Below are 56,081 nucleotides of genomic sequence, written 5' to 3' on the forward strand. Positions count from 1 at the left end.
CATGCGGCGACCGTGTGTCGACCGCGCAGACAACCCTGCTCCCGGCGCTGGACAGCTTTGAAGACAACATCGCCCAAACATTCGAATCCCCCTCGCTACGCCGTCCCCAAAAGCGGCGTCGATGCCTGATGACAAAACAGCCTTGACTAAGGCAATGCGATTAGACAACCGCCGCACACTTTTGCGCGACATGCTTCAGCCGCACACGATTCGAAAAGGGACGGCGCTGCCGCCATCCCCGATCAGGTTCATTCGTCGCAGGAGGGATCGCCGGGGCGGCAGTCTTCGAACGACCGATCTCCGCGATCCCGGTCTCTCCAATCGCCCCTCCGGGCGTCGTCGCCCCAGTTCCGATTGCGATCCTGGTCGCGCCAGTCCCGATCTCTGTCCCGGTTGTCTCGGTCACGATCACGATCCCGATTGTCGCGGTCGCGATAATAATAATCCGGACCGCGGCTCCACCGGTCACGCTCGCGATAGAAATCGCGGTTGCGATAGTAACGGTTCCAGTAGTTGTCGACACTGAAGCGGATGACGGGGATGCCGAGCGGACGGTAATATTGCGGACCGACATAGATCCGGCGCTGCTGATAGAGGGCCTGCACATATTGGCCGGAGACCCAGCCACGGCCGCCATAGAATTCGACGTCGCACCAGTTGACTTCAGAAAGGCACCCGCGGATTTCGACCGAGGAGCCGGCGGGTATGACTGCGACGGCAGGATATCGGGTACTCGGACCCGCCCGCATGTTGACGTTCGCCGTCGAATAGCCCTCGGCCGCCTGCGCGATGACGGGAGCCAGCACGAACAGGCCGGCCACGGCGATTTTAGCAAACAGATTTTTCACGCTTTTCTCACTCCTCGCAGAAAGGGCCACCGCCCGCACACGCTCGCGGCGTCTTCATTCACCTTTTCTTTCAATGGCTTATACCTGGGGCATGATGAACGCAGCTTGAACGGCGGGCAATGCGGCGGGCGATCCCCGCGTCTGAGGGGGCGTTAACGGTTTGTTAACCTTTCGGGGGCAGTCTGGCTGCAAATACCCGCTTACTCCTTGACCACGGATGAACTGGCACTGAGACGGGCGGATGACGAAAGGCCGGGTCGAACCGGCCTTTTTGTTGTCTGCGATTTAGCTGGCCTCACTTAGGCGGCAAGCGCCTCAAGGATCCGCACCCAGGAGCGGATGCCCTTGTGGTAGGAGACGAGCTCGTATTTTTCGTTCGGCGAGTGGATGCGGTCATCGCTGAGGCCGAAACCGACGAGCAGCGATTCCATGCCGAGCAGCTTCTGGAAATCCCCGACGATCGGGATCGAGCCACCCATGCCGATGACGATGGCGGGCTTCGGCCACTCGTCGGAGAGCGCGCTCTTCGCCTTGGTCAGGACAGGCGAATCATAGGAAAGATGGATCGCCGGCGAGCCGCCGTGCGGATGGAATTCGACCGAGCAGTCGGCGGGGATCTTCGAGCTGATATAGGCGCGGAAGGCCTCGCGGATGGCGGCTGGGTCCTGCGTGCCGACGAGGCGGAACGAAACCTTCGCCGAAGCCTTGGCGGCGATCACCGTCTTGAAGCCTTCGCCGGTATAGCCGCCCCAGATGCCGTTGACCTCCGCGGTCGGCCGCGCCCAGGTGAGTTCCAATACCGAGCGGCCCTTTTCACCGGATGGAATGGAAAGGCCGACTTCGCCGAGAAAGCTCTCCGCCGTCTTGCCGAGCGTCTCCCACGACGCCTTGATGTTGTCGGGCGTTTCTTCGACGCCGTCGTAGAAGCCGTCGAGCGTGATGCGGCCCGTCTCGTCATGCAGGCCGGCGAGGGCCTCGACGAGAATATGGATCGGATTTGCCGCAGCACCGCCGAAGAGGCCGGAATGCAGGTCGCGGTCGGCAGCCGTCACGACCACTTCCTCGCCGACGAGGCCGCGCAGCGCGGCGGCGATCGCCGGCGTGTCGCGGTCCCACATGCCGGTATCGCAGACCAGCGCATAATCGGCCTTGAGTTCGGCGGCATTGGCTTCGAGGAAAGGCTTCAGCGACGGCGAGCCGGATTCTTCCTCGCCCTCGAAGAGAATGGTGATGCGGCAGGGAAGCGCGCCGTTGATCTCCTTGTAGGCGCGGCAGGCCTCGACGAAGGTCATCAGCTGGCCCTTGTCGTCCGATGTGCCGCGGCCGGTCAGGATCTTGCGGCCCTCGCCGACATCCTTGATCGACGGCTCGAAGGGATCGTTTTCCCAGAGTTCGATCGGATCGACCGGCTGAACGTCGTAATGGCCGTAGAAGAGGACGTGCGGCGCATCGGCGGAAGCGCCGGCATGGTGGGCGACGACCATCGGATGGCCGGGCGTGTCACGCACCGAAGCATCGAAGCCGAGCTCCTTGAGATAGGCGACCAGCCATTCGGCGGCTTTGCGGCATTCGGCCTTGAAGGCGGGATCGGTGGAAATCGACTGGATGCGCAGAAGCTCGAACAGCTTTTCAAGGCTCGATGGAAGATTCTGGTCGGCGCGTGCAAGCACCTGTTGTACATCGGTCATTTTCGACTCCTTTTTGAAATTCCGCGGGACGATAGACCAAACCGGGAAGGCAGGCGAGGCGGAAAAAGCAAAAATGAGCGGTGCGAAAGGCGCCCGGATCTGGATCGGCGTCAAGAAGATTTGCCGGATAATATAGAAGAGACTTCTAATTCAATTTACAGTTATTTAGAACAACCTAAATAACATGACCGAATTCAGCTGTTCGAGGGGAGGGGGACGGATGTTTTCGGTCATTACCTGTATTCGGGACAATCACGACTGGCGGCTGGTGCTTGCGGCCGCTGCGGTCTGCCTGGTCGGCGCGCTGGCGGCGATGCTGCCGCTTTCCCGCGCTCAAGAATGCGATGCCGGGCGGCGCAAGCTCTGGATCGGCGCCTCGGCTTTCGCCTTCGGCACCGGCGTATGGGCAACACACTTCATCGCGATGCTGGCCTATGACGGCGGCATGCCGATCACCTACCAAGTGGGCCTGACGGCGCTTTCCTTTCTCCTGTCGGTCGCCGGTTCATGGGCGGCGATCCTCGTCGCTTCGCAAAGCCGCGGCAGGTTTTCGCACCTCAGCGGCGGCGTCGTGATGGCGCTCGGCATCGCCACAATGCACCTGACGGGCATGCAGGCGATCGAGACACAGGCGGTCATCCGTTACGATCCCACTATGACGCTGAGTGCGGTTCTCGCGGGAGCATTGCTGTCGAGCGCCGCCTTCCACGCCTTCTTCCAGTTGAAGGGACTGAGGAGGCTCCTCGCCTCGTCCGTCACCTTCGTGCTTGCGATCTGCGCCCTCCACTTCATTTCGATGGCCAGTATCACGCTGGTGCCGGATCCGGGCAAAGAGGTTCCGGCAACGGTGCTCGATACCAGCCTGCTCGCCGCGATCGTCGTGGTGGCGGCGATGGCTCTCATTCTGATCGCGCTCGCGGTGGTCTTTATCGAAAGCCGCCTGACGGATCTGAGAGGACTCGCAAACGCCTCGCAGGAAGGATTGCTGATCCTGCGGGAAGGCAGGATCATCGATGCCAACGAACGCTTCCAGGGACTTTCCGGCTGGAAGCTTGCCGATCTCTCGGGCAAGGCGCCCTCGGCTGTTTTGACCGCCGTCCAAGGGCAGAACAGATCCGGCGAGACGCTGCTCAACACCAGGAACGGCAAGGAGATCGCCGTCGAAGTGAATACGAGCAGGATCGTCTATCGCGGCCACAATTGCGACGTGCTGGCGGTGCGTGATCTCACAGAGCGCAGACAGGCCGAGGAGATGATCGAACACCTCGCCCACCACGACGTTCTCACCGATCTTCCCAACCGGTCGCTGTTCGACACCCGCATCCGCCAGGCGCTGCAGATGGCCGAACGAACGAACGGCGAGGTTGCTCTCTTCTATATCGATCTCGATCGCTTCAAGACCGTCAACGATATTTTCGGCCACGCCGAGGGCGACCGAATTCTCTGCAAGGTCGCCTCGATCCTGCGTCGCGTGGCGGATGAAAGCGATACGATCGCCCGCCTCGGCGGCGATGAATTTGCCATCATCCAGCCCGCCGGGCAGCAACCGGCGGCGGCGCAGAAGCTCGCCGCCGCGATCCTCGACGAATTCGCCGCCGAGATGGATACGGCACGCGATCCCACAGCCGTCGGCGTCAGTCTCGGCATTGCCCTCTATCCTGCCGATGGAAGCGATGCGGAAGAGATCTGCAACAATGCCGATGTCGCGCTCTATCGCGTCAAACACGGTGGTCGCGGCAAGGCCTGTTTCTTCGATGCGGAAATGGACGAGGCCACGCGAGCCCGGCGCCAGATCGAAAGCGAACTGCGCTACGCCATCACCCGCAATCAGATCCACGTCAGCTATCAGCCGATTCTGAATGCCCATAGCGGCGAGATCAGCGGTTACGAGGCCCTGATGCGCTGGAACCGGCCGGGCCATGGCATGAGCGAGCCGGATATCTTCATTCCGATCGCCGAGGAAAGCGGATCGATCGTCCAACTCGGCGAATGGGTGCTGCGCGAGGCCTGCATGGAGGCCGCACGCTGGCCTCATCCGCTGACGATCGCCGTCAACGTTTCGCCCGTGCAATTCATGCTGCCGAACCTTTGCGACCGGATCGAGACAATCCTCAGGGAAACGGGGCTGGCGCCCGACAGGCTGGAAATCGAGATCACCGAGGCCACCCTCATCCGCGACCGTGATCAGGTGATGGCCACGCTGCAGCGTCTTCGCAGTCTGGGTGTCCATATCGTCATGGATGACTTCGGAACCGGTTTTTCCTCGCTTTCCAACCTGCGAACCTTCCCTTTCGACAAGATCAAGGTCGACCGCAGTTTCACCGGCATGCTGGAGCACGACGCGGCCGCGCGTTCGATCGTACGCGCGATCATCGGCCTCGGTCACAGTCTCGGCATGCCTGTCGTGACGGAGGGCGTCGAAACCGAGACGCAGCGCCAGATCGTCGTCGAAGAAGGCTGCGCGCAGGTACAGGGCTTTTTGCTCGGCAAGCCGGATATCGAGCCGAGCATGAAGCTCGCCGCCAGCGAAAGTTACCTGTCCTCGACTGATGAAGCTGACGCGCTGCCGATACAGCGACGGCGACCTAAACGTCTTGCCGGTGAATGAGATCGCTCAGAGCGCCTTGGCGTTTTCCAGAAGCCGGCGGATATATTCGAGCGTCAGCTCGCGCTCGAAAGCCCTGAAACCTTTGAACAGGGCAAGATCGGCCTCGCGCGCCGTCTCGATCGCCTCGGCCTCCATGGCGCGGGCTTTCGGCGTCAGGAAGATCAGTTGCGCCCGCTTGTCGGAGGGATGCGGCCGGCGTTCGATCAGCCCGTCGCGGACCATGCGCGAAAGCGTATTGGCCATGGTCGCCTGCTCGATGTCGACCCGTTCGAGGAGCTGTTTCTGGGTCAGGCCGTCTTCGGCCCAGAGTTCCAGCAGAATGGGAAACTGGCCTGGTGAAAAACCGAGCCCGACCGCGCGCTGGTGCAGCGAGCGGGCGAAACCTTTCGCCAACTGGCTGGCAAGGTAGGCTCCCGAATCCATGCGGTTAAATCCCATGATTGCAAGTTGGCTCAAAAGCATGCCGGAGACAATCGGCATAACGAGATGCATGAAAACAAAGAGCTGAAGCGCGTTGCATGAATGAGGTTTGACGCGACGCTCTTTGAGGATGATCCAAAACATATGGGCCGGGATCATAATTTCGAGTGCCTGCAAATAAAGATAAAGCCGCCATGGCCTGGAGGTTGGCCATGGCGGCTTGATAGTGAGGACAAAGGCCCGGAGAGGGGGATAAGGCCTTTGTCCAAGCCTGATGCGGCGGGGGACAAGCCGGTAATCAGACCCGCGGCGCAATCAAGCACCGGTGATAAGAATTTGTGGCTACGAATGTGGTTTTTCAAGGGACACGGAACGTTACAAATCGGTAACAGTTTGGTGAGCCGGAATCTCCGGTGTTCAGAGCGCCATAATCTCCTGGCATTCCGAACTTTATATGGACCTCGTCCTGTGCCCGCGCTATCCATGCACCCATGAAAAAAGGCGATCACCTCTTCCTAGTTGACGGTTCCGGATTCATCTTTCGGGCGTTCCATGCATTGCCGCCGCTGACGCGCAAGACTGACGGCCTGCCGGTCGGCGCCGTTTCCGGTTTCTGCAACATGCTGTGGAAGCTCTTGAGGGACGCGCGCAATACCGATGTCGGCGTGACGCCGACCCATCTTGCCGTCATCTTCGACTATTCCGCCAAGACCTTTCGCAAGGATCTCTACGACGCCTACAAGGCGAACCGCTCGGCGCCCCCGGAAGAGCTCGTTCCGCAATTCGGCCTCATAAGAGAGGCGACCCGCGCCTTCAACCTGCCCTGCATCGAGACCGAAGGCTTCGAGGCCGACGACATCATCGCGACCTACGCGCGCCTCGCGGAAGCAGCCGGCGCCGATGTCACCATCGTCTCCTCCGACAAGGACCTGATGCAGCTCGTCACGCCTAATGTCCATATGTATGACAGCATGAAGGACAAGCAGATCGGCATTCCCGATGTCATCGAGAAATGGGGCGTGCCGCCGGAAAAGATGATCGACCTGCAGGCGATGACCGGCGATTCCGTCGACAACGTTCCCGGCATTCCCGGCATCGGTCCGAAAACCGCTGCCCAGCTCCTTGAGGAATATGGCGATCTCGACACGCTGCTCGAACGCGCCACCGAGATCAAGCAGGTCAAGCGCCGCGAGACGATCCTCGCCAATATCGACATGGCCAGGCTCTCGCGCGAACTCGTGCGCCTGCGGCTCGATGTGCCGCTCGACCTCGATCTCGACGCGCTGGTGCTGGAGCCGCAGGATGGCCCGAAACTGATCGGCTTCCTCAAGGCGATGGAATTCACGACGCTGACGCGCCGCGTCGCCGAAGTCTGCGATTGTGATGCCAGCGCCATCGAGCCGGCGGTCATCCGCATCGAATGGGGTGAGGCGGCCCATGGCCCCGATCTCGATGCGGCGGAGCCCGAGCCCGTCGCCGGCGGCATCCCCGATGTCTCCGGTGAAGCCGTGCCGGTGCCGGCGCGTGCCAAGGCGAAGGCGGCCGTCGAAGGCGCCTTTTCACCTGCCGATCTCGCCAAGGCGCGCGCCGAGGCTTTCGCAACGCTGCCCTTCGATCATTCGGCCTATGTCACGATCCGCGACCTCGCGACCCTCGATAGGTGGATTGCCGACGCGCGCGATACCGGCCTCGTCGCCTTCGATACCGAGACGACGTCGCTGGATGCGATGCAGGCCGAGCTTGTCGGCTTCTCGATGGCGATCGCCGATAATGTGGCCGATCCCACGGGTACGAAGATCCGTGCCGCCTATGTGCCGCTGACGCATAAGAACGGCGTCGGCGATCTGCTCGGCGGCGGCCTTGCCGAAAACCAGATCCCGATGCGCGATGCTCTTCCGCGGCTGAAGGCGCTTCTGGAGGACGAATCGGTTCTCAAGGTCGCCCAGAACCTGAAATACGATTACCTCCTGATGAAGCGTTACGGCATCGAGACGAAGAGTTTCGACGACACGATGCTGATTTCCTACGTGCTCGACGCCGGCACCGGCGCCCATGGCATGGACCCGCTCTCGGAAAAATTCCTTGGCCATACGCCGATCCCCTACAAGGAGGTGGCGGGCAGCGGCAAGGCGAACGTCACCTTCGATCTGGTCGCTATCGACCGCGCCACCCACTATGCCGCCGAGGATGCCGACGTGACGCTGCGCCTCTGGCTGGTGCTGAAGCCGCGGCTCGCCGCGGCTGGGCTGACCGGCGTCTACGAACGGCTGGAGCGGCCGCTGCTGCCGGTGCTGGCGCGCATGGAAGCGCGCGGCATCACCGTCGACCGGCAGATCCTGTCGCGCCTTTCCGGCGAGCTCGCCCAGGGGGCGGCGGCTCTGGAAGACGAGATCTACGTGCTCGCCGGCGAGCGTTTCAACATCGGTTCGCCGAAGCAGCTGGGCGACATCCTGTTCGGCAAGATGGGCCTTGCCGGCGGCAGCAAGACGAAAACCGGGCAATGGTCGACCTCCGCCCAGGTGCTGGAGGATCTGGCGGCTGCCGGTTTCGAGCTGCCGCGCAAGATCGTCGACTGGCGCCAGCTCACCAAGCTGAAATCCACCTATACCGACGCTCTTCCCGGCTATGTCCACCCGGAGACCCGGCGCGTCCACACGTCCTATTCGCTGGCATCGACGACGACGGGGCGCCTGTCCTCTTCCGAGCCGAACCTGCAGAACATTCCGGTGCGCACCGCCGAAGGCCGCAAGATCCGCACCGCCTTCATCTCGACGCAGGGCCACAAGCTGATCTCGGCCGATTACAGCCAGATCGAACTGCGCGTGCTTGCCCATGTCGCCGAGATCCCGCAGCTGACCCGGGCCTTCGAGGACGGCGTCGACATTCATGCCATGACGGCGTCGGAAATGTTCGGCGTGCCGGTCGAAGGCATGCCGAGCGATGTGCGCCGCCGCGCCAAGGCTATCAATTTCGGCATCATCTACGGCATCTCCGCCTTCGGCCTTGCCAATCAGCTGTCGATCGAGCGTTCGGAAGCCGGCGACTACATCAAGAAATATTTCGAGCGTTTCCCCGGCATCCGCGACTATATGGAAAGCCGCAAGGCGATGGCGCGTGACAAGGGTTATGTCGAGACGATCTTCGGCCGGCGAATCAACTATCCGGAAATCCGCTCCTCCAATCCGTCCGTGCGCGCCTTCAACGAGCGTGCGGCGATCAATGCCCCGATCCAGGGCTCGGCTGCCGACGTTATCCGCCGGGCGATGATCAAGATGGAGCCGGCCTTGGCCGAATCAGGCCTTGCCGAGCGCGTTCGCATGCTGCTGCAGGTGCATGACGAACTCATCTTCGAAGTCGAGGACGAGGACGTCGAAAAGGCGATGCCGATCATCGTTTCGGTCATGGAAAACGCCACCATGCCGGCGCTCGAAATGCGCGTTCCTCTAAAGGTGGATGCGCGCGCCGCCACCAATTGGGACGAGGCGCATTAAGCGCCTCGTCAAAAAAAGCGAAGATTTTTCCGCTTTACACAAGTCATTGAAATGCCAGTGAATTGTCCCTGGAGGGCGTATCGGAACGATACGGCTGGAAGGAACTTATTAACCTTCCTTTTCTATCCCGGTAGGGTCGTAATTTGCCAAGCATGAGTGAGTAGCGGACGCATGCGTTTTCCCAGAACCAATTTGACGGATGCCGCGGATTTTTCCAGCGGGCTTGAAACGGAAATTCAGGAGGAAATTGTAGGCGAAAAGCCGGCTGCGCCGATCTGGCAGAGCAACTTTTCCCTCGCGCCGAACGTTCGCTTCACCCGCACGCCGGAAACGCTGATCAGCAAGCGCCGCGCCCCGAACGAGCCTGCGCGCGACGATTCGCAGATTGCGCAGCAGGCGATACGGATAGAGCCGGTCGCCGTCGACGTGCCCTTCGATATCTACCTGCCTGAGGCCGACGAGATTCCCGCTGCCCCTGTCCAGATGGTCGAGCCGCAGCAGTCGCCGCTTACCGACCGGATCGTTGCGCCGAGCCTGCGCGCCGCGTCCGAGCTGTCTTCAATTTCGGATTTCGCCTTCTGGGAGGTCATGGCCTTCGAAGAAGCCGAGCCGGTCCGCGCGCCTGCGATCGTCCTGCCGAAGATCGAGACCACGCCCGAATCGATCACTTCGCTGTTCCGCGTCATGGAATGGCGTCCTGGCGCGCCGAGGCATGCCCCTGCCGCATCACGTCCGGTCCAGCCGCCCATCGCAGTGCCCGCCCGGCCTGCCGTTCGTCCGCCGGCCGCGATATCCAGGACAAGGCCCGAGGCTGTTCCGGAGGCGCCCGTCGCCCCAGCACCTCAGGCCGTAGTCATGCCCCAGGCCGCAGTCGTGCCGCAGGCGGCCATCGAGCCTCCGCCCCCACCTGCGCCGAGGCCGACACCGCCCGTCGCCGCCGTGCTGCCGTCGCCGCGCTTGGCGAGGCCCGAAAAGGTCGATCCATCTGGCTATGAATTCCCGCCGCGTGCTCTGTTGCAGGAGCCGCCGGAACGCCTCGGCGAGATCATGTCGCAGGAGACGCTGGAGCAGAATGCCGGTCTTCTCGAAAGCGTGCTCGAGGATTTCGGCGTCAAGGGTGAGATCATCCATGTCCGCCCCGGTCCCGTCGTCACCCTCTATGAATTCGAGCCGGCGCCCGGCGTGAAGTCGTCGCGCGTCATCGGCCTTGCCGACGATATCGCCCGCTCGATGTCGGCGCTTTCGGCCCGTGTCGCCGTCGTTCCCGGCCGCAATGTCATCGGCATCGAATTGCCGAACGTGACGCGCGAAACCGTCTATTTCCGCGAGATGATCGAAAGCGACGATTTCGAAAAGAGCGGCTACAAGCTGGCGCTCGGCCTCGGCAAGACGATCGGCGGCGAGCCCGTCATCGCCGAGCTTGCCAAGATGCCGCATCTGCTCGTCGCCGGCACCACCGGCTCGGGCAAATCGGTCGCCATCAACACGATGATCCTGTCGCTGCTTTACCGCATGACGCCGGAACAGTGCCGCCTGATCATGGTCGATCCGAAGATGCTCGAACTCTCCGTCTATGACGGCATTCCGCACCTGCTCACTCCCGTCGTCACCGATCCCAAGAAAGCCGTCATGGCGCTGAAATGGGCGGTGCGTGAAATGGAGGAGCGCTATCGCAAGATGTCGCGCCTCGGCGTGCGCAATATTGACGGTTACAACGGTCGCGTCTCCCAGGCCCGTGAAAAGGGCGAGACCATCCATATCATGGTCCAGGTCGGCTTCGACCGGCAGACCGGCGCGCCGGTCGAGGAGAGCCAGGAGCTGGATCTCGCGCCGATGCCCTATATCGTCGTCATCGTCGATGAGATGGCCGACCTGATGATGGTCGCCGGCAAGGATATCGAAGGCGCGATCCAGCGCCTCGCCCAGATGGCGCGTGCCGCCGGTATCCATCTGATCATGGCGACGCAGCGTCCCTCCGTCGACGTCATCACCGGCACGATCAAGGCGAACTTCCCCACCCGCATCTCCTTCCAGGTGACTTCGAAGATCGACAGCCGCACCATCCTCGGCGAACAGGGCGCCGAACAGCTGCTCGGCCAGGGCGACATGCTGCACATGCAGGGCGGCGGGCGTATTGCCCGCGTCCACGGCCCCTTCGTCTCGGATCTCGAAGTCGAGAAGGTCGTCGCCCATCTGAAGACGCAGGGCCGTCCGGAATATCTCGACACCGTCACCGCCGATGAGGAAGAAGAGACCGACGAGGAAGAGGGCGGCGCCGTTTTCGACAAGAGCGCGATGGGCGCGGAGGATGGCGACGAACTCTATCAGCAGGCGGTGAAGGTCGTCATGCGCGACAAGAAATGCTCCACCTCCTATATCCAGCGCCGCCTCGGCATCGGCTATAACAGAGCCGCCTCCCTGGTGGAGCGCATGGAGAAGGAAGGTCTCGTCGGCCCGGCGAACCATGTCGGCAAGCGCGAGATCGTATCGGGACGAAGCGAGGGCGAATAGCCGCCGAGCCCATGGAGAAGGCGATGCATCGCCTACTCCGATTGTCGAACTGAAAGATAGGCAATCTTTTGAGACGACTCATTCACGGCGCGGACGCGCCGTGGCTGGATCTCTGTGACAAGCACAGAGATGAGGGTGGGGTAAGCGCCTCCGCCAGGATTTTCTGCTGGCATGTGATGTGGTGTCAGAACACCGGTTACGGAACGCCAGAGGCAATCGCCATGCGACGCTGTGTATGCAGCGCGAAGCGAAAACCGTTTCTGTCCCTGCGACAGTGGATGAAGAAGCTCTGTCTCTCCTCCCTCATCTCTGTGCTTGTCACAGAGATCCAGCGCGCCCAAGTCGTTGGGCGCAGAAGACCGTTCTTCGCGATACATCAAGTCGCTTGCCGGACGTACAATTCATGCCTTGGCCTGATCTGTTACCTATCTATCCGGTTTGGACGGCGGAGGCCTGCGGCATCGCAAATTTCTGCTGTCGTTCGTCTACTGAACGTCCGCCAGCAGTCCGTCGAGGATCTCGACCATCTTCTGTTCGGCCTCCTTGAGCGAGCCGCTATTGTCGAGCTCCGTCACGTCGTAATCGCCGCGCACCGTCAGCGGTCCGCGGGCGAGCCGCGCCATGATGTCCTCATGCGTCTCGCGTCCGCGCGCTTCCAGCCGGCCGGCCAGCACCTCTGGGCGGGCGGTGACGTTGATGACCTTCAGCCGCGGGAAGGCGGCCTGGAAGCGGTGAAGTGCGGAGCGCGAGCCGTTGGCGACGACGACATGGCCGCGTGACAGCGCCACCGAGACTTCGGCCGGAATGCCGTATTTCAGGCCGTGCGCTTCCCACCAGACGGCGAAGGAACCTGATTGCTCCATGGCGGCAAAGCCTTCGAGGGAGACGGAAAGATGGTCTTCGCCGCCGGCGTCACGGTGACGGGTGATCACGCGGCGGGTGAAATGGACGTTGGCGCGGCCGGAAAAATGCCGGGCGGCAAGGTTCATCAGCGTGTCCTTGCCGGCGCCGCTCGGCCCGACGACGACGACCATGATGCCGCGTTCGGCTCCGGCTCCGGGATGGGGTTCGTGCGGCGTCATGCGACACGGCGTCCCTGACGCCAGACGGAGCGTGTCACCGGCACGCCATGCGAGCGGTGGACGCGGACGAGATCGGCGCGCAGCCCGGTTGCGATCCGGCCGCGATCGTCGAGGCTGACGGTGCGGGCGGGCGTCGACGTCACCATCGCGATCGCTTTCGGCAGCGTGATGCTTTCCACCTCGTCGGCGAGGATGAAGGGCGCATGTAGCAGGCTGAGCGGCACGTAATCGGAGGAGAGCACGTCGAGCACGCCCATCTCGGCGAGATCGCGGGCGGCGATGTTGCCGGAGTGGGATTTGCCGCGCACGATGTTCGGTGCCCCCATCAGCACGCTCATGCCATGCTCGTGCGAGGCGCGGGCTGCGTCGAAGCTGGTCGGGAATTCGGCAAGGCGCACGCCGTTGTCGATCGCCTCGTCGACATGGGAAAGCGTCGCGTCGTCATGGCTTGCGACCGTGATGCCGCGCTCGGCGCAGACCTTGGCGATGGCGTTGCGGTGCGGCGTCGAATTGCGCGCCGATTCCGCCTGGCGCTTGGCGACGAAACGGGCGAAGACCTCGTCGCTCAGGCCCCGCTTCTTTTGGTAGTAGAAGATATATTGATCCATCGTCTGGAATTGCCGCTGGCCGGGCGCATGATCCATCAGCGAGACGAGCCGCACATGCGGGTCTTTTTCGAAATCGGCGAAATGTTCGAGCACGTTGTCCGCCGAGACTTCGCAGCGCAGGTGGATGAGGTGCTCGGCACGCAGCCTTCCCTCCTTCTCCGCCGCCTGGATGGCGTCGGCCATCTCACGCATCTCGCCATGTTCGAAGCCGCCGTCCTCGTCTGCGCCCATGCGCAGGCAGTCGAAGACCGTGGTGATGCCCGATGTGACGATCTGGGCGTCATGCGCCTGGACCGCGGCCGTCTTGTTCCAGCGAATGCCGGGGCGCGGCTGGTAGTGGCCTTCGAGATGGTCGGTATGCAGTTCCACGAGGCCGGGAATGATGTAGTCGCCTTCAAAATCTTCGCCGGCTACCGAGTTGCCCTCGGAAATATCGGCGATCTTCCCGTCGCGAATGAGGATCGATCCCTTGAGAATATTGTCTTCGAGAACGATGCGGGCGTTGGAAAACACGGTCTCTTTGCTCATGGCGTCAGGTCTTTCAGCTTTTGGCGCCGGCCAGCGGCAGCCAGGAATGAACTTTGAACGGGGCGCCGCGCGTCTCCTCGGTGAAGACGGCGAGGCCGGAAATCAAGAGCGGCCGGCCGGTGAAACCGGCAAAACGCTCGGTCAGGATCGCTCTCATCACGTCGGCGCGCGTCTCCGGCACCTGGCCGCTCAGCGTCATGTGAAAGCCGAAGTCCTCCATGACGTAAGGATAACCCCAGCGCTGCAGGTTGGCGCGCTGGCTCTCGCTGAGCTTTTCCGGGTTGCGCCTGATGATATCGGCCTCGGAGAGCGCCGCGCGAAACGGCTCGAAGGACTTTACCACCTTCGCGGCGAAATCCTGAAGAGGTTGATGAAGAGAGCCGGGAACAAGGGCGAAAAAGCGGCCGAGCTGGCCAAGCACGAGTTCGGGAATCTCGAAGGCCGGCGTGCGCGCGGCAAATTCCTCGGCAACGGTCATGAGATCTTTTTCGGTGACGGAGGCGGCGAGCGAAAACGGCGCCTTGATCGTGGCGTGAAAGCCGTAGCGTCGCGGGTCGGCTGTCAACTCGAATTGCTCAGCCGCGCCGAGCGTCTCATGGTCCGGTGCAGGATAGGTCTCGCCCGTAAAGGCGTCGCGGCCAAGCCAGAGCGAGGCCGCGCCGGTCAGGGGATGATCCTTCGGCGGCGAGAAATAGAGTGCGTAGCGCAAGGCTTTTATCCTGGGGATCGTCGAAACGGGGGAGCGCAATGTGCAGTGATTTGGCGGCGAACCGCAAGCAGGTTCCCGGCTAAAAGATTTCCGTGACAGAATGATGATGACGGCAGTGCCGCCATCGCCTTTCGACCGATGGGTCAGTGCGCTTTCGTGCCCATCAGCCGGTGGCGCAGCGCGTTCGAAGCCGTGTCGAACAGGAAGACGACGATCAGGATCAGAATGACCATATAGGCGACGTTTTCCCAGTTGGCGTTGGTGCGCATCGCCTCCCAGAGTTTCAGCCCGATGCCGCCCGCGCCGACGGCGCCGATGATGGTCGCGCCGCGCACGTTGGATTCCCACTGGTAGAGCGTCTGACTGACGATGACGGGAACGATCTGCGGCATAATGCCGTAACGATGGACGAGCACGGTCCGGGCGCCGGTCGATTGGATGCCTTCCCGTGGCTTGTTGTCGATATTCTCCAGCCCCTCGGAATAGAGCTTGCCGAGCGTGCCGGTCTCGGTGAGGAAGATCGCGCCGGAGCCGGCAAGCGGGCCGGGGCCGAAGGCCCGCGTCAGGAACAGCGCCCAGATCAGCATGTCGACCGAGCGCAGGAAATCGAAGAAGCGCTTGAGAATCTGGTTCAGGAAGCGGTTCGGCGTGATGTTGCGCGCCGCCATGAAGGCGAGCGGGAAGGCGGCGAGCGAGCCGAGCAGCGTTCCGAGGAAGGCCATGACGATCGTCTGGAAAAGCTTGGTCCAGACGTCGCCATGCTGCCATTCGGCGTTGTTCCAGATGTCGTCGAAGGCGAGCGACAGGTTGGACTGGTCGGGTTTGATGCGCGGGCCGGAGACGATGAGGCTGACGACCTCGCCGGCCGGCCTGTCGAAGAAGGACGATTGCGGGTCGAAGAGGAAATTCGCCCAGCCGATGAAACGCTTGCGGATCTTCACGCGGTCGGCGGAAATGCTGACGTCGCCGGCAAAGCCGAGATTTGCGAGCACGTTGTCGTCATAAACGGTCATCCAGCTCGGCGCCGGTCCGACGACCTTAGGCGCGCCGCTCGAAACGTCGACGGGAACGCTGATCCCGTGGGCGGTCACGATCGTCTGGCTTTTCGAAACGGTGATGCTCCGGCTCGTGCCGCTGATGGAAACGGTGATGCTGCCGTCCGGGTTGTTGACCAGCCAATCGGGATGCGGATTGTCGCCGAGCGGCGAGAAACGGGGATAACGCACCTCGATCGAGCCGTCGTCCTGGATACGGAATTCCGGCTGGACGTCATAGCTTATCCATTGGCTGAGATAGATGCCGACGCGCTCCCAATGGGCCTCGGCGAAGAGCTTGGGCAGGTCGAAGAACCAGACGGCGTAGAGGCCGTAGAGCAGCGTCGCTATCAGGATCGTCAGCCCGCCGAAACGCTGGCGGAACGAGCGTTGGAAGTATTCCGGATAGCGCGCTTCTATCTCGTTCATGCGGTTGGCGTCGATCACCGTCATGGCGGCCTCAATGTTGCAGGAGGAAGGCGTGATCGCCGACGAGCCGGCGGCGCAGCCACGCGGAGAACTGGTCGACGGCGACGATCGTCACGAAGAGCAGGAGAACGAGCGCCATCGTCTTGGCGCCGAAGCCGCGCGAGATCGAAAGCTTCAGCTCCTCGCCGATGCCGCCGCCGCCGACGGCGCCGATGATGGTCGAGGCGCGCACGTTGATCTCAAGGCGCAGCAGCGCATAGGAGGTGAAATTCGGCAGCACCTGCGGCAGGGCGGCGAAGCGCACGCGCTCCCACCAGTTGGCGCCGACGGCTTTCATGCCCTCATGCGGCTTCATGTCGATATTCTCCGCCACCTCGTAGAAGAGTTTGCCGAGCGCGCCGATCGTGTGCAGGGTGATGGCGATGATGGCCGCGACCGGCCCGATCGACAGGATCGCCGAAAACAGCCCGGCGATGACGATCTCGGGGAAGGCGCGCAGGAATTCCATCAGGCGCTTGGTGAAGACGCGCAGCGGCAATGAAGCCGTCAGGTTGCGCGCGGCAAAGAAGCTCAAGGGGACGGCAAAGACGAAGGCGATGATGGTCGAGATCAGCGCCACGTTGATCGTGACGATCATCAGCTCGAAATATTCGGGAATGTAGAAAGCGCCCCAGACGTAGACGCGGCCCTTGTCGAAATTGAATTCCTCGCCGCCCTTGTCGTTGACGCTCGCTATGTCGAACAGCGCGCGCCAGACATCGTTCCAATCCTTGGGGATGAGCCAGCTCAGGAAGTCGAAGAGATGCGGCAGGCGGTCGAAGAAATGGCCGGCATTGCTCTCGTCGGCAAAACGGACGGAGCTTACGAAAGCCGCAATGAGGATGACGAGGCCGAGTACGGTGTAGAAGCGGCGCCTGGCGACCATCCGGCCCCAGGCGGTGCCGATCTCCTGCGTGCTCTGCATGTGCGGCTGTGTATCGGCAATAGTCATGGACGCCCCGACCGGTAATAAAGATAAAGGGCGGCCGTTGCCGGCCGCCCCGTATTCGAAAGGCGATCAGCCGCCGATGGCAGCTTTGCGGACGTCGACGACGGCATTGTAGAAGTCGTGCTTGACCGGGGCGTAGCCCTGGTAGTCGCCGCCTTCGACAGCCGTGAAGCACTTGTGATCCTTTGCCGGCAGGGCCGTGAAGAAGGCCGCGAGCTTCGTCTGCCATTCTTCGCCGAGGGCGTTGCGAACGACGAGCGGGCCGTTCGGGATCAGCGGCGAACGCCAGACTTCGACGAGCTTGTTCGGATCGACGGCGCCCTTGTCGACTTCCTTGCGGAAGGTGCCGGAGGTGTAGCCGTCCTTGAAATCGCCGAGGCCAGACGAATCGTCGACGGCGATGTCGACCTTGCCGTCATAAGCGGCGAGCAGGTTGTTCTCGTGGCCGCCGTTGAACTGCGTCGAAGCGAAGAACTTGTCGTTCGGCATGCCCGTGTCCTTCGGGATCTGCGTCAGCGGAACGAGGTAGCCCGAGGTGGAGTCCGGATCGGCGTAGCCGAGCTTTTTGCCCTTGGCGTCCTTGATGGACTTGATGCCGGAGGACTTCAGAGCGAGACCGATCGAGTAGTAGCCGGTCGAACCGTCCTTCTGCTGCGTCGTCAGGATCGGCGTAACGGCCTTCGGGTCCTTGATGTAGACGGCCGCATAGCCGGAAGCGCCGAGTTCGGCGAAGTCGAGCGTGCCGCCGAGCAGGCCCTGGATGACGCCGTCATAATCGGCGGCCGGGAAGAGTGAAACCTTCTCGAAGCCGAATTCCTGCTTCAGGTGGTCGGCGAGGCAGGCATAGTTGCGCAGGCGGTCGGTTTCGTTTTCGCCGCCGAGGATGCCGATGCGGAATTCCTTGAGGTCCGCAGCGTTGGCGCCGCCGGCGAGCGCAAAGAGCGCCGTTGCCGCAAAGAGTGCTTTCTTCAACATGAGTTCTCTCCTATTGACCGGTATCTCCGGCCTTCCCGTTACGAAGAAGTGTGCCCTTGACGCGGGCGCTCGATCGCGGCCGCCTCGCTCAGAGGCCGGCCAGCGCCAGCGGCTGGACGCCGGCGGATGGATTGTCTGCCCGCTCGGGAGCGATATTGATCGACGTTGACGTCATCGTTTCGTCGATGCCGGCGCCGTCCTTGTCCGTCCCGTAGATTTCCTTCACCGCTTCGCCCGTCAGATCCGAGGGCCTGCCGTCGAAGACCACGCGGCCGTGGGCCATGCCGACGATGCGCTCACAATAGCTGCGGGCGGTATCGAGCGTGTGGAGGTTGGTGATGACGGTGATGCCCTCGCGCTCGTTGATATCGCGCAGCGCATCCATGACGATCTTGGCGTTCAGCGGATCGAGCGAGGCGATCGGCTCGTCGGCGAGCACCATCTTCGGGTTCTGCATCAGGGCGCGAGCGATCGCCACACGCTGCTGCTGGCCGCCGGAAAGCGTGCCGGCCGGCTGCAGGGCGGTCTGTTCGATGCCGAGGCGTTCGAGCGCTGCGATCGCATGCACGCGCTCTTCGCGGGTGAAGATGTTGAGCAGGCTGAGAAGCGTCGAGCGGTGATTGAGGCGGCCGAGCATGACATTTGTGAGAACGTCGAGACGCGGCACCAGATTGAACTGCTGGAAGATCATCGCGCAGTCGCGCTGCCAGTTCCGCAACGCTCCGCCGCGAAGCCTGGAGACCTCGATGCCGGCGAAATGAATGGAGCCGGAACTCGGTTCCTGCAGGCGGTTGATCATGCGCAGGAGCGTCGACTTGCCGGCGCCGGAGCGGCCGATGATGCCGACCATTTGGCCCTGGGGAATGGTGAGGGTCACGGAGTCGACAGCGAGCTTGTTTCCGAAACGACGTGTGACATCTTTCAGCTCGAACATCATGCTGGTCCCTTGCATTCCAAGCCTTGGTCCGCATCGCATTAGTCCCGCTTCATGAACCTCCAATGTCATATTTGTGTAAGTCGCGTCACAAATCCCGGCGCCGTGACGGGAGCATCTAGCCCTCGTAGCGCGCCAGAAAATCTTCCGCGCTCAGGTTGCGGAAATCCTGCAAAGCCAGGCGCAGACGATCATGCTCCCAGTCCCACCAGGCAAGCCTGTCCATGCGTTCACCGATCTCTTTCGGGAAGCGCTCTCGGATCAGCTTCGCCGGCACACCGCCGACGATCGTGTAGGGTGCGACGTCTTTCGACACCACGGCGCCGGCACCGATGACGGCGCCGTTGCCGACGCTGACGCCCGGCAGGATGGTCGCCCCGTGCCCGATCCAGACGTCGTGGCCGATCGTCACGCGGTTTGCGCGCCGCCAGGCGAAGAAGTCCGTCTCCATGTCGCCGTCCGGCCAGTAGTCGGCGGCGCGATAGGTGAAATGATGCAGTGTCGCGCGCCATGTCGGATGGTTGGTGGCGTTGATGCGCACGGCGGCGGCGATATTGACGAACTTGCCGATCGTCGCGCACCAGACGGCGCCATCCTGCATGATGTAGGAGTAGTCGCCGAACTCGGCCTCGCTGATGCGGCAGCGCTCGGAGACCTCCGTATAGCGCCCGAAGGTGGAGTGGCTGACATCAGCCGTTTCGTGGAAATAGGGCTCGGTGCCCAGCTTGCGGCTCATGCGGCGATCTTCCTTGGTGAGAACTGCTGGACGTCGAGGATGCGGTCGGCGACCGCCTCGCGAACTTCCTCGTCGTGGAAGATGCCGAGAAGGGCGACACCCGCGCTCTTCTTCTCCGCGATCATGTCGACGACGACGGCGCGGTTTTTCGCGTCGAGTGAGGCTGTGGGTTCGTCGAGAAGCAAGATCCTATGCTCGGTGATGAAGCCGCGCGCAATGTTGACGCGCTGCTGCTCGCCGCCGGAGAAGGTGGCGGGCGGAAGCTGCCAGAGCGCTTCCGGCAGGTTGAGCCTGGCGAGCAGGGCGCCTGCCTTTTCCCGAGCGGCGGCCATTTCTTCGCCGCGCGCCACGAGCGGCTCGGCCACCACGTCGATCGCCGCCACGCGCGGCACGGTGCGCAGGAACTGGCTGACATAGCCGAGCGTATTGCGGCGGACATTGAGCACGGTGCGCGGATCGGCGGAAGCGAGGTCGACGATGCGCCCGTCGTGGCGAATGAGGATCTGGCCGGTGTCGACGGCATAATTGCCGTAGATCATCTTGAGCAGCGAACTCTTGCCGATGCCCGAGGGGCCGCCGAGCACGACGCATTCGCCAGCCGCGACCGAGAAGGCGACATCGGAGACGACGGGCAGCCTGATGCCGTCGCGCAGATGCATGGTGAAGCTCTTCGAGACTTCGGAAACGACGAGGGGTGTGGGCATGACTTCTTCTTTCCTGGCTTTTTAACGAGGCTCAGACCTGCAGGATCGAGGAGACGAGCAGCTGCGTGTAGGGTTCGTGCGGATCGTCGAGCACGCGGTCGGTGAGACCCTGTTCGATGACGTAGCCGTCCTTCATCACCATCATCCGGTGGGAGAGCAGGCGGGCGACGGCAAGATCATGGGTGACGATGATCGCCGAGAGGCCGAGATCGTTGACGAGGCCGCGCACGAGATCGAGCAGGCGCGCCTGCACCGAGACGTCGAGGCCGCCCGTGGGTTCGTCCATGAAAACGAGGCGCGGGCCGGTGACGAGATTGCGGGCGATCTGCAGCCGCTGGCGCATGCCGCCGGAAAAGGCGCGCGGCTGGTCGTCGATGCGGTCGGCGTCGATCTCGACGCGTTCGAGCCAGTCGATGGCGGTCGAGCGGATCTTGCCGTAGTGCCGATCGCCGATCGCCATCAGCCGTTCACCGACATTGGCGCCCGCAGAGACGGTCATGCGCAGCCCGTCGGCCGGGTTCTGGTGCACGAAACCCCAGTCGGTGCGCATCAGGAAGCGGCGCTCTGCCTCGTTCATGTGGTAGAGGTCGCGGTAGCTGCCGTCGCGCATGTGATATTCGACGCTGCCGGTCGATGGCATCAGCCGGGTGGAGATGCAGTTGAGCAGCGTCGTCTTGCCCGAACCGGATTCGCCGACGATGGCGAGCACTTCGCCCGGCCAGAGCTCGAAAGAGACGTTCCGGCAGCCGATGCGATTGCCGTAGAATTTCGAGAGGTCGTTGACTTTGAGAAGCGGTGTGTCGGTCATTCTGCAGCCTCCCGGGCCAGCATTTCGCCGGCATGTCCCTGTGCGCGGCGATCTTCGCAGTGGTCGGTATCGGAGCAGACGAACATGCGCCCGCCCTTGTCGTCGAGGATGACCTCATCGAGGTAGACCTCCTCCGCGCCGCAAAGCGCGCAAGGCTTGCCGAAACGCTGGATCTCGAAGGGATGGTCTTCGAAGTCCAGGCTGACGACATCGGTATAGGGCGGCACGGCATAGATACGCTTTTCGCGGCCGGCGCCGAAAAGCTGCAGCGCTTCCGACCTGTGCATCTTCGGATTATCGAATTTCGGCGTCGGCGAGGGGTCCATGACGTAGCGGCCATGCACCTTGACCGGATAGGCGTAGGTCGTGGCGATGCGGCCGTTGCGGGCGATATCCTCGTAGAGCTTCACATGCATGAGGCCATATTCCTCAAGCGCATGCATCTTGCGCGTCTCGGTCTCGCGCGGTTCGAGGAAGCGCAGCGGTTCCGGAATCGGCACCTGGTAGACGAGCACCTGGCCTTCACCGAGTTTTTCCTCCGGGATGCGGTGGCGCGTCTGGATGATCGTCGCCTCGCTGGTGCGCGTCGTCACCGCGACATTGGCGACCTTCTGGAAGAAGGCGCGGATCGAAACGGCGTTGGTCGTGTCGTCGGCGCCCTGGTCTATCACCTTCAGCACGTCGTCAGGCCCGATGATCGAGGCCGTCACCTGCACGCCGCCGGTGCCCCAGCCATAGGGCATCGGCATTTCTCTGCTGGCGAAGGGCACCTGATAGCCCGGAATGGCGATCGCCTTCAGGATGGCGCGGCGGATCATCCGCTTGGTCTGTTCGTCGAGATAAGCGAAGTTGTAGCTGGCGAGATCACTCATTCGGCGGCTTCCTTCATGTCTTCGCCGCTGCTGCGGGCGGCTTCGAATTCGCGGCGCATGCGGCGGACGAGATCGAGTTCGGCCTGGAAGTCCACATAATGCGGAAGTTTCAGGTGCTCGACGAAGCCCGTCGCCTGGACGTTGTCGGAATGGGAGATGACGAATTCCTCGTCCTGTGCCGGCGCGGTAATGTCCTCGCCGAGCTCTTCGGCGCGAAGCGCGCGATCGACCAGCGACATCGCCATCGCCTTGCGCTCGCTCTGGCCGAAGACCAGGCCGTAGCCGCGGGTAAACTGCGGCGGCGCCTTAGCGGAGCCTTTGAACTGGTTGACCATCTGGCATTCGGTGATCTGGATCGTGCCGAGCGAGACGGCGAAACCGAGCTCCGGCACGTCGAATTCCACTTCGACCTCGCCGATGCGGATTTCGCCGGTGAAGGGATGGTTGCGGCCGTAGCCGCGCTGGGTGGAATAACCGAGCGCCAGCAGGAAGCCCTCGTCGCCGCGGGACAGCGCCTGCAGGCGCAGGTCGCGGGTCATCGGGAATTCCATCGGCTCGCGTGTGAGATCGCCGATCTCGTGATCTTCGGGCATGTCGCCGTCGGCCTCGATCAGGCCCTCTTCGCCGAGGATTTCGGAGACGCGCATGATACGGCCGGTATCGGCCGGACGCTGGGCCGGCGCCTCGACCGCTTCGTCCTCAAGCAGCGAGGGATCGAGCAGCCGGTGGGTATAATCGAAGGTGGGGCCAAGCAGCTGGCCGCCCGGCAGGTCCTTGTAGGTTGCCGAGATGCGGCGCTCGATCGTCATATCAGCCGTGTCGAGCGGCTTGGAATAGCCGAAGCGCGGCAGCGTCGTGCGGTAAGCGCGCAGCAGGAAGATCGCCTCGATCATGTCGCCGCGCGATTGACGGACGGCGAGTGCGGCGAGCGTGCGGTCGAAAAGCGAGGCCTCGGCCATGACGCGGTCGACGGCGAGGGCGAGCTGTTCGACGATCTGCTCGATGCCGATCGCGGGCACGGAGCGGTCGCCGCGCCGGCGGTCGGCAAGCAGCCGGTGGGCATTGGCGATGGCGGTCTCGCCACCTTTGACGGCAACATACATGAGCTCAGATCTCCGTTGCTGTGATCTTGGTGGTGCGCGGCAGGCAGACGAAGCGCTTGCCCGATGTCAGCACGATGTCGATGCCGCGCGGAAAGAGCACGCGGTTCTCGGTCCAGAGCCTGAGAAAGGTCTCCGGCAGGCCGGACGGCGCGATCTCCGTGACGCTCTGGATACCCGGACCCATCAGCGCCAGCCTGCGTCCGCCTTCGAGTTCGGGAAGTTCGATGACGACAGTCGTCGAGCGGTCTGGATATTCCTGCGTGCCCGATGCGAAGAGGCCGAAGGAACAAAGCGCGGTGCCCGCCTCGATGAAGGCAAAGCGCGCATCCGCCTTTTCCTGGATCACCGGAGCGCCGGTGTGGAAGCCGAGCCATTCCGGCACCGCGGATTTCGCCAGTCCCGAGGTAAGCCAGACAGGCGTGTCGTGGTCGCAAAGGGTGAGTGCGATCGTGCCGGCGGCAATGCCGAGCGGCGCCGGCGGATCGATATCGGGCTCGACGCTCCGAATGGTGCCGGGGCGGGCCATGCCGTCCATCAGCATCTTGAAGACGCTCTGCGCATGGAAAACCGGGTCGGCAAAACCGCCGGTCAAGGCTTCCGTCGTGAGGCCCATCAATTGTCTCCCCGTACCATGGTGAAGAAATCGACGCGGGTCGCGGCCGTCTCGTCCGCCTTGCGGCGCTCGGTTGCGGCGATCCGCTCAGTGATCGGCGAAAGCAGCGCCTGTTCGACGAAGTGCCTTGTCGCATCCTCCTGCCAGAGCGCGTCGAGGATCGCCGCAAGACGGGCCTTCTCTCGGTCGGCGCCGAGCGCCTGCGCATGGCCGATGCAGCCGGACTCGAGCCGCACCGTCGCGCGCGTCACCGTCACCTCGCCGAGATTGAAGGGGGCTCCGCCGCCGCCGATGCGGCCGCGCACCATCACGAGCCCGGTTTCCGGCCCGCGCACCGGAAACGCCACGGGCTTTTGCGGCAACGCATCCCAAGCCGCCTGGAGTTCGCTGGGTTCCGCGCGCGCCAGCAGATCGGCGGCGCGTTTGCGCCCCGAGACCGTCTGTGACGCAGCGTCTTTCCTGTCCGCTGATATCATCGCCGCTTTCCTCAAAATGTCTATTGATATAGACAACCATACAAGCTATACCTAGCCTTAAATCGGTGTCGTGACAAGCGTGTGACATCCAGCGCATCGTGCGTCCCTCGGACGCGATGCGCAAAGCGTGAAAAGACAGGGCAGGCTGAATGGCAGGGCTGAAGCAGGTGCAGAGGCAAACGGGCGTGGCGCTCTGGCGTCAGATCGCCGATCGCATTCGCGAGGCGATCGGCAACGGAGCCTATGACGAAACGGGAATGGTGCCGCCGGAAACGGTGCTGGCGCTGCAATTCGGCGTCAACCGGCATACGGTGCGCAGTGCGCTGGCGGCGCTGGCGCAGGAGGGAATCGTGCGCGCGGTACAGGGTCGCGGCACGCTGATCGAGCGCAAGGAGCGGCTGAATTTCCCAATCACGCGGCGCACGCGCTTCACCGCCGGCATCGGCGATCAGGCGCGCGAAATGCGCGGTCTTCTGCTGGATGAGGCGCAGGAAGAGGCGAGCGCCGACGTCGCCCGCTGGCTGGGCCTGAAACAGGGCGAGCAGGTAATCCGGCTGGAAACCTTGCGCCATGCCGACAGGCGGCCGGTTTCAAAGGCGACGAGCTGGTTTCCCGCCGAACGCTTCGCCGGGATCGGGCAAGCCTACCGAAAGCATGAATCGATCACCAAGGCTTTCGCCGAACTCGGCCTGTCGGATTATGTCCGCGCCACGACCGAGGTGACGGCCGCCCATGCGGGCACGGCGGATCTCGCCGATCTGGAACTCACCCCCGGCGCGATCCTGTTGATCGCCAAGGCGATGAATACCGATCTCGAAGGTGTACCGGTGCAATATTCCATCAGCCGCTTTGCGGCCGACCGTGTGCAATTCACCATCGAGAATTGAAGGCAGCCTTCCCCGTCGGGACAGGGAAGGCCACTGGATTCAATGTGCGCCGGACATGTCGCCGAGCACTTCCTTGGAAGCGACGATGGAATCGGCCTTCAGCTTGTAAACCATCGGGACGCCGGTCGCGAGGTTGAGGGCGAGGATGCCTTCCTTGCTCAGCTTGTCGAGCACCATGACCAGCGAGCGCAGCGAATTGCCGTGCGCTGCGACCAGCACCTTCTCACCGCGCAGCACGCGCGGCAGGATCTCGGTGAGGTAGTAAGGCCAGACGCGGGCGCCGGTGTCGCGCAGGCTTTCCCCACCCGGAGGCGGCACGTCGTAGGAACGGCGCCAGATATGCACCTGTTCCTCGCCCCATTTGGCGCGCGCATCGTCCTTGTTGAGGCCGGAGAGGTCGCCGTAGTCACGCTCGTTCAGCGCCTGGTCGCGGATCGTCTCGAGATCGGGCTGGCCGACCTTGTCGAGGATGAGCTTCAGCGTGTGCTGGGCGCGCACGAGTGCGGAGGTATAGGCGACGTCGAATTTGATCCCGTATTCGGCAAGTGCGGCGCCGCCGGCCTTGGCTTCCTGGATGCCGAGCTCCGTCAGATCCGGGTCCTTCCAGCCGGTGAAGAGATTCTTCAGGTTCCAGTCGCTCTGGCCGTGGCGAACGAGGACGAGGGTACCGCTCATGAATATGCCTCCGATATGTCGTTATTGGGAAGAAAGCCCGAGCACGTCGAGCATGGAATAGAAACCCGGCTTCTTGTCGCGCGCCCAGAGTGCGGCCTTGATGGCGCCGCGCGCGAAGATCGAGCGGTCGGCGGCGCTGTGCGACAGTGTGACGATTTCGCCTTCTCCGGCGAAAAGCACGGAATGTTCGCCGATGACGGAGCCGCCGCGCAGCGTCGCAAAGCCGATCGTGCCCGCCTCGCGGGCGCCGGTATGGCCGTCGCGGACCCTCACCGATTTCGAGGCGAGATCGATATTGCGGCCTTTGGCCGCCGCCTCGCCCAGGAGAAGGGCGGTGCCGGACGGCGCATCCACTTTATGTTTGTGGTGCATTTCCAGGATTTCGATGTCCCAATCAACAGGATCGAGCGCCCGCGCCGCCTGCTCGGCCAGCACGCTGAGCAGATTGACGCCGAGGCTCATATTGCCCGACTTGACGACGCGGGCATGGCGGGCCGCCGCGGCGATCCTGGCCTCGTCGTCTGCAGAGCAGCCGGTCGTCCCGATGACATGGACGATGCGGGCCTGTGCGGCAAGGCCGGAGAATTCCACTGTTGCGACGGGCGAGGTGAAGTCGAGCACGCCCTCGGCATGCAGGAAGGCCTGGAGCGGATCGTCACCGATGATGATGCCGTTCGGCCCGAGACCGGCGATCTCGCCGGCATCCTTGCCCAGGAAGGGCGAGCCGGGACGCTCGACCGCGGCATGAAGTGTGGCGCCCTCGATGGAATGGATCAGCCGGATCAGCGTCTGCCCCATGCGCCCTGCTGCGCCGACCACCACCAGTTTCATCGCAGCATCGCTCATATCGGTCTCTTTATCCGCTCAGTTTGAATCGGAGGCCGAAGGCCTCTGCAGGTTGTTGAGGCGAGCGTAAAGACCGTCGCTCACCTTCGCAAGCGTCTCGTGATTGCCTTCCTCGACGACCCGGCCCTGCTGCATGACGACGATCTTGTCGGCGCGCACCACGGTCGAAAGCCGGTGGGCGATGACGACGACGGTGCGCCCGGTCATCGCCTCGTCGAGCGCTTTCTGCACGGCGGCCTCGGATTCGGTGTCGAGGGCCGACGTCGCCTCGTCGAGAAGCAGGATCGGCGCGTTGCGCACCAGCGCGCGCGCGATCGAGAGCCGCTGGCGCTGGCCGCCCGAAAGCGTCACGCCGTTTTCGCCGACCGGCGTATCGTAACCCTGCGGCTGAGCCGAGATGAAATCATGCGCATAGGCGAGCCGGGCCGCCGCCTCCACCTCGGCATCGGTCGCTTCCGGCCGGCCGTAGCGGATATTGTCGCGGATCGTGCCCTCGAACAGGTAGGGCTGCTGCGAGACGTAGGCGAGCTGCTGGCGCAGTGACTTCTTGGTGATGTGGGCGATATCCTGTCCGTCGATCAGGATCTCGCCTTCGCGCGGATCGTAGAAACGCGGAATGAGGCTGATGACGGTGGATTTGCCAGCGCCCGAGGGGCCGACGAGCGCCGTGGTCGCTCCGCCCTCGGCGACGAAGCTGACGCCGCTGAGCACGCTTTCATTGCCATAGGCGAAGGAAACATTGCGGAATTCGATGCGCGCCTGCGTCACCGTCAGCGGCTGGGCGTCCGGCAGGTCGCGCTGGCGCGGCTCCATGTCGAGCAATTCGTAGATCATGCGAGCATTGACGACGGCGCGTTCCATCTGCACCTGCAGGCGGGCGAGACGCCGGGCCGGATCATAGGCAAGCAGCAGCGCCGTCACGAAGGAGAAGAAGGCGCCCGGGGCCACATTGTAATAGATCGAGCGATAGGCGGCATAGGCAAGCACGCTGGCGACGGCAAAACCCGCGAAGCTCTCCGTCAGCGGCGAGGTGCGCTCGGAAAGCCGGGCAATCCGGTTCGCCCGGTTTTCGGCCGCCGTGATGAGCTTGTTGACCTTGTTCTCCAGCTCATCTTCCATCGTGAAGGCCTTGACGATGGCAATGCCCTGGATCGTCTCCTGCATGGCCCCGAGCACGTGGCTGTTCAGATGCACGGCCTCGCGGGTCGCCGAGCGCAGCCGCTTGGAAACGTAACGCAGCGCATAGAGCAGCGGCGGCGCCATGACGAACACGGCAAGGCTCAGCAGCGGGTCCTGGAGGACCATCACGCCGATCAGCGAAACGAAGGTCAGGAGATCGCGCACCGTCGAGGTGATCGTCAGGTTGAGCACGTCGCGGATGCCGCTGACGTTCTGGCTCACCTGCGCCGCGATATGGGCCGAGCGCGCCTCGCTGAAGAAGCCGACCGAAAGCGTCATGAGATGCGCATAGAGCCGGCGCTGGTAACGCGCGACGATATTGTTGCCGACCTTGGAAAGCGCCACGGCCTGGCCGTAGCTGGCAAAGCCGCGCAGCACGAAGGCGACGAAGATCGAAAGACAGATGATCCAGACGACGTCGGCGCGCCGGTTGGCGAAGGCCTCGTCGATGATCGCCCGCATGATCCAGGCGGTAAACGCCGTCGAAAGCGCCACCACAATGAGGCAGGCGATCGCGAAGACATAGCCCCAGAGATGGTCGCGGCCGTTTTCAGCGATGATGCGTTTCAGGATACCGGTCACGGTATCGCTGCTGACGCTCTGCGTTCTGCTTTCCCCGGCTTCCAAATATCAAGCTTCCTGTCCGAGACTGAGCGCGTCGTGAACGTGGCGCGCACTTTCGCCGGCTCTATAAAGAGTTGGGACTGGTTTGGCTAGCGCCGCCAGCGGCGGCCTTCCGTCGATACGCCGAAATTGGCGGGCATGCGCGCATAGGAGGAAAGCCCGGCGAGCGCTGCCAGCGGATGCGTCACCACATAGGTCGGGATGGTGCGAAGCAGCGCGCTGTGCGGCGCCTTGTCCTCGAAGGCCTGCCGGAATTCCGGCTTCTTCAGCGCCGGGAGGATCTTCTGCGAAATGCCGCCGGACAGATAGACGCCGCCGCGCGCCATGAACACCATCGCCATGTCGCCGGCCACGCGGCCGAGATAGGTGGCAAACAACGAAACGGTCTCGACGGCGGCCTTGTCGCTGCCGGCAAGCGCGTGCGAGGTGATGTCGGCCGGATCTTTCATCGTCGGCTGGATACCGTCGACCACGCAGATGGCGTTGTAGAGGTTGACGAGGCCGCGCCCGCACAGGATCTGCTCGGCCGAGACGCGGCCTTCGATCGTCTCGATATGCGGGAAGAGTTCATAGTCGCGTTTGCTGCGCGGCCCGAGATCGATATGGCCGCCTTCGCCGGGAACCGGAATCCAGCTGTGCTGGGCGTGCACGAGCCCGCCGACGCCGAGGCCGGTGCCAGGCCCAAGCACGACGCGCGAGGCGATCATGTCGCCGGTGGCGCTGCCGATGCGTTCGCGGTTTTCATCCGAAAGGGCGGCGATCGCCAGCGCCTGCGCCTCGAAATCATTGACGACGAGCACGTCCTCCATGCCGAGGCCTTCGATCATCGTTTTCGGCCGTACCACCCAGTCGCAGTTGGTGAGCGGAATCTCGTCGTCGTTGATCGGGCCGGCGACGGCGAGGATCGCCGAGCGCGGCTGGACCGCCGTTTTGTCGAGCACGCCCTTTTGGATCGCTTCGTCGATCGTGGCAAAATCCGCCGTGCGCACGTTCGGAAACTGCTTCGGCTCGGCATAGGCATCCGTCAGGATGGAGAAGCGGGCATTCGTGCCGCCGATGTCGCCGATGAGGATCGGAAAGGGAAGCGGAGCGGTGCTGTGGTTCGGTTTTGGCATGGCCGGTTCCGTGCTGATCAGGCTTCGAGTGTGGGAAGGAGCTTTATAGCGGTCGCGTGGTTGAGCGCCATCGGAATGTCGTAGACGATGGCTAGCCGCATCAGCGCCTTCACGTCGACATCATGCGGCATCGGCGTCAGCGGGTCGACGAAGAAAATCAGGGCGTCGACCTCGCCGGTCGAGATCAGCGCGCCGATCTGCTGGTCGCCGCCGAGCGGCCCGCTTTTCAGTCTGGTGACGCTGAGGTCGGGAGCGGCATCGAGCACGCGTCCGCCTGTTGTGCCGGTAGCGACGATCTTCCAGCGGGAAAGGACGTCTCTGTTGGCGCGGGCGAATTCCGCCATATCGTCCTTCTTCTGGTCATGCGCAATCAATGCAAGGCATTTGCCGCCGGCCATGAAGCCAATCTCCGCCCGAACAATTCAATCGATTTGAACGCTTCTATACCAAGAATTTGCGATTTGAAAGACAGCCAGCCGGCGCCTCATTGGATCGTCGGCTTGTCGTTCGGAAGCGGCCCGACATCCGGCAGCATATCCTCCTCCGCGTCGGCGGCCGGTGCCGTGGCAGGGGATGCGACGAGCGCGCTCGCGGCGGAAGGCGCGCCATAGGTGGCGGCCTGCATCGAGGCGACGGAAGCGGCATCGAGCACGGCGGCGCAGGCCTTCGGCAGGTCGGAGACCATCACCTCGCGCGGTGGCTTTGGCGGCTTGGCGCCGGGCTTGGGCGGTTTCGCCGGCGCCCAGGGGGCCGGCGTAAACCAGTAGGCGAGCGACTTGTCGCAGCCGTCTCCCGAGGCGACCGGCGCTTGCGGCGTGCAGCCGGCAGCACCGGGCGGGCACTTCATGCGGATGTGGAAGTGCGAGTCGTGGCCGTATATCGGCCGAAGCTTGCCGAGGTTGGTGCGATCGCCCGTCCAGGTGTCGCACATCTTCTTCTTGATCGCCGGGTTGACGAAAATGCGCTCAACTTCGGGGTAGCTTGCCGCCAGCATCAAAAGCCGGGCGCGCGATTCCGTCCATACTTTGGGATTGACCGTGAGGAACTTGTTCTTCTGCAGCATGCTGGTGAAGGGCAGATCCTCGCGCTCCTTCGCCGTCATGCTGCGCGCGGGCATCGGGGTGAACCAGATATCGGCATCGAGGCCGATCTGGTGCGAGGAGTGACCGTTGAGCATCGGCCCGCCGCGCGGCTGCGCGATATCGCCGACCAGGATGCCCGGCCAGCCGGCATATCTGACGGCATCCTGAGAAAACCGTTCCAAGAGCGCGATCATCGCCGGGTTGCCCCAGCGGCGGTTGCGCGAAAGCCGCATCGCCTGCCAGGTCGGCCCATCCGTCGGCAGCGCCATCGCGCCGGTCATGCAGCCTTTCGCATAGAAGCCGATCGGCTGCGCCGGCCCTTGCGTCGGCAGGCTGGCGCCGCCGAAAAGCGCCTTGGCGCTGCCCGGGCTCGGCGTCTTCTGCTCCGCGCCGACGTCGCCGGCCGCAAGGCTTGCGCCGATCGCGCCGGCGAGCGCCAGTTTGCCGAATGTCCTGAAAGCCTGAGCGAAGCCGAAAGCCATACTGTTCCCTTGAGAAGTGATTTGGTCCGAATCTATCGTGAAAAGTGATTTTGGTGAATCGATGTTTTGAGGGGCGTGGGATCACCACGTTGATGCGAGCCGAAAGGTCAAAATTCCGCGAGCCCGGTAAAAACCAAACTCTCTCCTGTTTTTCGCCGGTATTTTCCGTATTGTCGAATCCATCAATATTAAGGGGAAGTGTGAATGGCATTGTGGTCGAAGATCGGTCTGTTTCTGTCACTTGGCTGTGCTCTGGCGCCGTTGACGGCAACGGCTGAGGAGCAGCCGTTCCAGATCGGAAGCTCGGTCATCACGGAGATGAAGTACAAGCCGGGCTTTGCGCATTTCGATTATGTCAATCCCAATGCCCCGAAGGGCGGAGACCTGCGCCTTTCCGCAAGCGGCGCCTTCGACACCTTCAACCCGCTGCTTGCCAAGGGCCAGATCGCGGTTGGCCTGGCGCTCGTATACGACACCCTGATGAAGGCGGCCGATGACGAGCTGCTTGTCTCCTACGGCCTGCTTGCCGAGGGGCTGTCCTTTCCCGCCGACGTCTCGAGCGCGACCTTTCGCCTGCGCAAGGAAGCGAAATGGGCGGATGGTCAGCCGGTAACGCCCGAGGACGTCATCTTCAGCCTTGATAAGAGCAAGGAACTCAATCCCGTCAACGCGAACTATTATCGCCACGTGGTAAAGGCCGAAAAGACCGGCGACCGCGATGTCACCTTCACCTTCGACGAGAAGAACAATCGGGAGCTCCCGAATATTCTCGGCCAGTTGGTGGTCGTGCCGAAACATTGGTGGGAGGGGCAGGGACCGGACGGCAAGCCGCGCGACATCTCAAAGACGACGCTCGAGCCGGTCATGGGTTCGGGGCCTTATAAGATCGCATCCTTTTCGCCCGGCGCGACGATCCGTTATGAACTGCGTGACGACTATTGGGGCAAAGACCTCAACGTGAATGTCGGCCAGAATAATTTCCGCAACGTCCTCTATACCTATTTCGGGGACCGGGACGTCGAGTTCGAAGCGTTTCGCGCCGGCAATAGCGACTACTGGCAGGAGACGACGGCTGCCCGCTGGGCGACGGGATATGATTTCCCCGCCATGAAGGAAGGACGCATCAAGAAGGAAGAGATTGCAAATCCGCTGCGATCCACCGGCATCATGCAGGCTCTCGTGCCGAATATGCGGCGCGACCTCTTTAAGGACGAGCGGGTCCGCGAGGCGCTGAACTACGGTTTCGACTTCGAGGAGCTGAACCGCACGGTTGCCTTCAACAGCTACAAGCGCATCGACAGCTACTTCTGGAACACCGAACTCGCCTCCTCCGGCCTGCCGCAGGGGCGTGAGCTGGAAATACTGCAGGGCATGAAGGACAAGGTTCCGCCCGAGGTCTTCACGACGCCGTACACCAATCCCGTCGGCGGCGACCCTCAGAAAAGCCGCGACAACCTCCGCAAGGCGATTGCGCTGCTGAAAGAAGCCGGCTGGGAGATCAAGAACAATCGCATGGTCAATACCAAGACCGGCCAGCCGATGAGCTTCGAGATCCTGTTGTCGAGCCCGATGCTGGAGCGCTGGGCGGTGCCCTATGCCAATAATCTCAGGAAAATCGGCATAGATGCGCGGGTGCGCACGGTCGATGCATCGCAAGCTGTCAATCGCGAACGCAGCTTCGACTATGACATGATCTGGAATGTCTGGGCGCAGAGCATGAACCCCGGCAACGAACAGGGCGATTATTGGGGATCCGGCTCCGTCAACCAGCAGGGGTCCCACAATTATGCCGGCATTGCCAATCCGGCCGTCGACGAACTCATCCGCATGATCATCTTCGCGCCGAACCGCGATGAACAGGTCGCGGCGATCAAGGCGATGGACCGGGTATTGCTTGCAAACCACTACGTCATCCCGCTGTTCTATCGCGGTACCTACAACATCGTCTATTGGAACACGGTCACGCATCAACCCGAATTCCCCGCCTATAGCCTCGGATTTCCGGAAACCTGGTGGTCGACCTCGGTGAAATGAGCGGGCTTGCATTGCAGGGGGCCTCGGCTCCAAATGGCACAAGCGAATCACGACAAGCCGGCAAGGCCGGCAAGGGAAGGCTGACGGATTGAGCGGCATTGGACTGGACGGCAGGCAGACGAGAAGAAGATTTCCGGAGGCTGAAGGCTGATGGGCGCCTATGTTATTCGCCGCCTGCTTCTGATGATCCCGACCATCGTCGGCATCATGGCGATTTCCTTCATCGTCATTCAATTCGCGCCGGGTGGTCCCGTCGAGCAGGTGATCGCCCAATTGACCGGCCAGGCCGATGGCGCTGACCAGCGCCTGTCCGGCGGCGGCGACCTGCTGGGTGACGGAGGCGGGGATGAAGGCTCCAGATATCGTGGCGCCCAGGGCCTTGATCCGGAGCTGATCGCCAAGCTCGAAAAGCAGTTCGGCTTCGACAAGCCGCCACTGACGCGTTTCGGCGAGATGATGTGGAATTACATCCGCTTCGATTTCGGCGAGAGCTTCTTCCGCAATACCTCCGTGCTCGACCTCATCAAGGAAAAACTACCGGTCTCGATCTCGCTCGGCATCTGGATCCTGATCTTCTCCTACGCCATCTCCATTCCGCTCGGCATCCGCAAGGCGGTGAAGGACGGATCGACCTTCGACGTCTGGACATCAGGCGTCATCATCGTCGGTTACGCCGTCCCGAGCTTCCTCTTCGGCATTCTGCTGATCGTGCTGTTCGCCGGCGGCTCCTTTTACGACTGGTTTCCGCTGCGCGGCCTCGTCTCCGATAATTTCGACCAACTCGCCTGGTGGCAGAAGCCGCTCGATTATTTCTGGCATCTCACTTTGCCGCTGATCTCGCTTTCTCTCGCCGCCTTCGCGACGACGACGCTGCTGACCAAGAATTCCTTCATCGAGGAGATCAAGAAGCAATATGTCGTCACTGCGCGCGCCAAGGGCCTGAACGAGCGGCAGGTGCTCTACGGCCATGTCTTCCGCAACGCCATGCTGATCATCATCGCCGGTTTTCCCGGCGCGTTCATCTCCGCTTTCTTCACCGGCTCGCTGCTGATCGAGAACATCTTCTCGCTCGATGGCCTCGGCCGCCTCGGCTATCTCTCGGTCGTCAACCGGGATTACCCGATCGTCTTTGCGACCCTCTACATCTTCTCGCTGCTCGGCCTCGTCGTCAGCCTGGTCTCCGACCTGATCTACACCTGGATCGATCCGCGCATCGATTTCGAGCGGAGGGATGTCTGATGGACACCGCCGCAAATCCCGTCACCGCAACCCCCGTCAAGCCGCCGCGCAAGGGACTGCTGTCACCGACCAACATCCGCCGCTGGAAGAATTTCCGGGCGAACGGCCGTGGTTACTGGTCCTTGTGGCTGTTCCTGCTGCTCTTCGTGCTCAGCCTGTTTGCCGAGTTCCTCGCCAATGACCGGCCGATCATCGCCTCCTACAAGGGCGAGATCCTGTTTCCCGTGCTGATCGATTATCCCGAGGAAAAGTTCGGCGGCTTTCTCGCCGAAACCGACTACCGCTCCTCGGTGATATCGGATGAGATCAATGCCAATGGCTGGATGGTCTGGCCGCCGATCCGCTATTCCTACCGCTCGGTCAACTCCAACATCCCGCATTCGGCGCCGACCGCCCCCTTCTGGCTGATGACGAAGGAGGAGCGCTGCTCCGGTTATCCGCAAGGGGCGAACGATCCCGCCTGTACGCTCGGCAATCTCAACTGGCTCGGCACCGACGACCAGGCCCGCGACGTGCTGGCGCGCGTCATCTACGGCTTCCGCATATCGGTGCTCTTCGGCCTGGCGCTCACCATCTGCTCGGCGATCATCGGCGTCACGGCAGGCGCCGTGCAGGGCTATTTCGGCGGCTGGACCGATCTGCTGCTGCAGCGCTTCATCGAGATCTGGTCGTCGATGCCGGTGCTTTACATCCTGCTGATCATCGCCGCGATCCTGCCGCCGGGCTTCTTCGTGCTGCTCGGCATCATGCTGCTCTTTTCCTGGGTCGGCTTCGTCGGCGTCGTGCGCGCCGAGTTCCTGCGCGCCCGCAATTTCGAATATGTCCGGGCCGCCCGCGCGCTCGGCGTCAACAACCGTACCATCATGTGGCGCCACCTGCTGCCGAACGCCATGGTGGCGACATTGACCTTCCTGCCCTTCATCCTTTCGGGCTCGATCACCACGCTGACTTCACTCGATTTCCTCGGCTTCGGCATGCCGCCGGGCTCCCCCTCGCTCGGCGAGATGATCGCCCAGGGCAAGTCCAACCTGCAGGCGCCGTGGCTCGGGCTGACGGCCTTCTTCGCCATGTCGATCATGCTGTCCCTTTTGATCTTCATCGGCGAAGCGGTGCGCGACGCCTTCGATCCGAGGAAGACGTTTCAATGAGTGATATGACAGAACCGCTCCTTTCCGTCCGCGATCTCTCGGTTGCCTTTCATCAGGGCGGCGAAACCTCGCTTGCCGTCGATCGCATCTCCTTCGATATCGCCAAGGGCGAGGTCGTGGCGCTCGTCGGTGAATCCGGTTCCGGCAAGTCCGTTTCGGCGAACTCGATCCTGCGGCTTCTGCCCTATCCCTCCGCGAGCCATCCCTCCGGCGAAATCCTGTTCAAGGGCAAGGATCTTCTGAAGGCGTCGGAGCGGGCGTTGCGGGAAGTGCGCGGCAACGACGTCACCATGATCTTCCAGGAGCCGATGACTTCGCTCAATCCGCTCCATACGATCGAAAAGCAGATTGCCGAGATTCTCGCCCTGCACCAGGGCATCTCCGGCCAGGCAGCGCGTGAGCGCGTACTGGAATTGTTGAACCAGGTCGGCATCCGCGAGCCGGAGAAGCGGTTGAAAGCCTATCCGCACGAACTGTCAGGCGGCCAGCGCCAGCGTGTCATGATCGCCATGGCGCTCGCCAACCGCCCGGAACTGCTGATCGCCGACGAGCCGACCACGGCGCTCGACGTCACCGTGCAGGCGCAGATCCTCGAACTGCTGCGGCAGTTGAAGACGGCGCACGGCATGTCGCTGCTGTTCATCACCCATGATCTCGGCATCGTGCGCAAATTCGCCGATCGTGTCTGCGTCATGACCAAGGGGAAGATCGTCGAAACGGGCACCGTCACGGACGTCTTTGCCAACCCGAAGCACGAATATACCCGACACCTCCTCGCCTCCGAGCCGCGCGGCGAGCCGCCGCTTGCCGATCCCTCGAAACCGGTGGTGATGGAAGGCTCCGATATCCGCGTCTGGTTCCCGATCAAGGCGGGGCTGATGCGCCGCGTCGTCGATCACGTGAAGGCGGTGGACGGCATCGATCTTTCGCTGCGCGCCGGGCAGACGCTCGGCGTCGTCGGCGAATCCGGTTCCGGCAAGACCACGCTGGGTCTTGCGCTCACCCGGCTGATCTCCTCGCAAGGCAAGATCGCTTTTGTCGGCAAAGATATAGCAGGCTATTCGTTCAGCGAAATGCGGCCGTTGCGCAACCAACTGCAGATCGTCTTCCAGGACCCCTACGGTTCGCTCAGCCCGCGCATGTCGGTCGGCGATATCATCGCCGAAGGGCTGAAGGTGCACGAGCGATCCCTGACGGCAGAGGAGCGCGATCAGCGCGTCTGCTGGGCGCTGGAGGAAGTCGGCCTCGATCCGCTGACCCGCTGGCGTTATCCGCACGAATTTTCCGGCGGCCAGCGTCAGCGCATCGCCATTGCCCGCGCCATGGTGCTGAAACCGCGCTTCGTCATGCTCGACGAGCCGACCTCCGCGCTCGACATGAGCGTCCAGGCCCAGGTGGTCGATCTGCTGCGCGACCTGCAGAAGAAGCACGACCTCGCCTATCTCTTCATCAGCCATGACCTGAAGGTGGTGAAGGCGCTCGCCAACGACGTCATCGTCATGCGTTTCGGCAAGGTGGTCGAGCAGGGCCCGTCCTCTGAAATCTTCCGCGCGCCGAAGGACGATTACACCAAGGCGCTCATGGCCGCCGCGTTCAACATCGAGGCGGTGCCGACGCCCGCCGTGAAGCAGTAAAGAAGATCATGTCCGCACGTCCTCCCGTTCTCGTCGATATCAAGTTCAACCCCGAAGGCGTCGCCCGCATCCTGAAGACGGCCTTTGCCGATCGCGGCAGCATCAATCTTGCCGATCCCGCCAATCGCGGGCGTGATCTCGGCGAAATGGAATACGCGCTTCTCTGGAAGCCGGACGCCGATCTTTTCCAGCGGGCGCCGAACCTCAAGGTGATCTTTTCGGGCGGCGCCGGCGTCGACCACATCATCGGCATGGACGGTCTGCCCGAAATCCCGATCGTCCGCTTCGTCGATCGCAGCCTGACGACCCGCATGAGCGAATGGGTCGTCATGCAGTGCCTGATGCATCTGCGCGGGCAATACGCCCATGACATCCACCAGCGCCGGCGCAAATGGGGGAAATCGATCGCGCCTGAGGCGGCGGAAGTCACGGTCGGCGTCATGGGCCTCGGCATTCTCGGCCAGGATGCGGTCGCCAAGCTGAAGATGATGGGTTTCAACGTCATCGGCTGGTCGCGCACCCGCAAGGAGATCGACGGCGTCGAAACCTTCGACGCCGGCGAACTGGACGGCTTCCTCGCCAGAACAGATATCCTCGTCGGCCTTCTGCCGCTGACGCCGGAGACGACAGGCTTTTATGATAGTGGGCTATTTAAAAAGCTCCGCCGCGACGGCGCGCTGGGCCGGCCAGTCTTCATCAATGCCGGCCGCGGCAAGAGCCAGGTCGAGGCCGATATTGTCTCAGCCGTCCGCGACGGCACCCTCGGCGGCGCTTCCCTCGATGTCTTCGAGGTGGAGCCGCTTGCTTCGGACAGCCCGTTGTGGGAGCTGGAGAACGTCTTCATCACGCCGCACGATGCGGCCGTTTCCGAAGAGAACGCGCTGTTCCGTCATGTCGAGGCGCAGATTGCCCGTTTCGAGCGCGGCGAGCCGCTGCAATTCGTGGTCGACCGCGCCGTCGGCTACTGATCCTCCGGAACCTTCCAGACGGCCACCCGTTTCCTTTGCGGAATTCTTCGCGGCAGGAATTGTCGCCAGAACAGCGGAAGGAGACGATGATGGCGCATCAGACGGAAACACGCTGGGAAAAGTCCGATGGCAAGTTTCACAAGGAAGAACAGATCGCGCCGGTGAAGGCAAGGCAGGGGCGGATGGGTTATCGCATCCTGATGGTGCTGCTCGCCGCTTTGGTACTTGCTTTCGTGGTCTGGATTCCCGTCGAGATCTGGGGCAACCGCGAGGCGGAGGAAGTGGCGCCGCAACAGCCCGGTCAGCAACTCCAGTCGCAGCAGCCTGAGGCAGCGCCCGCGCCGAGCCTGCAGAACGGCAATGCGATTCCGACCGAGACGCAGAACACGACGCCAGCCGCTCCGAATGTCGCGCCGGCGCCTGCCCAACCTGCCGCGCCGGCTCAATGAGCGTTCGGCCGATGACCTCTCGCATCCCGCCGCCGTGCCGCGGCGGGATGCCTATTGTTTTGTCTGGACTTTCTCTGCCGATTTTTCGATAAGAAGGCGCACGAGCCGGTTTCGTGCGCCCGGCCGGAGCTTAAGCACCTCGGAACTTGGCAGCGCCTGACCGGAGTGGACAGGGGCAGGAATCTCATGGCCAAGACGGATATCGCAAGACGCGTCTACAATCACGCTTGGAAACTCGATCCGATCATCCGCAGCCTGATCGATACCGACTTCTACAAGCTCCTGATGCTGCAGATGATCTGGAAGCTCTATCCCGATGTGAACGCTTCCTTCACGCTGATCAACCGCACCAAGCGCGTGCGCCTGGCCGAGGAGATCGACGAAGGAGAGTTGCGCGAACAGCTCGATCATGCCCGCACGCTCAGGCTCTCCAAGAAGGAGATGATCTGGCTTGCGGGTAACAGCTTTTATGGCCGCGCGCAGATCTTCGAGCCGGAATTCCTGGCCTGGCTTTCCAACTTCCAGCTCCCGGAATACGAGCTGTCGAAGAAAGACGGGCAATATGTCCTGGATTTCCATGGGTCCTGGAAGGAAACTACCATGTGGGAAATCCCGGCGCTCGCCATCGTCAACGAGCTGCGTTCGCGCTCGGCGATGAAGGCGCTCGGCCCCTTCACTCTCGATGTGCTCTATGCCCGCGCCAAGGCGAAGATGTGGTCCAAGGTCGAGCGGCTGAAGGAGTTGCCGGGCTTGCGCATCTCCGATTTCGGCACCCGTCGCCGCCACAGCTTCCTCTGGCAGCGCTGGTGCGTCGAGGCGCTGAAGGAAGGCATCGGCCCGGCCTTCACCGGCACCAGCAACGTATTGCTGGCGATGGATTCCGATCTCGAGGCCGTCGGCACCAATGCCCACGAGCTGCCGATGGTGGCGGCCGCGCTGGCGGAAACCGACGAGCAACTGCGTAATGCGCCCTACAAGATCCTGCGCGACTGGAACAAACTCTATGGCGGCAATCTTCTGATCGTCCTGCCGGATGCCTTCGGCACCGCCGCCTTCCTGCGCGACGCGCCGGAATGGGTGGCCGACTGGACCGGCTTCCGCCCGGACAGCGCGCCGCCGATCGAAGGCGGCGAGAAGATCATCGACTGGTGGAAGAAGATGGGCCGCGATCCGCGCCAGAAGCTCTTGATCTTTTCCGATGGCCTCGATGTCGACGCCATCATCGACACCTACCGGCATTTCGAAGGCCGCGTTCGCATGAGCTTCGGCTGGGGCACGAACCTGACGAATGATTTTGCCGGCTGCGCGCCGACCGAAATATCGGGCCTCAATCCGATTTCCGTCGTCTGCAAGGTCAGCGACGCCAACGGCCGCCCGGCGGTAAAACTCTCCGACAACCCGCAGAAGGCGACCGGTGAGCCGGCCGAAGTCGAACGCTACCTGAAATTCTTCGGCGCCGAAGATAGGGTCGATCAGACCGTCCTGGTATAGGCTCGAGGTGAGGTGCGGCCATCCCGGGGTACGTCGATATGCCCTGCCATGGCATCCTCGATCGACCAGCCGAAGCGCCAGGCGTCGAACATCGAATACCATTCCTGGAAGTCGGTTATCGGCAGCACATCCGGTTTCGACATCGGATTGTCGGCCAGGCTGCGGCCACGAGCACGGTCGCGCACGCCGCGCTCCTGCATCTCAAGCAGATTCTCGAACATCATGACCCCGGCCTCCCGTTCCATGGGTTTATGCAATCATGCTAATGAAGCATTGTCGAGTCCGGATGTGAGCAATCCGGTTTTTCACAGGATTAGCCCCAATTCGCTATTTCGAGACGATTGCGGCTCCGCCTGGGATCGATTTGACGAAACGGATTGAGCGTGACGGGGAGGCCCGGCTTCCTGGCTGGGGTTCGCCCCCGAGCCTCCCGGCTGGCCGAATCTTCTGAAGGCCGGCAGCGCCGGCAAAGTGCCGCTTTCCGGCCGTGTCGATCCAATTGTGATGGCCGCGATAGTTAACCAACGGTCAATATCCACCGGCTTCGTCTCAATCCGACGCAATTCACAGCGCGGCTGGCGGCTATCCCCTGGCTCAGGCCGCCAGTCTGCGAAACCGCGTCCTGATCCGGTCGAGATAATAATGGCCCGGGGACGGCGCCGCCGTCATCGCATGGGCTTCCGAGGAGGGAACGCCCTCGAACAGACGCTCCTCGCCGTTCTTGAAACAAATCCTGAGCCGCCCGTCGCCCTGGCTGAAATAGACGGATTTGATGATCTTCGACTTCACCGAAAGTTCTTCCACCTGTTTTACCTCTGTTTTTTTGTTTGACAGAACCTAAACCCAAACGTGCAAAGACGCGGTGAAGCGGCATGGTAAAAATTCAGGAATTTTCGATGTGTTATGGTGTCGACATGATCTCTGCCTTGTTCACCACGCTCCGATGCTCTCGCTTCGCCTTCGGATAGCGTGTGCGGAAATTGACAAACCTTGCCAAATTCTGCCATGCTGGCAGCCCGGAGGTCGATATGGCGACTATGAACGTGTCATTACCCGATCCCATGAAAGACTGGGTAGAAGCGCAAACCCGGACAGGCCGCTACGCCAATGCAAGCGATTATGTCCGTGACCTGATCCGCAGGGATCAAGAGCGGAACGACAAGATCGCCGCTATGCAACGCTTTGTCGATGAAGGCTTGAAGAGCGGCGTCGGGTCGCGGTCGAAAGACGATCTGTTTGAGGCGGCGCGTGCGCGCGTGGAAACTTCTCGCGGCAAGTGACGATGGGCTTTCGCCTTACGGAAGAAGACTTGGTCGGCATTGCCGAAACAGGCATGCGTCTGTTTGGCTCAGTGCAGGCACGGCGCTATCACAACGAACTTTATGCCATTTTCGATCTGATTGCCGCCAACCCCGTATGGCGGCATTCATCCGTTCAAGGCCCATCTCGTCGTCTATATGATCGAAGACGACGGGGGCATCCTGATTGTTCGTATTCGCCATGGGCACGAGGATTGGGCCGGCGAGTCCTAAGCTTCACGGGGAGAAGGAAATTTTGCACGAAATGGCGGACAGGGTGGGATTCGAACCCACGGTACGCTTTCACGTACACACGCGTTCCAGGCGTGCGCCTTAAACCACTCGGCCACCTGTCCTTTTTTGGCGTTCGCGCCCGGAGAGGAGCAAATCGTCGGAACGGCGCGATATATACCGATGAATTTTTCCTGATCAACCCAAATCTAACAGTTTTTTGACTTCTTCAGATAAAACTCCGCTCGGCCCATCCCATTGTGCTTCACCTCATCGACGACTATGTAATTCTCAAGGTGGAGAATGGCGCGGGTTTGCCGGAATTGTCCGGCATGTCGAAGCGTCGGAGGGATTGATGCGTTTCCTGTTGCGTCTGGCGAGTCTTGTCGCGCTTGCGGCAGCCGTTATTGCCGGGACCATTGATTCGATACAGTCGGTTGCCGCTTCCGCCGTGGTGATGACGCCGATCTCCGATGCCTGGCAGGATGTGAGCCCGGCGACGCTGACCTCGCTGCAATCCTCTCTTTCCTACTACGTCCACCCGCGTTTCTATGCTTTCATCTTCCAATGGCTGATGCTGCAGCCGGCCTTTGCCGTTTTCCTGGTGATCGCGCTGCTTCTCTGGATGGTCGGCTATAAGAAGCCGCAGGTCTCCGGTCGCTTCATCGCATAGAAGGGCGTTTTGCCGGGACGATCCGATGAAAAAATCGGAGCATCGTCAGCGCCTTTCCAGCCTCGACATCGACCGCCGGATTGGCTAGAAAATCTGCATTCCGCCGGACAAGATGTCCAAAAATCGGTCTCGAAGAACCGATTTTCGGCAATCGCCGCAAATCTTTACCAACCGAAAAATTTCTGGTGAATTTTTCCGTGAGCCATGCAAGGATGCGCGCAGCCAGGCCTCCGGGGGGAGGTCGGTGGTTCCGCAGACATGTCCGAAAAGGGCTTGCGGGAGGACCCCTAACAAATAGCAACAACAGGGCTGCACAATGAAAAAATCCCTTCTCACCCTCCTTGCCGTGGCTGCCATGTCGACGACGGCGCTTGCCGCCGATGTCAAGCCGGCGCTGGTTTACGGCACCGGCGGGAAGTTCGATAAGTCTTTCAACGAAGCGGCCTATAACGGCGCCGAGAAGTTCAAGGCCGAGACGGGCATCGCCTATCGTGACTTCGAGCCGACCGGCGACACCCAGGGCGAACAGGCCATCCGCAACTTCGCAAGCCGCGGTTTCAATCCTGTGGTTGCCGTTTCCTTCGCCTGGACCTCGGCGATCGAGAAGGTCGCGGCCGAATTCCCTGACACCAAGTTCATCATCGTCGACTCCGTCGTCGACAAGCCGAACGTCCGCTCCGTCGTCTACAAGGAAGAAGAAGGCTCCTATCTCGTCGGCATTCTCGCCGGCATGGCCTCCAAGACCGGCAAGGTCGGCTTCGTCGGCGGCATGGACATTCCGCTGATCCGCAAGTTCGAATGCGGTTATGAGCAGGGCGCGCGCGCCGCCAAGGCCGATATCGAAGTGTTCCAGAACATGACCGGTACCACGGGTGCCGCCTGGAACGACCCGGTTCGCGGCGGTGAACTCACCAAGAACCAGATCGACCAGGGCGCCGACGTGATTTACGCGGCAGCCGGCGCTACCGGCCTCGGCGTTCTGCAGACTGCCGCCGACAACAAGAAGCTTTCGATCGGCGTCGATTCCAACCAGAACCACCTGCACCCGGGCTCGGTCCTGACCTCGATGGTCAAGCGCGTCGATCTCGCCGTCTACAACGCCTATACCGACACCAAGAACGACAAGTTCACCGGTGGCGTCCAGGCGCTCGGCGTCAAGGAAGACGGCGTCGGCGCCGCGATCGACGACAACAACAAGTCGCTGATCACGCCGGAAATGCAGGCTGCCGTCGACAAGGCCAAGGCCGACATCATTGCGGGAACCGTCAAGGTTCACGATTATACCTCGGACAACGCGTGCCCGAAGTGATCCGCGCCCTGATGTAATCGACGATTGAGATCGGGCGTATGGCGGAGGGGATTTTCGCCATACGCCCTTTTCTTATTTGGAGCCTGCAGTGACAGATAAGCCCGCTATCGAGCTTGTCGGCATCGATAAGAAATTCGGTGCCGTCCACGCCAACAAGGACATCAACCTCACCGTTGCCAAGGGGACGATCCACGGCATCATCGGTGAAAACGGCGCCGGCAAATCGACGCTGATGTCGATCATTTACGGTTTTTACCACGCCGACAGCGGTGAAATCCGCGTCAACGGCAATCCGGTCGCCATCCGCGACAGCCAGGCGGCGATCGCCGCCGGCATCGGCATGGTGCACCAGCATTTCATGCTGGTCGATAATTTCACGGTGCTCGAGAACATCATGCTCGGCGCCGAAGGCGGTATGCTGCTTGCCCGAGGCGTCGCATCGGCCCGCGCCGAGCTCAAGCGGCTCGAGACCGAATACGGCCTGGAGGTCGATCCCGATGCGCTCATCGAAGAGCTTCCGGTCGGCCTGCAGCAGCGCGTCGAAATCCTGAAAGCCATGTATCGCGGCGCCGAGATCCTGATCCTCGACGAGCCCACGGGCGTGCTGACGCCGGCTGAAGCCGATCACCTTTTCCGCATCCTCAAGGTGCTGCGCGACCAGGGCAAGACGATCATTCTCATCACCCACAAGCTGCGCGAGATCATGGCGATCACCGATACGGTGTCGGTCATGCGCCGCGGCGAGATGGTCGCGACCCGCAAGACGGCGGAAACGACGGTGGAAGAGCTTGCCGAGCTGATGGTCGGCCGCCGCGTGCTGCTGCGCGTTCAGAAAGGTGAGGCGAACCCGGGGGCTGCGGTGCTTACGGTCCGCAACCTCACGGTCAAGGACAATCGCGGCGTCACCATGGTCGATAACGTCTCCTTCGACGTGCGCGCCGGTGAGATCGTCGGCATCGCCGGTGTCGCCGGCAATGGCCAGTCCGAATTGCTGGAAGCGATCGCCGGCATCCGCAAGCCCACCTCCGGCGAGATCCTTCTCGACGGCCAGACAATCGACAAGGCCGATCCCGCCCGCCTGCGCGAACTCGGCCTTGCTCATATCCCCGAGGACCGCCACCACATGGGACTGGTGCTGAAGTTCGAGGAATACGAAAATTCCGTCCTCGGCTATCACCGCCGCCCGGGCTACAGCAAAGGCCCGCTGCTCGATCTCGAAGCCATCCGCAAGGATGCGATGGAGAAGATCGAAAAATACGACATCCGCCCGCCGAACCCGCGGCTGAAGACGGCGAATTTCTCCGGCGGCAATCAGCAGAAGATCGTCGTCGCCCGCGAAATCGAACGCGATCCGAAGATGCTGATCATCGGCCAGCCGACACGCGGCGTCGATATCGGCGCCATCGAATTCATTCACCGCCGGATCATCGAGATGCGCGACGCGGGCAAGGCGATCCTGCTCGTCTCCGTCGAACTCGATGAGATCCGCGCCCTTTCAGACCGTATCCTTGTCATGTTCGCCGGCCATGTCGTCGGCGAGAAGACGCCCGATGCCGGTGAACAGACCCTCGGCCTGATGATGGCCGGCATTGCCGCGTGAGGCCTTTATGAGCACTGCTTCCGTTCCGTTGCCCAATTGGATCAGTTACGGCCTGATCCCGCTGTTGAACCTCCTCGTCGCTTTCCTGATATCGGGCTTCGTCGTCTGGCTGATCGGCGAGAGCCCGCTTGCCGCTCTTTCGCTGCTGATCGAAGGCGCCTTCGGCAGCGGCGAAGGCATTGGCTTCACGCTCTATTATGCGACGAGTTTCATCTTCACCGGCCTTTCCGTGGCGGTCGCCATCCATGCCGGCCTCTTTAACATCGGCTCCGAAGGGCAGGCCTACATCGGTGGTCTCGGCTGTGCACTCGTAGCGCTGGCGCTCGACAAATACGTGCCCTGGTATGTGACGATGCCGATCGCGGTCATCGGGGCCGGTATCTTTGGTGCTGCCTGGGCTTTCATTCCCGCGTTCCTTCAGGCCAAGCGCGGCAGCCATATCGTCATCACGACGATCATGTTCAACTACATCGCCGCAGCCCTCATGGTGTACTTGCTGGTCCACGTGCTGATCGTGCCGGGCAAGATGGCGCCGGAAACCCGCACCTTCCTCGAGGGCGGGCAGTTGCCGAAGCTTGGCTGGGTCATGAGCATCTTCGGCAGTAAGCTGGGTGCCGCACCCTTCAACGTCTCCTTCATCATCGCCCTTTTTGCCGCCTGGTTTGTCTGGATCCTCATCTGGCGCACCAAGCTTGGCTTCGAGATGCGAACGCTGGGCGTGAGTTCGACGGCTGCCGCCTATGCCGGCATTCCCTATGCGCGCATCGTCATCATCGCCATGCTGCTTTCCGGCGCGCTCGCCGGCATGATGGCGCTCAATCCGGTCATGGGTTCTTCCGCCCGTCTGCAGGTGGAGTTCGTCGGCGGCGCCGGCTTCGTCGGCATCGCGGTATCCCTCATGGGCCGCAATCATCCGCTGGGTATCATCTTCGCCGCGATCCTCTTCGGCGTCCTTTATCAGGGCGGCGACTGGATCTCCTTCGAAATGCCGAACATCACCCGCGAGATGATCCTCGTCATCCAGGGTCTGGTCATCCTGTTCGCCGGCGCGCTCGAATACATGTTCCGGCCAGCGATGGTCCGCGCCTATCAACAGTTCAAGCGAGCCTGAGGAGCGGACGATGGATTATTATGACATCTTCATCAGCGTTCTGAGCTCGACGATCCGGCTGTCGATCCCGCTGATCTTCACCGCGCTCGCCGGCCTGTTTTCGGAACGCGCCGGCATCTTCGATATCGGTCTCGAAGGAAAGATGCTGGGCTCGGCCTTCGCCGCCGCCTGTATCGCCTATCTCACCGGTTCGGCCTGGCTGGGCCTCGGCGCCGGCATCGTCTGCTCGGTGGCGCTCAGCCTGGTGCACGGTTTTGCCTCGATCACCAATCGCGGCAACCAGATCGTCTCAGGTGTGGCCATCAACTTCTTCATTGCCGGTATCACCATCGTGCTCGGCCAGGCCTGGTTCGGCCAGGGCGGCCGCACGCCGCAGCTGTCGGCGGATGCGCGCTTTGCGCCGATCATCCTGCCGGGTGCCGATGCCGCCCGCGATATCCCGATCCTCGGGCCGCTCTACGCCAACGTCATTTCAGGCAACAATATCCTCACCTATCTCGCTTTCCTCGCCGTGCCCTTCTCCTGGTGGGTGCTTTACCGCACGCGCTTCGGCTTGCGGATGCGCGCGGTTGGCGAAAATCCGGGCGCGGTCGATACGGCAGGCATTTCGGTCGCCTGGCTGCGCTATCGCGCCGTCATGTGTGCCGGCATTCTCTGCGGCTTTTCCGGCACTTACCTCGCGATCGCCCAATCCGCCGCCTTCATAAAGGACATGTCGGCCGGCAAGGGCTATATCGCGCTTGCCGCCCTCGTCTTCGCCAAGTGGAAGCCGGTGCCGGTGATGTTTGCCTGCCTGCTTTTCGGCTTCCTCGATGCGCTGGCGAACTTCATGCAGGGCAAGCAGGTGCCGCTGGTCGGTGAAGTGCCGGTCCAGGTCTTCCAGGCGCTGCCCTATATCCTGACCTGCGTCCTGCTTGCCGGATTCATCGGTGTCGCAATCCCGCCGAAGGCCGGCGGCGTACCTTATACGAAGGAGCGTTGATCATGTCTCACGACCTGTTCGAAGCCGCCCGCGGCGCCATGGCCTTTGCCCATGCGCCCTATTCGAAATTCCCGGTCGGCGCGGCGATCCGCGCCGAAGATGGCAAGGTTTATACCGGCGCCAACATCGAGAACCTCTCCTTTCCGCAAGGCTGGTGCGCCGAACCGACAGCGATCGGCGCCATGATCATGGGCGGGGCGAAGAAGATCGTGGAAATGGCCGTCATCGCGGAGAAGCTGCCGCTCTGCCCGCCCTGCGGCGGCTGCCGGCAAAAGATCTCCGAATTCGCCTCCAAGGACACCAAGATCTATCTCTGTGACGAAGCCGGCGTGAAGAAGACGATGACGATGGAAGAGCTTCTTCCCTTCAGCTTCGAGACGGAACTCGGATGAAGGCGACGGTCAGCCTGCTCGCCGCATTGCTTGGTGGCATCAAGCCGCGCCACGGTATCGTGCTCGGCTCCGGCCTCGGCTCGCTCGTCGGGGAGCTGGAGGGCGCCGTCCACGTCCCCTACAAGGATCTGCCGGGCTTTCCCGTCAGCGCCGTCTCTGGCCATGCCGGTGAAGTCGTCGCCGGCCGGCTTGGCGGCGTGCCTGTCATCATGCTCTCCGGCCGCGTTCACTATTACGAAAAGGGCGATGCCGGCGCCATGCGCCTGCCGATAGAGGTGCTGAAGGCGCTCGGTGTCGAGGTGCTGATCCTGACCAATTCGGCCGGGTCGCTGCGTGACGACATGCCGCCCGGTTCGGTGATGCAGATTACCGACCACATCAACTATTCCGGCATGAACCCGCTGATCGGCGAGGAAAGCGACCGCCGTTTCGTCGGCATGACCAATGCCTATGATGCCGGCCTTGCAGCGGCGATGCAGAAGGCTGCGGCAAAGCTCGAGATCGAGCTGGCGCAGGGTGTCTACATGTGGCTCTCCGGCCCGAGCTTCGAAACGCCGGCCGAAATCCGCATGGCGCGCATTCTCGGCGCCGATGCCGTCGGCATGTCGACGGTGCCCGAGGTCATCATTGCAAGAATGCTGGGTCTGAGGGTTGCAGCCGCTTCCGTTATCACCAACTATGGGGCAGGCATGACCGGCAATGAGCTCAGCCATGAGGAAACCAAGGACATGGCGCCCATCGGCGGCGCCCGTCTTGCCGCCATATTGAAAGACATGATTGCGGCTGGAGCAATTCCAGGAAAAGTGCGAAGCGGTTTTCCGTCCGGAATTGCGTAAAAACAAAAAGTTAGAGCGGTTCTGCGTTTCCGTGAAAACCTGAACCGCTCTAGAACAGGATGATTTTAGGCCGGGTAGGCCTAAAATCTGAATCTTGTTCTACATTAAATAGTGAGAGCATGATGTTGTCCGAAAACCGCTCACACTTTTCGGCATCATGCTCTAGAGGAAGTGAAAATGAATAGCCATTCCATCCGGGAAACGGCGGCTGTTGCCCTTTCCCTGCTCGATCTCACCAATCTGAAGGACGATTGCACGGAAGCCCAGATCGATGCGCTTTGTGCCCGCGCGCAGACGCCCTACGGCAACAGCGCCGCGATCTGCATCTGGCCGCGTTTCGTCGCCCATGCCCGCAATATTCTCGGCACCGCCCATGCCGTGCGCATCGCGACCGTTGTCAACTTCCCCTCCGGCGATATGGAGGTTGCCGATGTCGCCGCTGAAACACGCGAAGCCATCGCCGACGGCGCCGATGAAATCGATCTGGTCATTCCCTACCGCAAGCTGCTTGCCGGCAATGAAAAGGCAGTGACCGACATGGTGAGGGCCGTTCGCGCCGAGTGCGCCGGTCCCGTTCTCCTCAAGGTCATCATCGAGACAGGCGAGCTCAAGGATGCGGCCCTGATCCGCCGCGCCTCGGAACTCGCCATCGAAGCCGGCGCCGATTTCATCAAGACTTCCACAGGCAAGGTCGCCGTTAACGCGACGCTCGAAGCCGCCGACATCATGATCCGCTCCATTCGCGAAAGTGGACGCAAGGTGGGCTTCAAGCCGGCAGGCGGCATCGGCTCGGTCGCCGATGCGGCGCTCTACCTGAGCCTTGCCGAGACCATCATGGCGCCGGACTGGGCGATGCCGTCGACCTTCCGCTTCGGCGCCTCCAGCCTGCTCGACGATATACTGGCGGTTCTCGGCGGAGCACAGTCGGTATCGGCTGCGGCATCGAGCTATTGAAATGATCCCGCAGGAGATCATCCGGCGCAAGCGCAATGGCGAGGAGCTTAGCTCCGTCGATATCAGCTCCTTCATCGGCGCGCTCGCCGCCGGGCAGCTATCGGAAGGCCAAATCGGCGCCTTCGCCATGGCCGTTTGGTTCAAGGGCATGTCACGAGAGGAAATCGTGGCCCTGACGCTGGCGATGGCCGATTCCGGCGACCGGCTGGAATGGACCGATATCGATCGTCCGATCGCCGATAAACATTCGACCGGAGGCGTCGGCGACAATGTTTCGCTGATGCTGGCGCCGATCGCGGCCGCCTGCGGCCTCGCCGTTCCGATGATATCGGGGCGCGGTCTCGGCCATACCGGCGGCACGCTGGATAAGCTCGAATCCATTCCAGGCTATACGATCACCCCGGATGCCGGCCTGTTCCGCAGGGTGGTGAAGGAGGCGGGGTGCGCCATCATCGGCCAGACCGGAGCCTTGGCGCCCGCCGATGGCAGGCTCTATGCCGTGCGTGATGTGACCGCCACAGTCGATTCCATTCCGCTCATCACGGCTTCCATCCTGTCGAAGAAACTCGCGGCCGGGCTTCAGACGCTGGTGCTCGACGTCAAGGTCGGCAACGGCGCTTTCATGGCCGATCGCCATCAGGCGGAGATCCTGGCGCGTTCCCTGGTCGAAGTGGCCAATGGTGCAGGGGTGAAGACCTCGGCGCTGATCACCGACATGAATGAGCCCCTTGCCGATAGCGCCGGCAATGCCGTCGAAATGCGCAACTGCCTGGATTTCCTGGCGGGCAGGAAAGAGAATACGCGGCTCGATACCGTCGTTCTCGCCTTCGCCGCCGAAATGCTGGTGAAATCGGGAACTGCCGCTTCGCCCGACGAAGGTGAGCGGGTGGCGCGTCAGGCCCTGTCGTCGGGAAAGGCGGCTGAGGTTTTTGCGCGCATGGTCTCCATGCTCGGCGGCCCCGGCGATCTCATCGAGAACCCCGATAACTACCTGGCCAGGGCCCCAATCGAAAAGCCCGTCACGGCCGTCCGATCCGGCTGGCTTGCCGCCTGCGACGCCCGCGGTATCGGCGTCAGCGTCATCGATCTCGGCGGCGGAAGACGCCATCCGGCAGACCGCATCGATCACCGTGTCGGCTTCTCCGAACTCCTGCCGCTCGGCACCCGCGTGAATGCCGGCGAGCCGATCGCCCTCGTTCATGCCGCCGACGAAGACGCAGCCGAGCGGGCAGCCGCAGCACTCGCCGCGCATTACCGCATTAGTGAGGACGAGCCGGCGCTCGGCCCTGTCATTGCGGGCCTTGTCTGACGCGGATTATTGCTTGAGGCTGAGCGAGCCGTCGGCGACGGAATAGGAGGCGAGCTTCTGCAGGAAGCTCATGCCGACCAGCGTCGTCGTCAGGGCTTCATCCCTGAGGACGAAGGCCTCGACGTCGCGGACGCGAATGCCGCCGATTTCGATCCGGTCGAGCGTCACATGCGCGGCCTTCGTCTGGCCGTTTGCGGTGTTCACGCCGTAGCGGAAATCGAGCCGGTTGGCCGTGAAACCGAGCCGGCGGGCAAGCGTCTCGTTGAGTGCGACATAGGTGGCGCCGGTGTCGATCAGACCCTGCACCAGCTTGCCGTTCATTTTGAAGCTGCCGATATAGTGGCCCTGCGCATCTGCCTGCAGGCGGATCATATTGCTGCCGGAGACGGGCGCGGCTGCTGCGGGCTTGTCGCTGTCGGTCGAGACATAGTTGGCGGAGAGGGCTTCGGCAGGCTGCTGGCCGGCGCCGCCGAAGAAGGAAGGCACCTGTGTGGCGAGCACCGCGGCGATGCTGGCGAATATGACGGTACGCACGAGCATGAAACAGAAATCCTTCCTGTATAAACCCCGCTTCATGCGGGGCTTCATGCTTCAAGCTTGCTACGCCTCAAGTGCTGACAAGTTGCTAATATCGGCAGCAAAAAAGGCCCGGAGTGAACCGCCGGGCCTCGAAGTCTTTCGATTTGGTAAAGAAAACTGAAATTACTTGGTGCCGTACATGCGGTCGCCGGCATCGCCGAGGCCGGGCACGATATAGCCCTTCTCGTTGAGATGGCTGTCGATCGCCGCGGTGAAGACGGGAACGTCGGGATGCGCCGCGCGGAAATTGCGGATGCCTTCCGGGGCGGCAAGCAGGCAGAGGAAACGGATATTGTGAGCGCCGCGCTCCTTGAGCTTGTCGATTGCCGCGATCGATGAGTTGCCGGTTGCCAGCATCGGGTCGACGACGATGATCAGACGCTCGGCCACATCTTCCGGCGCCTTGAAATAATATTCGACCGGCTGCAGTGTTTCGTGATCGCGGTAGACGCCGATATGCGACACGCGGGCGGAAGGCACGAGATCGAGCATGCCTTCGAGCAGCCCGTTGCCGGCGCGCAGGATCGAGGCGAAGACCAGCTTCTTGCCTTCCAGGATCGGCGACTCGATCGTCTGCAGCGGCGTCTCGATCGTTTCCATCGTCAGTTCGAGATCGCGGGTCACTTCGTAACAGAGCAGGGTGGAAATTTCGCGCAGCAGGCGCCGGAAACTTCCCGTCGATGTCTCCTTGCGCCGCATGATGGTGAGCTTGTGCTGCACAAGCGGATGATCGATGACCGTGACGCCGTCCATGGGGAAGCCTTTCATTCTTTCTATCGAATGTTTCTTTCACGGAAATCGGCCCGACCGCAAGAGTGAAGCCGAATTTGCGCCGATCTTCCCCAGCCTCTCGCCTTACAGGCGGGCGAGCAGCGCCTTCCGCGTCTCGTCGTCGACGAAGGCCGCTTCGATTGCGGTGCGCGTCATGGCGTTGATCTCCGCATCGTCGAAGCCGAAAACGTCGGCGGCAAGCTCGTATTCCCGCTTCAGCGACGTATGGAAGAAAGGCGGATCGTCCGAGCTGATCGTCACCTGCACGCCGGCCTCCTTCAGCCGGCGCAGCGGATGCGAAACAAAGTCGGGAAAGACTTTGAGCGCGATATTGGAGCCTGGGCAGACTTCGAGCACGGTGCCGAGATCGGCAAGACGCTTCACCAGATCGAGATCCTCGATGGCGCGCACCCCATGGCCGATGCGCGAGGGGCGCACGGCATCGAGCGCATCGGCGACACTGAAGGCGCCGCACACCTCGCCGGCATGGATGGTGAGCCCCAGGCCGGCATCGCGGGCGATATCGAAAGCTCTGACATAATCGGCGACGCGGCCCATGCGTTCCTCGCCGGCAAGGTTGAAGCCGGTGATCAACGGATTGTCGGCCTTTGCCGCATATTCGGCGGCACCGATCACGCTTTCCGGGCCGAAATGCCGCTCGCCGGTCACGATCAGCCGGGCCTCGATGCCGCTCTTTCCCCGAGCGCGCCGGATGCCTTCGCAGACGCCTGCAATATAGGCATCGGCGCCGAGCCCGATCCGCTTGCCATGATCGGGTGACACGATGAGTTCGCTGTAGATCGTGTTGATGCCGGCGAGTTCGTCGAGATAGGTTTCGGTCAGAAGCGCATAGTCTTCCTCGGTCTTGTAGACCTCGGAAACCTTGTCGTAGCATTTGAGGAAGCTTGCGAAATCATGCCAGACATAGGTGCCGTCGCGAAGCTCTCCGCTGATGTCGACGCCGTATTTCCGCGCCTGCGCCTCGGTCAATGCAGGCGGCGCCGCACCCTCCAGATGGCAGTGCAGTTCGACCTTCTTCAAATGCGATGTCACAGAAAACTCCTTCCGTGCGGTCCGGCCGGAATGCCGAGATGCCGCGCAATGCTTTCGCCGATGTCGGCATAGGTGCGGCGCACGCCGATCGAACGCGATCGTATGCCGGGGCCGTAGGCAATGATCGGCACGCGTTCGCGCGTATGGTCCGTGCCGCGCCAGGTCGGATCGCAGCCATGGTCGGCGGTGAGCACGACGAGATCGCCTGACTTCAGCTTCTTGTGGACTTCCGGCAGGCGCGCGTCGAAGGCTTCGAGGGCGGCGGCATAACCCGGAACATCGCGGCGATGGCCGTAATTCATGTCGAAATCGACGAAATTGGTGAAGACGAGATCGCCGTCCTCAGCATCGTCGATTGCCGAAAGCGAGGCATCCATCAGCGCTGCGTTGCCGTTCGCCTTGATGACCCTCGAAATGCCCTGATGGGCGAAGATATCGCCGATCTTTCCCACGGCATGCACATGTCGTCCATGCTGGACAAGCCGGTCGAGCAACGTCGGCTCCGGCGGCAGCACGGAGAAGTCGCGCCGGTTTCCGGTGCGCTCAAACGTCGAAGCCGATTGGCCAATGAAGGGCCGGGCGATGACGCGGCCGATATTGTAGGGATCGAGCAGTCCGCGGGCGACCCGGCAAAAGGTGAGCAGGCGTTCGAGGCCGAAATGCGCCTCATGCGCCGCAACCTGGAAGACCGAATCTGAGGATGTGTAGCAGATCGGCTTGCCGGTACGGATATGCTCCTCACCGAGCCGGGCGATGATATCCGTTCCCGAGGCATGGCAATTGCCGAGAATGCCGGGCACATCCCCTTCTCTGCACAACGTTTCTATGAGCTCCGGCGCAAAGGCGTCGCCCTCTGTCGGGAAATAGCCCCAATCGAAGTTGACGGGCGTTCCGGCGATCTCCCAATGGCCCGATGGCGTATCCTTGCCGCGGGAGATTTCGCTGGCGGCCCCATAGACGCCGTAGACCTTCTCCGGGAGAGGCATGCCGGCCGGAAACTGGCCGGACGCGGCCCGTGCGATATGCATCAGCCCGAGCTCGGACATATTCGGCAGGGAAAGCGGCCCGCTGCGCAGACCAGCACGATCTCCGGCTCCGGCTGCGCAGAATTCGGCGATATGGCCGAGCGTATCGGCGCCCTCGTCGCCATAGGCCGCAGCATCCGGCGCGCCGCCGACGCCGAAGGAATCCAGAACGAAAAGAAAGGCACGCGCCATTTTACACCCGAAAGAACCGATCGCCGACCCCTGAGAGATCGGGAGACGGCACAGGCTCAGCCATATAATGCTGCGGTCGGCTTGGCAAATTCGGGAAGAGGGGAAAAGGCTGCTCAGCAGTCGCCGCAGGGGATGGAGTCGCCTTGCCGCTGGCGATAGAAATAGCTCCGGCTGATGGTGATCGTCCGGACGCCATCCGGCATGAAGTTCGGCGCGAACAGGAACATCGTGTAGGGAATGCTGAGCTCGGTGCGGACCAGGAAGCTGTTTGCCGTCTTCATGTCCGACGGCACGTCGGCCACGGTGGTGTTCTTGGCGTAGGGCACCGTCCCGTCCTGCGCCCACGACCACAGCACTTTCGCGTTGGCGCCGGCGTCGATGGTAATCCCTGTGATCTTCAGCTTCAGCGACGTCGTGTTGTAGGGTACGAACATCGCGGTGGCGACCGACGGCATCTGCGCAAGCGCGCTCTTCGTGACCGATTGCTGCTGGGTGACGATATCGGCGATCGTTCCTGCGGCGCGGGTCACGCGCTTGCTGACGCTGAGGCCGATCGTAATCTCGAAAGCGCCGATATAGAGCATGACGAGCACGGGAAAGAGGATTGCGAATTCGATCGCGCCGGCGCCCTTGCGCTCTCGTGCCAGCCGTCGCGCCGTCAATACAACTCTGGTGAACGGATTGCGCAAGGCCATCATGGATACTGCTCGTTCTGGAAAGCCGTGGTCGCGACGATCAGATATTGCGTCGGCATCGAACCGTCCGACGGCCTTATCGTCGTAATGTAAGGCCGGACCAGATCCGTGATGATTTCCCAGCGATAATAGGCGCGCAGCATGTTGATGGTGCCGGCGCCGCCCGGCGTATATTTGAAGGCTGCGGTGTTGATGTCGGCATATTTGTCGGTGGAGAGCTTGGGGATCGTCGTCGGGATGGCCGAAAAACTGCTGAAGGTCTGTACATCCAGGTAGAGTTTGCTGGGTGTGGCGACCTCGGTCGCCGAGCAGCTGATCAGGATTGAGATCTCGTTGCAGAAAGCCTGGCGGAACTGTGCCTGGTTCATATCGGTCGTGCGGCCGAGATTGTAGGTGATCTGCCCGGTTCGCATCCGTCGGCCCATCGTATCGACGGCGTTGGAGACGAGTTCCTCGGCCGCGAAGGCGACGAAGGTTTCGAGGATCGCGAAGATCACCATGAAATACGGAATGGCGAGCAGCGCGAATTCGATTGCCGCCGCGCCGTCGCGCGAACGGGCAAGCGAGCGCAATCGTGAGAAACGGAACGGCGCGAAGGCGCGCGGCTTATCCGTCTTCTGATCAATGACCGTCATTGCCTGGACCCGTGCGACATTTTACAGCCGTCACACTAAGGTCCGTTCGTTGATTTTCCGTTTCAGCCTGATACGACGATTTTAACGAATGGCCGAAGAAGCCCGAAGGCGAGCCAATCAGGGAGAGGCGGCGGCGGTAGCTTCCTGAGCATGCTGCTCGCAGTTCGGCGTGCAGGAAAGCACCGAGCGCTCCGTCTGCCGGTAGACGCGCACCGTATTGCCCTCGTCGATCGACACCAGGATGCGTTCGTCGAGGATCGCATTGCCGTCGGCATCGAGCAGGACGAGATTGGTGGTGCCGAAGCTGCGTCCCGTGAGCACGATGGTCTTGGCATCGGCCACGGTCGCATCGGCGACCTTGGCGTTGCCGACGATCACCTTGCTGACCGGGCGGTCGAGCTTCAGGACGCGCGCGTGA

At 62.2% G+C, this 56,081-nt stretch carries 53 protein-coding genes, 1 tRNA gene and 1 pseudogene (1 of these 55 running past the window's edge); 22 read left to right on the forward strand and 33 right to left on the reverse strand.

The window, feature by feature from the left end; genetic code table 11:
* Nucleotides 1–248: 248 nt before the first annotated feature.
* Both ATY78_RS21300 and ATY78_RS21305 read right to left on the reverse strand, forming a co-directional pair.
* A complete protein-coding gene (locus ATY78_RS21300; RefSeq protein WP_088684301.1) occupies nt 249–848 on the reverse strand; it encodes an SH3 domain-containing protein in 600 nt (199 codons plus the stop codon).
* A 299-nt stretch (nt 849–1,147) separates the two neighbouring features.
* Entirely contained in the window at nt 1,148–2,536 is a 1,389-nt protein-coding gene (locus ATY78_RS21305; protein WP_088684594.1) for a dipeptidase, read from the reverse strand.
* Between the two features lie 220 nt (nt 2,537–2,756).
* On the opposite strand from ATY78_RS21305, the gene ATY78_RS21310 reads away from it, so the two are divergent.
* Nucleotides 2,757–5,144 (forward strand): EAL domain-containing protein, encoded by a 2,388-nt coding sequence (locus ATY78_RS21310; protein ID WP_088684302.1) that lies wholly within the window; start codon nt 2,757–2,759, stop codon nt 5,142–5,144.
* Nucleotides 5,145–5,150: 6 nt separating this feature from the next.
* On the opposite strand, the gene ATY78_RS21315 is transcribed toward ATY78_RS21310, so the two are convergent.
* A complete protein-coding gene (locus ATY78_RS21315) occupies nt 5,151–5,567 on the reverse strand; it encodes a MarR family transcriptional regulator (RefSeq protein ID WP_088684595.1) in 417 nt (138 codons plus the stop codon).
* A gap of 488 nt (nt 5,568–6,055) precedes the next feature.
* Here ATY78_RS21315 and polA point away from each other — a divergent pair, with 488 nt between their 5' ends.
* On the forward strand, nt 6,056–9,055 hold the full coding sequence (gene polA, locus ATY78_RS21325; RefSeq protein WP_088684304.1) for a DNA polymerase I: 3,000 nt from the start codon (nt 6,056–6,058) through the stop codon (nt 9,053–9,055).
* A gap of 171 nt (nt 9,056–9,226) precedes the next feature.
* On the forward strand, nt 9,227–11,566 hold the full coding sequence (locus ATY78_RS21330) for a DNA translocase FtsK (RefSeq protein ID WP_088684305.1): 2,340 nt from the start codon (nt 9,227–9,229) through the stop codon (nt 11,564–11,566).
* 485 nt (nt 11,567–12,051) lie between these two features.
* Here ATY78_RS21330 and phnN read toward each other — a convergent pair whose 3' ends face one another.
* The 14 genes from phnN to phnG all read right to left on the reverse strand — a co-directional run bounded on the left by phnN (nt 12,052) and on the right by phnG (nt 24,165).
* Nucleotides 12,052–12,648, reverse strand: coding sequence for a phosphonate metabolism protein/1,5-bisphosphokinase (PRPP-forming) PhnN (gene phnN, locus ATY78_RS21335; protein ID WP_088684306.1), 597 nt, complete (start codon nt 12,646–12,648; stop codon nt 12,052–12,054).
* Nucleotides 12,645–13,784 carry an alpha-D-ribose 1-methylphosphonate 5-triphosphate diphosphatase gene (locus ATY78_RS21340; RefSeq protein ID WP_088684307.1) on the reverse strand — a complete coding sequence of 380 codons (1,140 nt, stop codon included), beginning with the start codon at nt 13,782–13,784 and terminating at the stop codon, nt 12,645–12,647. Before ATY78_RS21340 ends, phnN begins: the two co-directional genes overlap by 4 nt.
* 13 nt (nt 13,785–13,797) lie before the next feature.
* Complete coding sequence (locus ATY78_RS21345; RefSeq protein WP_088684308.1) at nt 13,798–14,493, reverse strand: DUF1045 domain-containing protein; 696 nt, start codon at nt 14,491–14,493, stop codon at nt 13,798–13,800.
* Between the two features lie 143 nt (nt 14,494–14,636).
* Nucleotides 14,637–15,980, reverse strand: coding sequence for a phosphonate ABC transporter, permease protein PhnE (gene phnE / locus ATY78_RS21350; RefSeq protein ID WP_088684309.1), 1,344 nt, complete (start codon nt 15,978–15,980; stop codon nt 14,637–14,639).
* A gap of 7 nt (nt 15,981–15,987) precedes the next feature.
* The gene (phnE, locus tag ATY78_RS21355) at nt 15,988–16,947 is read right to left on the reverse strand and encodes a phosphonate ABC transporter, permease protein PhnE (RefSeq protein ID WP_088684310.1); all 960 of its coding nucleotides are present in this window, start codon (nt 16,945–16,947) and stop codon (nt 15,988–15,990) included.
* 66 nt (nt 16,948–17,013) lie between these two features.
* Complete coding sequence (phnD, locus tag ATY78_RS21360; RefSeq protein ID WP_088684311.1) at nt 17,014–17,919, reverse strand: phosphonate ABC transporter substrate-binding protein; 906 nt, start codon at nt 17,917–17,919, stop codon at nt 17,014–17,016.
* A gap of 88 nt (nt 17,920–18,007) precedes the next feature.
* On the reverse strand, nt 18,008–18,853 hold the full coding sequence (gene phnC / locus ATY78_RS21365) for a phosphonate ABC transporter ATP-binding protein (RefSeq protein WP_088684596.1): 846 nt from the start codon (nt 18,851–18,853) through the stop codon (nt 18,008–18,010).
* Nucleotides 18,854–18,971: 118 nt separating this feature from the next.
* Entirely contained in the window at nt 18,972–19,589 is a 618-nt protein-coding gene (locus ATY78_RS21370) for a DapH/DapD/GlmU-related protein (protein ID WP_088684312.1), read from the reverse strand.
* Nucleotides 19,586–20,293: a phosphonate C-P lyase system protein PhnL gene (phnL, locus tag ATY78_RS21375; RefSeq protein WP_088684313.1), complete on the reverse strand. Its 708-nt coding sequence runs from the start codon at nt 20,291–20,293 to the stop codon at nt 19,586–19,588. The genes ATY78_RS21370 and phnL overlap by 4 nt, the downstream gene beginning before the upstream one ends.
* Nucleotides 20,294–20,324: 31 nt before the next feature.
* Nucleotides 20,325–21,101 carry a phosphonate C-P lyase system protein PhnK gene (gene phnK / locus ATY78_RS21380; protein ID WP_088684314.1) on the reverse strand — a complete coding sequence of 259 codons (777 nt, stop codon included), beginning with the start codon at nt 21,099–21,101 and terminating at the stop codon, nt 20,325–20,327.
* Entirely contained in the window at nt 21,098–21,973 is an 876-nt protein-coding gene (locus ATY78_RS21385) for an alpha-D-ribose 1-methylphosphonate 5-phosphate C-P-lyase PhnJ (protein ID WP_088684315.1), read from the reverse strand. The genes phnK and ATY78_RS21385 overlap by 4 nt, the downstream gene beginning before the upstream one ends.
* Nucleotides 21,970–23,076, reverse strand: coding sequence for a carbon-phosphorus lyase complex subunit PhnI (locus ATY78_RS21390; protein ID WP_088684316.1), 1,107 nt, complete (start codon nt 23,074–23,076; stop codon nt 21,970–21,972). The genes ATY78_RS21385 and ATY78_RS21390 overlap by 4 nt, the downstream gene beginning before the upstream one ends.
* Before the next feature lie 4 nt (nt 23,077–23,080).
* Nucleotides 23,081–23,689 (reverse strand): phosphonate C-P lyase system protein PhnH, encoded by a 609-nt coding sequence (phnH, locus tag ATY78_RS21395; RefSeq protein ID WP_088684317.1) that lies wholly within the window; start codon nt 23,687–23,689, stop codon nt 23,081–23,083.
* Nucleotides 23,689–24,165 (reverse strand): phosphonate C-P lyase system protein PhnG, encoded by a 477-nt coding sequence (gene phnG, locus ATY78_RS21400; RefSeq protein ID WP_088684318.1) that lies wholly within the window; start codon nt 24,163–24,165, stop codon nt 23,689–23,691. Before phnG ends, phnH begins: the two co-directional genes overlap by 1 nt.
* A gap of 149 nt (nt 24,166–24,314) precedes the next feature.
* Here phnG and phnF point away from each other — a divergent pair, with 149 nt between their 5' ends.
* Nucleotides 24,315–25,052, forward strand: coding sequence for a phosphonate metabolism transcriptional regulator PhnF (gene phnF / locus ATY78_RS21405; protein ID WP_088684319.1), 738 nt, complete (start codon nt 24,315–24,317; stop codon nt 25,050–25,052).
* Between the two features lie 39 nt (nt 25,053–25,091).
* Here phnF and ATY78_RS21410 read toward each other — a convergent pair whose 3' ends face one another.
* The 6 genes from ATY78_RS21410 to mepA all read right to left on the reverse strand — a co-directional run bounded on the left by ATY78_RS21410 (nt 25,092) and on the right by mepA (nt 31,055).
* Nucleotides 25,092–25,727: a 2,3-bisphosphoglycerate-dependent phosphoglycerate mutase gene (locus tag ATY78_RS21410; protein WP_088684320.1), complete on the reverse strand. Its 636-nt coding sequence runs from the start codon at nt 25,725–25,727 to the stop codon at nt 25,092–25,094.
* Nucleotides 25,728–25,748: 21 nt separating this feature from the next.
* Nucleotides 25,749–26,573 carry a 4-hydroxy-tetrahydrodipicolinate reductase gene (gene dapB, locus ATY78_RS21415; RefSeq protein ID WP_088684321.1) on the reverse strand — a complete coding sequence of 275 codons (825 nt, stop codon included), beginning with the start codon at nt 26,571–26,573 and terminating at the stop codon, nt 25,749–25,751.
* Between the two features lie 18 nt (nt 26,574–26,591).
* A complete protein-coding gene (locus tag ATY78_RS21420) occupies nt 26,592–28,379 on the reverse strand; it encodes an ABC transporter ATP-binding protein (RefSeq protein WP_088684322.1) in 1,788 nt (595 codons plus the stop codon).
* An 86-nt stretch (nt 28,380–28,465) separates the two neighbouring features.
* Complete coding sequence (locus ATY78_RS21425) at nt 28,466–29,491, reverse strand: glucokinase (protein ID WP_088684323.1); 1,026 nt, start codon at nt 29,489–29,491, stop codon at nt 28,466–28,468.
* Between the two features lie 17 nt (nt 29,492–29,508).
* A complete protein-coding gene (locus ATY78_RS21430; RefSeq protein WP_088684324.1) occupies nt 29,509–29,889 on the reverse strand; it encodes a methylglyoxal synthase in 381 nt (126 codons plus the stop codon).
* 86 nt (nt 29,890–29,975) lie between these two features.
* Nucleotides 29,976–31,055, reverse strand: a complete 1,080-nt coding sequence (gene mepA, locus ATY78_RS21435; protein ID WP_088684325.1) for a penicillin-insensitive murein endopeptidase — start codon at nt 31,053–31,055, stop codon at nt 29,976–29,978.
* Nucleotides 31,056–31,259: 204 nt separating this feature from the next.
* On the opposite strand from mepA, the gene ATY78_RS21440 reads away from it, so the two are divergent.
* The 7 genes from ATY78_RS21440 to pncB all read left to right on the forward strand — a co-directional run bounded on the left by ATY78_RS21440 (nt 31,260) and on the right by pncB (nt 40,018).
* On the forward strand, nt 31,260–33,089 hold the full coding sequence (locus tag ATY78_RS21440) for an extracellular solute-binding protein (RefSeq protein ID WP_088684326.1): 1,830 nt from the start codon (nt 31,260–31,262) through the stop codon (nt 33,087–33,089).
* A 150-nt stretch (nt 33,090–33,239) separates the two neighbouring features.
* Nucleotides 33,240–34,328 (forward strand): microcin C ABC transporter permease YejB, encoded by a 1,089-nt coding sequence (locus ATY78_RS21445; RefSeq protein WP_088684327.1) that lies wholly within the window; start codon nt 33,240–33,242, stop codon nt 34,326–34,328.
* Entirely contained in the window at nt 34,328–35,476 is a 1,149-nt protein-coding gene (locus tag ATY78_RS21450; RefSeq protein ID WP_088684328.1) for an ABC transporter permease, read from the forward strand. The genes ATY78_RS21445 and ATY78_RS21450 overlap by 1 nt, the downstream gene beginning before the upstream one ends.
* Nucleotides 35,473–37,110, forward strand: a complete 1,638-nt coding sequence (locus ATY78_RS21455) for an ABC transporter ATP-binding protein (RefSeq protein WP_088684329.1) — start codon at nt 35,473–35,475, stop codon at nt 37,108–37,110. The genes ATY78_RS21450 and ATY78_RS21455 overlap by 4 nt, the downstream gene beginning before the upstream one ends.
* An 8-nt stretch (nt 37,111–37,118) precedes the next feature.
* Complete coding sequence (locus ATY78_RS21460; protein WP_088684330.1) at nt 37,119–38,078, forward strand: glyoxylate/hydroxypyruvate reductase A; 960 nt, start codon at nt 37,119–37,121, stop codon at nt 38,076–38,078.
* An 86-nt stretch (nt 38,079–38,164) separates the two neighbouring features.
* Nucleotides 38,165–38,527, forward strand: coding sequence for a hypothetical protein (locus ATY78_RS21465; RefSeq protein WP_190237505.1), 363 nt, complete (start codon nt 38,165–38,167; stop codon nt 38,525–38,527).
* A 186-nt stretch (nt 38,528–38,713) separates the two neighbouring features.
* Complete coding sequence (pncB, locus tag ATY78_RS21470) at nt 38,714–40,018, forward strand: nicotinate phosphoribosyltransferase (protein WP_088684331.1); 1,305 nt, start codon at nt 38,714–38,716, stop codon at nt 40,016–40,018.
* Here the strand turns inward: pncB and ATY78_RS21475 are convergent.
* Both ATY78_RS21475 and ATY78_RS21480 read right to left on the reverse strand, forming a co-directional pair.
* Complete coding sequence (locus tag ATY78_RS21475; RefSeq protein WP_088684598.1) at nt 40,000–40,239, reverse strand: CrpP-related protein; 240 nt, start codon at nt 40,237–40,239, stop codon at nt 40,000–40,002. The genes pncB and ATY78_RS21475 overlap by 19 nt on opposite strands.
* Nucleotides 40,240–40,612: 373 nt before the next feature.
* Nucleotides 40,613–40,822 carry a KTSC domain-containing protein gene (locus ATY78_RS21480; protein ID WP_088684332.1) on the reverse strand — a complete coding sequence of 70 codons (210 nt, stop codon included), beginning with the start codon at nt 40,820–40,822 and terminating at the stop codon, nt 40,613–40,615.
* A gap of 224 nt (nt 40,823–41,046) precedes the next feature.
* On the opposite strand from ATY78_RS21480, the gene ATY78_RS21485 reads away from it, so the two are divergent.
* Both ATY78_RS21485 and ATY78_RS21490 read left to right on the forward strand, forming a co-directional pair.
* Nucleotides 41,047–41,298, forward strand: a complete 252-nt coding sequence (locus ATY78_RS21485; protein WP_088684333.1) for a type II toxin-antitoxin system ParD family antitoxin — start codon at nt 41,047–41,049, stop codon at nt 41,296–41,298.
* A gap of 2 nt (nt 41,299–41,300) precedes the next feature.
* A pseudogene (locus tag ATY78_RS21490) lies at nt 41,301–41,550 on the forward strand (type II toxin-antitoxin system RelE/ParE family toxin).
* A 32-nt stretch (nt 41,551–41,582) separates the two neighbouring features.
* Here ATY78_RS21490 and ATY78_RS21495 read toward each other — a convergent pair.
* Nucleotides 41,583–41,672, reverse strand: a tRNA-Ser gene (locus ATY78_RS21495).
* Between the two features lie 230 nt (nt 41,673–41,902).
* Here ATY78_RS21495 and ATY78_RS21500 point away from each other — a divergent pair.
* From ATY78_RS21500 to deoA, 9 genes are all read left to right on the forward strand, one after another.
* Nucleotides 41,903–42,220 (forward strand): hypothetical protein, encoded by a 318-nt coding sequence (locus ATY78_RS21500; RefSeq protein ID WP_088684334.1) that lies wholly within the window; start codon nt 41,903–41,905, stop codon nt 42,218–42,220.
* Between the two features lie 316 nt (nt 42,221–42,536).
* Nucleotides 42,537–43,529: a BMP family ABC transporter substrate-binding protein gene (locus ATY78_RS21505; RefSeq protein ID WP_004673552.1), complete on the forward strand. Its 993-nt coding sequence runs from the start codon at nt 42,537–42,539 to the stop codon at nt 43,527–43,529.
* A gap of 88 nt (nt 43,530–43,617) precedes the next feature.
* The gene (locus tag ATY78_RS21510; RefSeq protein WP_088684335.1) at nt 43,618–45,129 is read left to right on the forward strand and encodes an ABC transporter ATP-binding protein; all 1,512 of its coding nucleotides are present in this window, start codon (nt 43,618–43,620) and stop codon (nt 45,127–45,129) included.
* Between the two features lie 7 nt (nt 45,130–45,136).
* Nucleotides 45,137–46,240, forward strand: a complete 1,104-nt coding sequence (locus ATY78_RS21515) for an ABC transporter permease (protein ID WP_088684336.1) — start codon at nt 45,137–45,139, stop codon at nt 46,238–46,240.
* 10 nt (nt 46,241–46,250) lie between these two features.
* The gene (locus ATY78_RS21520) at nt 46,251–47,222 is read left to right on the forward strand and encodes an ABC transporter permease (RefSeq protein WP_088684337.1); all 972 of its coding nucleotides are present in this window, start codon (nt 46,251–46,253) and stop codon (nt 47,220–47,222) included.
* A gap of 2 nt (nt 47,223–47,224) precedes the next feature.
* Nucleotides 47,225–47,614 (forward strand): cytidine deaminase, encoded by a 390-nt coding sequence (locus ATY78_RS21525; RefSeq protein WP_007827313.1) that lies wholly within the window; start codon nt 47,225–47,227, stop codon nt 47,612–47,614.
* On the forward strand, nt 47,611–48,450 hold the full coding sequence (locus ATY78_RS21530) for a purine-nucleoside phosphorylase (RefSeq protein ID WP_088684338.1): 840 nt from the start codon (nt 47,611–47,613) through the stop codon (nt 48,448–48,450). The genes ATY78_RS21525 and ATY78_RS21530 overlap by 4 nt, the downstream gene beginning before the upstream one ends.
* Before the next feature lie 177 nt (nt 48,451–48,627).
* Complete coding sequence (gene deoC / locus ATY78_RS21535; protein ID WP_088684339.1) at nt 48,628–49,404, forward strand: deoxyribose-phosphate aldolase; 777 nt, start codon at nt 48,628–48,630, stop codon at nt 49,402–49,404.
* Between the two features lies 1 nt (nt 49,405).
* Nucleotides 49,406–50,713 carry a thymidine phosphorylase gene (gene deoA, locus ATY78_RS21540; protein WP_088684340.1) on the forward strand — a complete coding sequence of 436 codons (1,308 nt, stop codon included), beginning with the start codon at nt 49,406–49,408 and terminating at the stop codon, nt 50,711–50,713.
* Between the two features lie 6 nt (nt 50,714–50,719).
* Here deoA and ATY78_RS21545 read toward each other — a convergent pair whose 3' ends face one another.
* From ATY78_RS21545 to ATY78_RS21575, 7 genes are all read right to left on the reverse strand, one after another.
* A complete protein-coding gene (locus ATY78_RS21545; RefSeq protein WP_088684341.1) occupies nt 50,720–51,289 on the reverse strand; it encodes a TIGR02281 family clan AA aspartic protease in 570 nt (189 codons plus the stop codon).
* A 126-nt stretch (nt 51,290–51,415) separates the two neighbouring features.
* The gene (gene upp / locus ATY78_RS21550; RefSeq protein WP_004674949.1) at nt 51,416–52,045 is read right to left on the reverse strand and encodes a uracil phosphoribosyltransferase; all 630 of its coding nucleotides are present in this window, start codon (nt 52,043–52,045) and stop codon (nt 51,416–51,418) included.
* A 102-nt stretch (nt 52,046–52,147) separates the two neighbouring features.
* Nucleotides 52,148–53,116 (reverse strand): adenosine deaminase, encoded by a 969-nt coding sequence (locus ATY78_RS21555; RefSeq protein WP_088684342.1) that lies wholly within the window; start codon nt 53,114–53,116, stop codon nt 52,148–52,150.
* Nucleotides 53,113–54,333: a phosphopentomutase gene (locus ATY78_RS21560; RefSeq protein ID WP_088684343.1), complete on the reverse strand. Its 1,221-nt coding sequence runs from the start codon at nt 54,331–54,333 to the stop codon at nt 53,113–53,115. Before ATY78_RS21560 ends, ATY78_RS21555 begins: the two co-directional genes overlap by 4 nt.
* Nucleotides 54,334–54,446: 113 nt before the next feature.
* Nucleotides 54,447–55,028, reverse strand: a complete 582-nt coding sequence (locus tag ATY78_RS21565; protein ID WP_088684599.1) for a TadE/TadG family type IV pilus assembly protein — start codon at nt 55,026–55,028, stop codon at nt 54,447–54,449.
* Entirely contained in the window at nt 55,028–55,663 is a 636-nt protein-coding gene (locus tag ATY78_RS21570) for a TadE/TadG family type IV pilus assembly protein (protein WP_088684344.1), read from the reverse strand. The genes ATY78_RS21565 and ATY78_RS21570 overlap by 1 nt, the downstream gene beginning before the upstream one ends.
* Before the next feature lie 117 nt (nt 55,664–55,780).
* Nucleotides 55,781–56,081 carry the 3' portion of a pilus assembly protein N-terminal domain-containing protein gene (locus tag ATY78_RS21575; RefSeq protein WP_088684345.1) on the reverse strand. It continues 107 nt past the right edge of the window, so only the last 301 of its 408 coding nucleotides appear in the window; its start codon lies beyond the right edge, outside the window — the gene reads right to left on this strand; it ends in the stop codon at nt 55,781–55,783.

It is taken from the genome of Rhizobium sp. R635, from assembly GCF_002211285.1.
In the GTDB taxonomy this organism is placed as follows: domain Bacteria; phylum Pseudomonadota; class Alphaproteobacteria; order Rhizobiales; family Rhizobiaceae; genus Rhizobium.

Excerpts from the sequence above, each read along its gene's own strand:
- ATY78_RS21305 (WP_088684594.1), bottom strand. The coding sequence starts at position 2,536 with ATGACCGATGTACAACAGGTGCTTGCACGCGCCGACCAGAATCTTCCA.
- ATY78_RS21310 (WP_088684302.1), top strand. The coding sequence starts at position 2,757 with ATGTTTTCGGTCATTACCTGTATTCGGGACAATCACGACTGGCGGCTG.
- ATY78_RS21315 (WP_088684595.1), bottom strand. The coding sequence starts at position 5,567 with ATGGATTCGGGAGCCTACCTTGCCAGCCAGTTGGCGAAAGGTTTCGCC.
- polA (WP_088684304.1), top strand. The coding sequence starts at position 6,056 with ATGAAAAAAGGCGATCACCTCTTCCTAGTTGACGGTTCCGGATTCATC.
- ATY78_RS21330 (WP_088684305.1), top strand. The coding sequence starts at position 9,227 with ATGCGTTTTCCCAGAACCAATTTGACGGATGCCGCGGATTTTTCCAGC.
- phnN (WP_088684306.1), bottom strand. The coding sequence starts at position 12,648 with ATGACGCCGCACGAACCCCATCCCGGAGCCGGAGCCGAACGCGGCATC.
- ATY78_RS21340 (WP_088684307.1), bottom strand. The coding sequence starts at position 13,784 with ATGAGCAAAGAGACCGTGTTTTCCAACGCCCGCATCGTTCTCGAAGAC.
- phnE (WP_088684309.1), bottom strand. The coding sequence starts at position 15,980 with ATGACGGTGATCGACGCCAACCGCATGAACGAGATAGAAGCGCGCTAT.
- phnE (WP_088684310.1), bottom strand. The coding sequence starts at position 16,947 with ATGACTATTGCCGATACACAGCCGCACATGCAGAGCACGCAGGAGATC.
- phnD (WP_088684311.1), bottom strand. The coding sequence starts at position 17,919 with ATGTTGAAGAAAGCACTCTTTGCGGCAACGGCGCTCTTTGCGCTCGCC.
- phnC (WP_088684596.1), bottom strand. The coding sequence starts at position 18,853 with ATGTTCGAGCTGAAAGATGTCACACGTCGTTTCGGAAACAAGCTCGCT.
- ATY78_RS21370 (WP_088684312.1), bottom strand. The coding sequence starts at position 19,589 with ATGAGCCGCAAGCTGGGCACCGAGCCCTATTTCCACGAAACGGCTGAT.
- phnL (WP_088684313.1), bottom strand. The coding sequence starts at position 20,293 with ATGCCCACACCCCTCGTCGTTTCCGAAGTCTCGAAGAGCTTCACCATG.
- phnK (WP_088684314.1), bottom strand. The coding sequence starts at position 21,101 with ATGACCGACACACCGCTTCTCAAAGTCAACGACCTCTCGAAATTCTAC.
- ATY78_RS21385 (WP_088684315.1), bottom strand. The coding sequence starts at position 21,973 with ATGAGTGATCTCGCCAGCTACAACTTCGCTTATCTCGACGAACAGACC.
- ATY78_RS21390 (WP_088684316.1), bottom strand. The coding sequence starts at position 23,076 with ATGTATGTTGCCGTCAAAGGTGGCGAGACCGCCATCGCCAATGCCCAC.
- phnH (WP_088684317.1), bottom strand. The coding sequence starts at position 23,689 with ATGGGCCTCACGACGGAAGCCTTGACCGGCGGTTTTGCCGACCCGGTT.
- phnG (WP_088684318.1), bottom strand. The coding sequence starts at position 24,165 with ATGATATCAGCGGACAGGAAAGACGCTGCGTCACAGACGGTCTCGGGG.
- phnF (WP_088684319.1), top strand. The coding sequence starts at position 24,315 with ATGGCAGGGCTGAAGCAGGTGCAGAGGCAAACGGGCGTGGCGCTCTGG.
- ATY78_RS21410 (WP_088684320.1), bottom strand. The coding sequence starts at position 25,727 with ATGAGCGGTACCCTCGTCCTCGTTCGCCACGGCCAGAGCGACTGGAAC.
- dapB (WP_088684321.1), bottom strand. The coding sequence starts at position 26,573 with ATGAGCGATGCTGCGATGAAACTGGTGGTGGTCGGCGCAGCAGGGCGC.
- ATY78_RS21425 (WP_088684323.1), bottom strand. The coding sequence starts at position 29,491 with ATGCCAAAACCGAACCACAGCACCGCTCCGCTTCCCTTTCCGATCCTC.
- ATY78_RS21430 (WP_088684324.1), bottom strand. The coding sequence starts at position 29,889 with ATGGCCGGCGGCAAATGCCTTGCATTGATTGCGCATGACCAGAAGAAG.
- mepA (WP_088684325.1), bottom strand. The coding sequence starts at position 31,055 with ATGGCTTTCGGCTTCGCTCAGGCTTTCAGGACATTCGGCAAACTGGCG.
- ATY78_RS21440 (WP_088684326.1), top strand. The coding sequence starts at position 31,260 with ATGGCATTGTGGTCGAAGATCGGTCTGTTTCTGTCACTTGGCTGTGCT.
- ATY78_RS21445 (WP_088684327.1), top strand. The coding sequence starts at position 33,240 with ATGGGCGCCTATGTTATTCGCCGCCTGCTTCTGATGATCCCGACCATC.
- ATY78_RS21450 (WP_088684328.1), top strand. The coding sequence starts at position 34,328 with ATGGACACCGCCGCAAATCCCGTCACCGCAACCCCCGTCAAGCCGCCG.
- ATY78_RS21455 (WP_088684329.1), top strand. The coding sequence starts at position 35,473 with ATGAGTGATATGACAGAACCGCTCCTTTCCGTCCGCGATCTCTCGGTT.
- ATY78_RS21460 (WP_088684330.1), top strand. The coding sequence starts at position 37,119 with ATGTCCGCACGTCCTCCCGTTCTCGTCGATATCAAGTTCAACCCCGAA.
- ATY78_RS21465 (WP_190237505.1), top strand. The coding sequence starts at position 38,165 with ATGATGGCGCATCAGACGGAAACACGCTGGGAAAAGTCCGATGGCAAG.
- pncB (WP_088684331.1), top strand. The coding sequence starts at position 38,714 with ATGGCCAAGACGGATATCGCAAGACGCGTCTACAATCACGCTTGGAAA.
- ATY78_RS21475 (WP_088684598.1), bottom strand. The coding sequence starts at position 40,239 with ATGTTCGAGAATCTGCTTGAGATGCAGGAGCGCGGCGTGCGCGACCGT.
- ATY78_RS21485 (WP_088684333.1), top strand. The coding sequence starts at position 41,047 with ATGGCGACTATGAACGTGTCATTACCCGATCCCATGAAAGACTGGGTA.
- ATY78_RS21500 (WP_088684334.1), top strand. The coding sequence starts at position 41,903 with ATGCGTTTCCTGTTGCGTCTGGCGAGTCTTGTCGCGCTTGCGGCAGCC.
- ATY78_RS21505 (WP_004673552.1), top strand. The coding sequence starts at position 42,537 with ATGAAAAAATCCCTTCTCACCCTCCTTGCCGTGGCTGCCATGTCGACG.
- ATY78_RS21515 (WP_088684336.1), top strand. The coding sequence starts at position 45,137 with ATGAGCACTGCTTCCGTTCCGTTGCCCAATTGGATCAGTTACGGCCTG.
- ATY78_RS21520 (WP_088684337.1), top strand. The coding sequence starts at position 46,251 with ATGGATTATTATGACATCTTCATCAGCGTTCTGAGCTCGACGATCCGG.
- ATY78_RS21525 (WP_007827313.1), top strand. The coding sequence starts at position 47,225 with ATGTCTCACGACCTGTTCGAAGCCGCCCGCGGCGCCATGGCCTTTGCC.
- ATY78_RS21530 (WP_088684338.1), top strand. The coding sequence starts at position 47,611 with ATGAAGGCGACGGTCAGCCTGCTCGCCGCATTGCTTGGTGGCATCAAG.
- deoC (WP_088684339.1), top strand. The coding sequence starts at position 48,628 with ATGAATAGCCATTCCATCCGGGAAACGGCGGCTGTTGCCCTTTCCCTG.
- deoA (WP_088684340.1), top strand. The coding sequence starts at position 49,406 with ATGATCCCGCAGGAGATCATCCGGCGCAAGCGCAATGGCGAGGAGCTT.
- ATY78_RS21545 (WP_088684341.1), bottom strand. The coding sequence starts at position 51,289 with ATGAAGCGGGGTTTATACAGGAAGGATTTCTGTTTCATGCTCGTGCGT.
- upp (WP_004674949.1), bottom strand. The coding sequence starts at position 52,045 with ATGGACGGCGTCACGGTCATCGATCATCCGCTTGTGCAGCACAAGCTC.
- ATY78_RS21560 (WP_088684343.1), bottom strand. The coding sequence starts at position 54,333 with ATGGCGCGTGCCTTTCTTTTCGTTCTGGATTCCTTCGGCGTCGGCGGC.
- ATY78_RS21565 (WP_088684599.1), bottom strand. The coding sequence starts at position 55,028 with ATGGCCTTGCGCAATCCGTTCACCAGAGTTGTATTGACGGCGCGACGG.
- ATY78_RS21570 (WP_088684344.1), bottom strand. The coding sequence starts at position 55,663 with ATGACGGTCATTGATCAGAAGACGGATAAGCCGCGCGCCTTCGCGCCG.